Below are 57009 nucleotides of genomic sequence, written 5' to 3' on the forward strand. Positions count from 1 at the left end.
CTCATAAACGTTAAGTCATAAAAATAGTTCATTTTTGAACAAAGTGCCACTCTGATTTTATAGAAACTTTACTTACCTGACGCCAAGAGTAGGAAAAAATCAAGTAAGCTCAAGCGGTCACACCAAAGCTTAATTCGGTTTTTTAATTATAAAAATCAGAATGATACAGAATAACCTTCCGTTGAGGTGTGAAAGAGCACACATTTAGAGATTTTATCGAAATGGCATTTCAGAAAGGAAAAAACCGGCCAACATGAGGTATTAAACGGGTTTCAAACCTCAGTTGTCCCGGTTTATAACGCGATTTATTCGCTTCAGAGTTTACTTTTTTTGCTGCTTGGCGGAAGAATATCGCTGACTGAGCAATCATCGCGATATACCTCAAGCAATAAAGCCTGGTTAAGCTGGGAGTTGAAACTCTCAGAGGGATTGGTTGCAGCCGTCTGCCTGACGTCCAGGGCAGCCTCTAACATAATATTAAATTCAGCATAGTGACTAAACGTATTTTCGGAGCATCCCACTATAGCGGCGCACTCAGAAGAGGTCAGCTTAGGATGACTGGCTTTAACTCTTCTGGCGAAATACGCGTCGCATTCCCCCGGCACGCGCGGCACCTCCATTCCGGCTTTGACAGCGTTGTCCGACATCCCTATAAATACTTTCATCCGTCTCAGATTATAGGGATCGGTGCCGGATAACGATGAACATTCTAAAATCGTAAGATGCGGATGGGCTAACTTTATCCGCCGTGCATAAGCACTCATGTTCTCGTCATCTGTTTTTGGACAAGCCATTCTCGCGGCCTGCGCTGTCGGAGATAACTCCCTCAACTCGGGAGTATTTCGCAACTCACGTAAACTGAGACCTGAAATGCAGCTTAAATCCCTTTTACGTAAACCGCTAAAGTTCTTAGTCAGACGCACCGCATAATCTCGGGAAGATTCATCACTGCTTTTCTTTATGGCATCAATTGCCGCTTGAGCAGAGGACGACAAGGTCAGAAATTCAGGCATTGTTCGCATACGACGTTCCTGTACACCTGATAAGCGACACAGGTCTTTAACGGTAAGTTCGGGGTCGGGAAAAATACTTCTCAGGCGGCTTACATACTCATGGTCACTCTCGTCAGGCTCTCGCGGCATTAGCCATTGTGCGGCAGCGCCAGACTCGGTTAGCTCATTGAATACAGGAAGATGCCATAGTTCGCACGCCCTGACGCCCACAATTTTTGCCGTATTGCTCATGCTTAAGTTTGGATAAAGCATTTTAATACGAAGCGCGTAACTGACTTTGTTTTCACTGAAATTACGCTTGGTGCTTAACGGTAACCCATAAAATTCGGCCGTAGAGGGCAGTAAGTCGTTTCCCTTTTGTCTCTCTTGGCAATCCGTTTCAGGATACTCAAAAAATGAGTTAGGCCTGGTGGCACTTTGGGAAACGTTAGCGATATTCGGTGGAGGAGTAAGATAATGGGTTGATGATTCAAGCGGCTCGGCGACCCATGTAAATCTCGCCAAAGGGAGGTGAGTAGAAACACTGAGCGGAATATCACTCATTAGACTCTCCCTGTGAGAGGGAGCAAAAATTTATAATTAAAATCAATGATTTGCGTAACTTCCCTGCTCGATTTAGCAGACTCAAAAACTTTATGTCATCCATAACATCGCTCCAATTTTCGGATGACGATAGCACAAATAAAAGGGGCTAAAATGCAAAAAACGACGTTAATGACGGCTAATAAAATATTTTTATTTTTCCTGTAAGTCACCCTCGGGAAGTTAAATCAGGGTACGAAGAACTTAAGAGAAATAAATTAAAAAAAACCAGTGTTACGCCAAGCGCTTCACCGGTTTATTATTTCAAAGGTTTTTAAATCAAGGCCTTACCAAATCATCCCCATAGCCGATCCACTTATAGGTGGTCAGCGCCTCGAGGCCCATAGGGCCACGCGCGTGGAGTTTTTGAGTGCTTACCGCCACCTCTGCGCCAAGACCGAACTGACCACCGTCTGTGAAGCGGGTGCTGGCATTGACGTAGACGGCCGAGGAGTCAACTTCATTGACGAAGCGTTCTGCACTGCTGATTGAGCGGGTCAGGATGGCATCGGAATGCTCGGTGCCGTACTGGCGAATATGCGCCACGGCGGCGTCAAGACTGGCTACCACGGTGACATTGAGATCCAGAGACAGCCATTCGTCCTGGTAGTCTTCTTCCTTTACATCAACGACTCTGGCAGGACCGTCTTTCAGGTGCGGTAACGCGGAGCTGCTGGCGTGCAGTGTCACGCCCGCAAAGTGCATTTTCTCGCTCAGCGCAGGCAGGAATCGGCTGGCGATCGCCTCGTGCACCAGCAGGGTCTCAAGACTATTACAGGCGCTTGGGCGCTGAACTTTAGCGCTCTCAATCACGGTCAAGGCTTTCTCGAAATCAACGCTTTCGTCCACGAAGGTATGGCACACGCCAATCCCGCCGGTGATCACTGGAATGGTAGACTGCTCGCGACACAGCTTGTGCAGCGCCGCGCCCCCGCGTGGAATGAGCATGTCAATATACTTGTCGAGGCGCAGCATCTCGGCAACCAGCGCGCGGTCCGGGCTTTGAATAGCCTGAACGGACGCAGCAGGCAGTCCGCACTCTTCGAGCGCTTTCTGAATAACGTTAACGGTCGCCAGATTGGTGTGATGCGTCTCTTTACCGCCGCGCAAAATCACAGCATTGCCGGTTTTAAGACACAGGCTAGCAACATCGATGGTTACGTTAGGACGCGCTTCGTAAATCACCCCGACAACGCCGAGCGGGACGCGGCGACGTTGCAGTTTTAAGCCGCTGTCCATTTGTGCGCCGTCAATGACCTGTCCGACCGGGTCACTCAGTCGGCAGACGTCGCGCACGTCGTTGGCAATGGCGGTCAGACGCGCTGGCGTCAGCAGCAGTCGGTCGAGCAGCGACTCTTTCATGCCGCTTTCACGCGCGGCCGCCATGTCGAGTTCGTTAGCCTGAATAATGCTCTGGCTGTTGGCCTCAAGCATGTCGGCAATCAGCATCAGCGCCGCGTTCTTCTGCGCAGTACTCAATGTAGAAAGCTGGTAGGAAGCCTGTCTGGCGGCCTTACCCATTTGCTCCAACATAATAACTCCTTAACTTACGATCATATCGTCGCGGTGAACGGCAACAGGACCGTACTCATATCCGAGGATATCGCTTATCTGCTGAGAGTGATGACCGGCAATCATACGCATTGCATCACTGTTATAGCGGCTCACGCCGTGCGCCAGGTCACGTCCCGACAGGTTGCGGATGCGGATCACTTCGCCGCGCGAGAAGTCACCCTTCACGTCGCGGATGCCTTTTGGCAGCAGTGAGCTTCCACGTTCCAGCATGGCGGCAACGGCACCGTCGTCGACGGTGATTTCACCCGCAGGGGGCGCACCGAAGATCCAGCGTTTACGGTTCTCCAGCGGGGTTTCCATCGCGTGGAAACGGGTACCGACAGAGTGACCGGCAATCACGTCACCGACCACGCCCGGCAGGCTGCCAGCGGCGATGATGGTATCGATGCCCGCACGGCAGGCGATGTCGGCAGCCTGAAGCTTGGTTGCCATGCCGCCAGTGCCGAGTCCGGAAACGCTGTCGCCGGCGATACCACGCAGGGCGTCGTCAATTCCCCTCACCTCGCGGATAAGCTCTGCGTCAGGGTTGGTGCGCGGATCGGCGGTAAACAGGCCGGGCTGATCGGTCAGCAACAGCAGTTTATCTGCACCCGCGAGAATAGCGGCCAGTGCAGAAAGATTGTCGTTATCGCCTACTTTAATCTCGGCGGTGGCAACGGCGTCATTCTCGTTGATCACCGGTACGATATGATTATCGAGCAACGCATTCATGGTGTCGCGGGCATTCAGAAAACGCTCGCGATCTTCGAGATCGGCACGGGTCAGCAGCATCTGCCCGACGTGGATCCCATAGATCGAGAACAGCTGTTCCCACAGTTGGATCAAACGGCTTTGACCTACCGCCGCCAGCAGCTGCTTGGAGGCGATGGTGGCGGGGAGTTCGGGGTAGCCAAGGTGCTCGCGTCCGGCTGCAATCGCGCCAGAGGTGACGATAACAATACGATGCCCTGCCGCGTGTTGCTGAGCGCACTGGCGCACCAGTTCAACAATGTGGGCACGGTTAAGGCGGCGTGAGCCACCGGTGAGCACGCTGGTGCCCAGTTTTACAACCAACGTTTGGCTGCCACTCATAATCTTTCTGCCATTTGTCTTGAATTAAAGAATCGAAAGGACGTATGCCGTCACTATGCTGTCTTTTTAACAGTTGGGGCGCGTTATGCCAACTGACATAACGCTAAATAATGACATACAAATTGGATAGAGCGAAATCCAGCTTTATGCGGGAAGCTTGATGGGGTCTTTGGGAAGTTCTTCTGCGGGTTCGAGCTTGAGTTCCATTTCCACAATCATCGCGTTCAGGTTCTTATAAAAATCCTGCAGCGTGGTTTCAAGCTTCTCCATCACTTCAGTATTTTTAATCTGTTGAGCTTTCCAATTACCATCCTTGTCGAATAGGCCATATTCGTAAACATAGGTAAAACGGTCGCTTTCAGCCTGCAGCTCAATCCACCATCCCCAGAATTCACGTTTCTCGGGTGCTGGCTTCACGTTAACGCAAACTGCCAGACAATCGAAGAAGAAACGCTCGTTCTCGCATTTCGCTTCGCGGATATAAGGGCCTAACGTGCCGAAACGTTTCATCAGTCTGCTTTTAGGATGACCACTTGGTAACGTCATGTACAACCTCCTTATGTAGACCCACATTTGTAGCAAACCGTTAAGAATTAGCAATCTATTTGTTATTCAATTTTTAGTTTCAACCACTGGCAAATATCTTTTAGCGCCTTGTCATAGCCGCCATACAGCGGCTTTGAGGGGATAGCAATAACCTTGCCGTCGGGGCTGGAATCCGCTATCAGCCTCGATTCTTCTTTCGGACTGAAGGGATCGTTGTCCCAATAACAGGACAGCATCGGCACCGGTGTTCGTCGGCCCAGCAGTCCCTGCATTTTCAGAGAATACCGATTCAGCTCCACCTTGAGCGCCGCGTCACTGGCGTAATGCATGCCGATGCGGCTCGCCAGCACGTCCATATACATATCGGGGATACGTTTTTGGCAGGCGCTGTCGGTGAGCATCTGATGGACGATAGGCCCAAGACAGGCAACCGCCTTGATGCGGCGTGGCTCAAGATAAGCAAGCCGCACGGCCACGTTGCCGCCGAAACGAGTACCAAAGACGGCGATGCGCGTCGCGTTCACCCACGGAATTTTATCCAGCCGAGTCAGCACCTGCTGATGTAACGCGCTGGTGTCCTGCGTCAGTTTGGCGTGCGCCGAGAATCCGACCGATGGCATGTCGATAGTAATCATTGCTATACCGAGCGGTGCCAGGTAGCTGCGGAACAGGCGGTGATAATCGCTCTGTAAGGCATCCAGCCCACCGCAAACCAGTACGGCGGGAAAGGGGGCTTCACCCTGATTCGGCAAATGAACAAATCCGACGATAGGCTTAGTCCCTTCAACCGGCAGAGAAAACTCTTTCAGTTTATAGCTCGACCCCTCGGCAGATTGCTCGAAGGCCTTATTGCCCAAGACCTCGGCCTGCTCGGCGAGTGCATCACCTTTAATGTGCGGATAACCGGCAATGCTGTAAAAGTTGGCGGCCTTTAGCCAATACTCGCTGGCCTTTTCGGCGTGCGGCTCTTCCTGTGCTTTCTTCTGCCAAAACATTGCCTGATTCGACCACTCGTAGATCCAGTTGCCGCCGCGATAACCGACCACGGTATCGAGCAGCTGGGCGTCGGTTCGCTCGGCGGTCGAAACGGCAATGCGGGACAAGACCTCTTCAACCTCAAGGGGATCAATACCGCGCCACAGCCACATCAGGCGGTTAATTATCCTGTACCAGCAAGGTGCCGAGTCTCCTTCGAGCGCAGAATGGACAGTGGGCGAGGAATGACGATCGGATCGCGCGACCAGCGTGGAAGTCTCAGGATATTTAAATCTTGGTTTGAACAGTTTTTCAGAAAGATTCGTGGGCGCCATAACAGTTAACTTCCTCTTTTGGCAGATGAGAAGGCGCGGGCGCACCCTCCCCAGCCTCGGATTATAACAAAGTCTGGCGAAGTCGTATCAGGACCTAAATCAAAAACGCCCGCAGAGGCGGGCGTTTGGCGCGATTAAGATTCTCCCGCTTAACGGGGATTACTTACCTGCGATAGGTGGAACGAAGACGACGCCCATATCCCATGGCTGTTCGATCCAGGTGTTTTGTGGGATATCTACCACATAATCATCAACCAGCGGACGACCAGCCGGTTTTGCGAACACGGTCACGAAATGAGCTTTGGGATACATTTCACGGATAGCCTGCGCGGTACCCCCGGTATCAACCAGATCGTCAATTACGATAAAGCCTTCGCCATCGCCTTCTGCACGCTTAAGGACGTGCATTTCACGCTGATTGTCGTGGTCATAGCTGGAGATGCACACGGTATCAACGTGACGGATGTTTAACTCACGAGCCAGCAACGCTGCTGGAACCAGGCCACCACGGCTAACGGCAATAATGCCGGTCCATTGTTCTACCGGCAGCAGGCGCTTAGCCAACGTGCGGGCGTGAATTTGCAGCATGTCCCAAGTTACAACGTACTTTTCGCTCATTTTTTAACTCTCAAGATAGGGATCCCCAGCCTTTAAGATTAACGGCTTTTAAAAAATTTATTCAGGGAAAAATTGTTGCGCGAGATTATAGTGAGTCCTGCGGCTAAAAACCAGCGGTTATCCCGTACGCAAAGGCCAAAATTAGCGAATTATCCCCTTTGCCTATCGCGCACAGCGCCGGAGAAAGTGCTATTCTGTCGGCCATCTCGTCACATCTTTTGACCATCCAAAACCGGGAGACTCACAGTGTCTGAACTGTCTCAACTTTCTCCACAACCGTTGTGGGATATTTTTGCTAAAGTTTGCTCTATTCCTCATCCTTCTTATCATGAAGAAGAGCTGGCAAAACACATTGTAGACTGGGCCGCCGAACAAGGTATCCATGCAGAGCGCGACCAGGTGGGCAATATCCTGCTGCGCAAGCCCGCAACGGCAGGCATGGAAAACCGTAAACCAGTTGTGCTGCAAGCGCACCTTGACATGGTTCCACAAAAAAACAACGACACCGTTCATGACTTCCTGAAAGATCCTATTCAGCCCTACGTTGATAACGGCTGGGTTAAAGCACGCGGCACCACGCTGGGAGCCGATAACGGCATCGGTCTGGCGTCTGCTCTGGCAGCACTGGTTGATAAAAGCGTTGAGCACGGCCCGCTGGAAGTGCTGCTGACCATGACCGAAGAAGCCGGTATGGATGGCGCATTTGGACTCCAGCCAAACTGGCTGCAGGCTGAAATTCTGATCAACACCGACTCGGAAACCGAGGGTGAGATCTACATGGGTTGCGCCGGGGGTATCGACTTTATCACCACCCTGCCTCTGCAACGTGAAGCGGTACCGGCGGGTTTCACTCCGTTGAAGCTGACGCTGAAAGGCCTGAAAGGCGGCCACTCCGGTGCTGAAATTCACCTGGGTCTGGGCAACGCTAACAAGCTGCTGGCCCGTTTCCTGTGCGAACATGCCGAGAAACTGAACGTACGTCTGCTGGACTTCACCGGCGGCACGCTGCGTAACGCCATCCCGCGCGAAGCTATCGCGCAGTTGGCCGTTCCTGCCGACAAGGTCGAAGCGTTCAAAGCTGCCGCTGATGAATTCCTGGCAACCGTACAGTTTGAACTGGCGGCCGTTGAGAAAAACATCAAGCTGTTGGTTGAAGACTTCGCAACCAGCACCCAAGCGCTGAATAAAGACAGCCAGAGCCGTTTCCTGGGCCTGCTGAACGCGACGCCAAACGGCGTGATCCGCATGAGCGATGACGTAAAAGGCGTAGTTGAAACCTCCCTCAACGTTGGCGTTGTTACGATGAAAGAAGGCGAAGCAGAAATCATCTGCCTAATTCGTTCTCTTATCGATAGCGGTAAAGACTACGTGGTGAGCATGCTGACTTCCGTAGGCCAGCTGGCGGGCGCAATCACCAAGCCGAAAGGCGGCTATCCAGGCTGGAAACCCGATCCGGAATCACCGGTGATGGCGCAGGTTCGCGAAATCTATCAGGGTCTGTTCAATAAAACCCCGAACATCATGGTTATCCACGCAGGCCTGGAATGTGGTCTGTTCAAGAAGCCTTATCCGGAGATGGATATGGTCTCGATTGGGCCGACCATTACCGGACCTCACTCACCGGATGAGCAAGTGCACATCGGCAGCGTTGACCTGTATTGGCAGCTGTTGACGGCGCTGCTGAAGGCAATTCCAGAACGCGGTTAATTTCTAAAATGCGTCAATCCCCATTAGATTTCAGGCAGCAAGTGCGTTGGCTGCGTGAAGGATGATGGGGATTTTTATTCCCAGGGTAATAAAAGCTGCCGTTCTATTTGCGGATCCTGTAGCGTGACGTGCAGTCCGACCAGCCTGACGCCTCGCCCTCCCCGACGCATTTCCCAGGCTTCTCTCGCCACCTTGAGCAAATCATCTTTATTGAGTATCGGCCAGACATGCTCCTGCGTCGTTTGCTGAAAATCATGGAATTTGAGTTTAACGCCCTGACGCGCGATACGCAGACTGGGGCTCACGCGGGTCAAACGCGTCTCAAGCTCGGGATATAAACGCTCAATCAGCGCCACACAGCTTTCCCAGTCGTGAATATCTTCCGCCAGTGTACGTTCGACGCCGACCGATTTACGCAGGCGCTCAGCTGAAATCTCACGTTCGTCGATTCCCTGACAGCGCTCCCAAAGTACCCGACCAAACTTGCCAAACCTTTTCAGCAACAGCGCCACATCATAGCGCTGTACATCCCCACAGGTGATAAGCCCCTGCTCTTCGAGTTTGGCCGCCGTGACTTTCCCAACGCCAGGAATTTTAGCCAGCGGCAGATCTTGCAAAAAATCGGCCACCTTGTCCGGCGTGATGACGAACTGTCCGTTGGGCTTGTTCAGATCAGAGGCGATTTTCGCTAAAAATTTGATGGGCGCAATACCCGCCGACGCGGTGAGATTAAGCTCGTCGGAAATGGCCTGGCGGATCTCGCTGGCAATCAGCGTCGCCGAGCCGCTACAGTGCGGGCTGTTGGTGACGTCGAGATAGGCTTCGTCGAGAGAAAGCGGTTCAATCAGCGGAGTATAACGAGAGAAAATCTGCCGAATATGCCGCGACGCTTCTTTATAGGCTTCTCCCCTGCCGGGAATGACTTTCAGATGCGGACACAGCTTGAGTGCCATCGCGGTGGACATAGCACTGTGTACGCCGTAGCGTCGCGCCGGATAGTTCGCGGTGCTTATCACCCCACGCCGCTCTTTACTGCCGCCGATGGCCAGCGGGATATCGCGCAGTGAGGGATCGTCGCGCATTTCAACGGCGGCGAAAAAGCAGTCCATGTCGACGTGAATGATCTTGCGCATAGCCCCCCTCCGCTTTCTGATAACTGTATAAGTATACAGTGAGCTTTCCAAATCTCAAGCCTTCACCGCGGGCTATTAATCGCCTTAATTTAGCTTAATTTGTGGGAGTTTTGTAAAAAGCTGCAAATAAAGGCTTTTTTTAGCCCGTTATAGAAATAAATTACATTTCTTACCATTGATAAAAAATTAATCAGTATTAAGATGGCTGCGTTCAAGGTTAGTGAATATCAGTGGCAGTCCGCGACGTCTGGTTTGCGGATAATAAATAATAGAGTTGTATATAAAGCAGGATTAAGAATGGTCAGAATCGCGCTGCTGCTTGCGATGCTTTTCAGTTTGCCCTTTTTTGCCGTGAGCACCGCTGTCGCCAGCGAACAGGTCCCGGTTGAGAGTGGTGTTAAACAGCAATTATTAGGTTCACCCGTTTATATTCAGATATTTAAGCAAGAGCGTACTCTCGAACTCTATGCCAAAGTCGAAGATAAATTCCAGCTAGTGGGTGCGTATCGCATTTGTGATTTTTCAGGTGGATTAGGCAACAAACGTCGTGAAGGCGATTTTAAAAGCCCAGAAGGTTTTTATAACATCGATATTCATCACTTGAAGCCAGACAGCCGTTTCTATCGCGCTATTAATATCGGCTTCCCGAATGATTATGACCGCGCTCAGGGTTATTCAGGTAAATATCTGATGATCCACGGTAACTGTCTTTCTATCGGCTGCTATGCAATGACCGATGCCTACATGAATGTGATTTATAACTACGTTCAGGCGGCGTTCGACAATGGTCAGCGCAACGTTGAAATTAGCATCTACCCGTTCAAGATGACCGACTCCAACATGCAGTTGCACAGAGGCTCTTACTACATCAATTTCTGGCGTCAGCTGCAGCCTGGCTATGCCTACTTCCAGAAATACCACCAGCCGCCGAGCGTTTCAGTGATCAACGGCAATTACGTGGTTAATCAGTCGCAGGCCTTGACGCCACAGCCTTCACAGCTGGCGTTCGCCACAGTGAAATAATGCAAACTCGCCTGGAGCAATCTTGTTCCAGGTTTCATTGCCCGTCAGCGGCTGGGTCGCAATGACCGTGACAACATCATCCGGCGTCGTCTGCTGCTGAAAATCAATTTCCACGTCCTGATCCAACAGTGTCGCCTTGCCAAAGGGGGCACGACGGGTTATCCAGTGAAGATTGGTCGAGCAGTACGCCATCACAAAATGCCCATCCGACAACAGCATATTAAACACGCCCTTCTGACGTAGCTCATCCGCCAGTGAGGCAATATAGCGAAACACCGACGGCCAACTGCGCGGCGTGCGCGGATAACGTTGGGTTAATTTGTGCAGCAGCCAGCAGAATGCGTATTCGCTGTCGGTTTGTCCGACCGGGCGCAAGGTGCCGGTGTCTAGCTGGCGATAACCTCGCAGCTGGCCGTTGTGCGCATAAGTCCAGTTACGGCCCCATAGCTCGCGGGTAAACGGATGGGTGTTTTCCAGTGAGACTTCACCGCGATTAGCCTGACGGATATGCGAGATGACAGCCAGAGACTTGATCGGGTATTCCTGCACCAGGCGGGCAATGGGCGAATTAAAGCTGGGCTGTGGATCTTTAAAAGTTCGGCAGCCGTTACCTTCATAAAAGGTAATACCCCAGCCGTCTTTATGTGGACCAGTAAGCCCCCCACGCTGCACCAACCCGGTAAAGCTGAAGCAAATATCGGTAGGGACATTTGCACTCATCCCGAGCAGTTCGCACATCGCCAGTCTCCTTAACTTTCACATTGGAATAATAAAACCTGCCTGAGCAAGCTTATTATTCCGCCATCTCTTTTTCGATTAATAATATCAGGATATGGATGATTTTGATGTGAATTTCCTGCACGCGATCGGCGTAACCGAAGTGTGGAACGCGGATTTCAACATCGGCACCCAGTGACGCCATTTTACCGCCGTCTTTGCCGGTGAGGGTAATCACTTTCATGCCTTTGGCTTTCGCGGTTTCCAGCGCCTTGATGACGTTACCGGAATTACCTGAAGTAGAGATGCCCAGCAGCACGTCGCCTTTTTGGCCTACGGCTTCAAGATAGCGGGAGAAGATGTATTCATAACCGAAATCGTTGCTGACACAGGAGATGTGACTGACGTCGGAAATGGCGATCGCTGGATAGCCGGGACGATTGTCGCGATAACGACCGGTCAGCTCTTCGGCGAAGTGCATCGCGTCGCAGTGTGAGCCGCCGTTGCCGCAGGACAGCACTTTGCCACCGGCCTTGAAGGAGTCAGCAATCAATTTTGCAGCGCGCTGAATAGACGCAATGTTGTTCTCGTCGCTGATGAATTTATTAAGAACTTCAGCAGCTTCGTTAAGTTCAGTACGAATGATATCCAGGTACATGGCAGCCTCTTATCGTTTCTGTTGCCGCGGGTTAACCGAGCATTGAATTGTTTTGCCGTGCAGTGTAGCGGAAAGCCGAAAAAGCGAGAAGTCTTCCAGCCGTCCCAAATAAGATACTTTACGCTTTTGACACATCGTGCTGCGACTTTGTGACGTAAGTTGTAATTAGGATGTAAACGCGTTGATAAAGCCTTTCGCTTGGACTAAAACCATAGTATCCACTCAACAGGTCAGACCTCCTACAACTCAGGAGTTTTACTATGATGGTTCTTAGCATTGTTGCCCTACTGGTTCTTATTGGAGCCTTGTTTTATCACCGCATCAACCTGCCGGCGAGCAGCGCTATTCTGCTGGTCTACACTGCCGCAATGGCCTTTTTAGGCCTGTGGACCCCTTGGCTCCTGCTGCCGCTGGTGATTATTTTGCTGCCTTTGAATGTGCTGCCGCTGCGCCGCGCCCTGTTCTCACGCGCTGCGCTGCGCAGTTTCCGTAAGGTCATGCCGAGCATGTCGCGCACAGAGAAGGAAGCGATTGAGGCCGGTACAACCTGGTGGGAAGGCGATTTGTTCAGCGGCACGCCCGACTGGAAGAAATTGCATGATTATCCTCAGCAAACGCTGACCGAAGAAGAACAACGCTTCATTGACGGCCCGGTTGAGGAAGCTTGCCGCATGGCAAATGACTTCCAGATTACTCACGAGCTGGCAGACTTGCCGCCCGAACTGTGGGCCTATCTGAAAGAGCATCGCTTCTTCGCGATGATCATTAAAAAAGAGTACGGCGGCCTCGAGTTTTCAGCCTACGCTCAGGCGCGTGTGCTGCAAAAACTGGCGGGCGTTTCCGGCATTCTGGCTATCACCGTGGGTGTCCCTAACTCCCTCGGCCCAGGCGAACTGCTGCAACACTACGGCACCGACGAGCAGAAAAATTACTATCTGCCTCGCCTGGCCAAAGGTCTTGAAATACCTTGCTTCGCATTGACCAGCCCTGAGGCAGGGTCAGATGCTGGCGCTATCCCAGATTTCGGCGTGGTGTGCATGGGCGAATGGCAGGGTAAACAGGTTCTCGGTATGAAACTGACCTGGAACAAACGCTATATCACCTTGGCACCTATCGCTACGGTGCTGGGGCTGGCCTTCAAACTGAAAGACCCTGACCATCTGCTGGGCGACGTCGAGGAACTTGGCATTACCTGTGCGCTGATTCCGACCGATACTCAAGGGGTAGAAATTGGCCATCGCCACTTCCCGCTGAATATTCCGTTCCAGAACGGTCCTACCCGCGGTAACGGTATTTTCGTGCCGATCGATTACATTATTGGCGGGCCAAAAATGGCCGGTCAGGGCTGGCGTATGCTGGTTGAATGTCTGTCGGTCGGTCGCGGTATTACCTTGCCGTCCAACTCTACCGGTAGCCTGAAATCACTGGCTGTTGCCACCGGTGCCTACGCCTACATTCGCCGTCAGTTCAAACTGCCGATTGGTAAAATGGAAGGTATTGAGGAGCCACTGGCCCGCATCGCCGGTAACGCCTATGTGATGGACGCCGCCGCAACGCTGATTACTAACGGTATTATGCTCGGGGAAAAACCCGCCGTGCTGTCGGCTATTGTGAAATACCACTGTACCCATCGCGGTCAGCGCGCGGTAATGGACGCCATGGATATCACCGGCGGTAAAGGTATTATGCTCGGTAACAGTAACTTTGTTGCCCGCTCGTATCAGGGGGCTCCAATAGCCATTACCGTTGAGGGCGCAAACATCCTCACCCGCAGTATGATAATCTTTGGACAAGGCGCAATTCGCTGCCATCCTTACGTGCTCAAAGAGATGGCTGCGGCCGAGAGCAACGACCTCAACGCCTTTGACCGTGCGCTGTTTGGTCATATTGGACACGTCGGCAGCAATAAGGTGCGCAGCCTGTGGCTGGGACTGACGCATGGCCGCACCAGCCGTGCGCCGGTGAACGATGCGACACGTCGCTATTACCAGCATATCAATCGATTGAGTGCCAACCTGGCGCTGCTTTCCGATATCTCGATGGGCGTGCTCGGCGGCAGTCTGAAACGCCGTGAACGTATCTCGGCACGCCTTGGCGATATCCTTAGCCAGCTTTATCTGGCAACGGCGACGCTAAAACGTTATGACGAAGAGGGCCGCATCGAGGCTGACCTGCCGCTGGTACATTGGGGCGTGCAAGACTGTCTAAATCAGGCTGAAACGGCCATCGCCGATCTGCTGCGCAACTTCCCGAACGGCTTTATTGCGGCGGTGATGACGATGATTATTTTCCCACTTGGCCGCGTGCATCGTGCACCGTCTGACCTGCTTGACCACCAGCTGGCGCGCATTCTTCAGGTACCGTCTGCGACCCGTAGCCGTATCGCGCGGGGTCAATATCTGACCCCAAGCGAGCATAACCCGGTGGGTCAGATGGAGCAGGCATTGGCCGATATTATCGCCGCCGAACCGGTACATAAAAGACTGTGTGATGCGATGGGTAAAAAACTGTCGTTTACCCGTCTGGACAAGCTGGCACAAATGGGGATGGACGCCGGTCATTTGAGCGCCGATGACGCCCGCATTCTGGCTCGCGCCGAGGAAAGCCGCCTGCGCTCGATTAACGTCGACGAGTTTGAGGCCGACCAGCTGGCACAGCAAAAACCTGAGAAAAAAGAACAGGAAAAGCCTTCAACTCAACATATTGAAGCGGCTTGACCTCCCCTCTTGATCCGAGCACAGTGACGTCACTGACTCAGGCTTGGGTGATGTAACATAAAACTTGCTGGAAAGGCCGCTGACCGGACCCGCACAAAAAAACCGCCATCAGGCGGTTTTTTTGTGGGCGGTATTCTCAGGAAAAAATCAGAGAACAATCAGCCTTTCTTCGGACGCACACGCATGGTCAGGCCTTTCAGGAAGTAGCGCAGAACCTGATCGCCGCACGGGCGGTAATTCTTGTGGCCTTCCTTACGGAAGAACGCGCTCAGCTCACCTTCAGACACTTTGAAATCTGCGGCCGCAAGAATGGCCTGCAAATCTTCAGTTTTCAGCTCAAAGGCAACGCGCAGCTTTTTCAGCATCACGTTGTTGGTGACGCGCTTTTCAACTTCCGGAGCGGGGAAGCGATCGTCTTTACCACGTTTGAAGAAAATCAGACCGTTCAGGAAGTTTGCCATCACTTCATCAGGGCAAACCATATAGTCCGCTTCGTCTTCTTTTTTCAGATAACGCGACATCACCGCTGGAGTAATGATGGTTCCGGTAGACGCCAAAATCTCAATCAGCCTGCCTTCGCTCAGATCGAGCATGTAGCGAACGCTGCGCAAGACATCGTTATTCATCATAATTCTGTATTCCCGTGTGGGTTAGTTGGTAAACCGAGGAACTGCACTGGGTTTACCCGCTGGCACCTCGTAGCCGGGCATTATACAAGTCTGCGGCGCAAGTGCCCCTTCTTTCTGATGACTTATTTGACACGCCGCGCACCCTGAAGGGGTTCGCGGCGTTTTTAGGCGAAACAGAGAGGAAAATCTAGCCGTTTTGGCGAATGCGGGCGATTAGCGCTTCGATATCGTTAATCTGCGGTGCGGTGATGATCAACCATTGGCCCAGGCTTACCGCGTGGCGCTGGCAATCATGACGCATCTCGTCATCGCGAATGTTTTTGAGGTCAGCAATCTGTGAGAAACCAATAGTGCGACGAATAAGCTCCGATCCACAGTAACCTACGGCGTCGTGCCAGATTTGCTGCAAGAAATGCTCGGCATAACCCGGTACTTTAAACGCGACGTCCTGCGTTTTATCACGCGCCAACTGTAGGAAACGTTCGGAGAAACTCAACCAAAGGTCACGCAGCTCCTGTAGGCGTTGCTCACGTCCGTCGGCGGCTTCACGGGTGGCGACCAGTCCCGGCAACGCACAGTAGTTGAGCAGCAGATTTCCCATCGCAGAGCCTGGATCAAAGCCGATTGGGCCGTAGAAGCCAAATTCGGCGTCGATGACTTTCAGACTGCCTTCGGCCACAAAAATCGAACCACTGTGTACATCGCCGTGCAGCAGGGCTTCGGCATTGCTGAGGAACCGCTGCTTGAGCGAAGCCACCGCAAGACGCAACGTCATGTCGGCCTGCAATGCATCAACCTCAGGCTTGAGGGCTGGCTCAAAGCGGTTACGCTCGTGTTCGATATAAGGATCGGTGAAGAACAGATCTTCGGTTATCAGACAAAGCTCAGGGTTAAGGAAGCGACCGACTTCTGATTTTTTCTTCTGGGCATCCTGATAAAGATCTGAAGTGTGGAACAGTGTCTGAGCCAGATATTCACCCAGTTGGCTGGCCGCCTGAGGATAGTATTTTCCCTTCACCAGCTCGCCGCGCCAGATAAGATGGTCGGAGAGATCTTCCTGTACCATGACCGCCAACTCCGGGTCATGATGCAGGACTTTCACGGTGTGCTGTGGGCAGTATTCAGCGTGCACAATCAGGGTTTCTGCTTCTATACGCGAGCGGTCGATAGTCAGCGGCCAGGATTCACCTACACAGCGCACATAGGGCAGCGCCTGCTTCACAATGACGCGGCTCACGCCTGCGGTATCGCGAATTTTGAATACCAGATTCAGGTTACCGTCACCGACCTCTTCGGCGCTGACTAACGATTGCGGGTCTTCAACGCCACCAAACTGGCGGGCGTACTCTACGGCATCTGCGGCGCTAAACGTGTAATAACGTGACATCCTAACCTCTCGTAATCTTTCTTATACAACCCGACTTGTTTTATTGTGAAACTGAATTCTATTGACCCAAAGCATATAGCCATAAAAGCATTTAGACGTCTATACATCCGAAACTTATGTTGGCAGAATAAGCAGCCAGATGCAACCGCGCAACAGGGATTTAAATCACAATGCAGACTCTTACCACCACCAGTTTACGTATCCGCAAAAGTCAGCTGTGGATATTGGACCAGCAGGCCCTGCCGCAGCGCGCCGAGTGGCACCTCTGCCGCAGCGTTGACGACCTCGTGGGGCACATCCACGCCCTGCGCGTTCGCGGTGCACCGCTGATTGGTTTATCCGCCAGCCTACTGCTTGCCCAGCTCGCAGAAGAAGGCATGCCGGTTGCGGATCTGCATAAAGCACTGATAACGCTACGCGAGTCACGCCCGACGGCGGTAAATCTGATGAATAATCTCGACCGCATGAAAGTGGCACTGGAGCAGCGCTTTCACGTCCCGGCGATGGTTCAGGAAGCCGAAGGTCTGGTCGGTGAAGACCGCGAGCTTTGCAGCCGGATTGCCAATAATGGCGCGGCGCTGGTGACGCAAGGTAGCCGTCTGCTGACCCACTGCAACACCGGGGGGCTAGCCACTGCGGGCGTTGGCACGGCGCTCGGCGTTATCCACCGCGCACATCAGCAGGGAAAGGTGTCACAGGTATGGGTCGATGAAACGCGTCCTTTATTGCAGGGCGGTCGACTGACGGCCTGGGAATTGGGCGAGCTCGGCATTCCCTATAAGCTGATTTGTGATTCGATGGCGGCCAGCCTAATGGCCAAGCGGCAGGTCGATGCCGTGTGGGTCGGCGCCGACCGCATTGCGGCCAACGGCGACGTCGCCAACAAGATTGGCACCTACAGTCTGGCGGTACTGGCTCGCTATCACGGTATTCCTTTCTATGTCGCCGCGCCGCATACGACGCACGATCCACACTGTCCGAACGGCGATGCCATCCCCATCGAGCAGCGCGCAGCCAAAGAAGTGACTGGCGTATCGGGCAGTTTTGGCGACGTGCAGTGGGCACCGGTCGATGCTGACGTCTATAACCCGGCGTTTGACGTTACGCCTGCCGAGCTTATCAGTGGGTGGGTGTTGGACAGTGGCGTGGTGACGCCGGCACAGGTGGCAGAAGGGATCTTTAAACGCAAATTTGATTAAGCCCGGCCAAGATTAGGGTTGAGAGACAAGAGATGACACCTTCCCCTGTTGTCTCTCACCCATTTAGGCGGTGCGCCAGCCGAAAATGGCCGTATTACTCCCCCATCCTCGGATAGGCATCGGCTATCTTGTCGCCGGTGAAGTGCGCCACCCAGCCTTCTTGATTGTCAAAAACGCGAATCGCGGTAAACGACGGTGAACCGCCCATATCAAACCAGTGACGCGTGTTGGCAGGGACCGAAATCAGGTCATTCTTTTCACAGAGGATTTGGAAAATCTTGCCGTTGAGATGCAGACAGAATAACCCCGCGCCCTCGACAAAGAAGCGCACCTCATCTTCGCCATGGGTATGCTCGGACAGGAATTTGCTGCGTAACGCTTCGCGCTGTTCGTGGTCAGGGCGCATGCTGATAACGTCCCAGCTCTGATAGCCTTTCTCCGCCACCAGCTTATTGATTTCGCGCTGATAGGCCTCGATAACCTGCTCCGGCTGCGGATTGCTGCCGAGCTCACGGTCAGCCTGCCAGCGTTCGAATCGGACATCAATCTTCTTGAGCTCGGCGGCGATCGCCTCCCCGTCGCGGCTTTCCCAGATAGGGGCCGAAGGGTCGCTGTCGCTGAAAATGGTCAGTGCACTCATTGCAAACTCCTGGTCAGTGGATCAGTCAATCACAACCTGATCAAAACGGTTAACCTGCTTGTGGTCACTCTGCTCGTCTGGCTCATCGCGAATCAGCTGGCACGTATTCCAGCCCGCTTCGCGCGCAGCGTCCAGCTCCTGGCGAATGTCTGATAAAAAGAGGATATCCTGCGCCGGCAGCAGCAGCTGTTCGGCTATATTCTGATAGGACGTCACCTCGCGCTTGGCCCCCACGCGAGTGTCGAAATAGTCGGTGAACAGCGGCAGAAGGTCGCCCTCTTCACTGTAGCCAAACAGCAGCTTTTGCGCGTCGACCGAGCCAGATGAGTAAACAAACAGCTTGATGCCCTGCTGCTGCCACTGCACCAGCTGCGGTACAACGTCGGGATAAACGTGCCCTCGGAAATCCCCTGCGGTATAACCGGTGCGCCAGATAATACCTTGCAGCGTTTTCAGCGCCGGGGATTTCTCGTCCTTGTCCATGTAGACGTAGAGCTGATCGACCAGTTCGACGATTTCAGCCTGCGGTTCATTAATCTCTTCACGCAGCGCATCCAATGCCTGCAATACTTCCAGGTCTTGCCCATGGCGGGTGATAAAATCGGCCAACCGGGCACGAGCATAGGGGAACAGCACCTGATGCACGAAGCGGATGTCGGTCGTTGTCCCTTCAATATCAGTCACAATGGCACGGATCATTTGGCCTCCAACAGGCGAAGTTGCAGTTCACACTGGAATAAAAACTCCAGTCCCTCCAGATGACGGCGCGCCTCGGCGACATTTTTGCCCCAGCAGGTCAGGCCGTGTCCGCGGACCAGAAAACCATAGTGTAGCGGATGTGACTGGGCCCATTGAGCTATCTCTGCGGCCAGCGCAGGAATATCCTGACTATTGTCGAAAATGGGAATAACCACCTCGTCGAGGTGCGTACGCTGACCCGCCAGCGACTTCTGCATTTCATACCCCTGCAACACCAGGCCGTTGCTGTGCTCAACGCGAGACAGCACGGTCGAGTTTACCGAGTGGGTGTGCAATACCGCACCCACTTCAGGATACAGTCCGTAAATCAGCGTATGCAAACCGGTTTCAGCAGAGGGTATTCTGCCGCTCGGCACGTGGTTGGTGGCAATCTCTACCTGCAGAAAATCATCGGCGGTCAGTTGCCCTTTGTCCTTACCCGATTCAGTAATAAGGCAGTGGCTGTCACCGTCGCGCACGGACATATTGCCGCCGGTAGCCGGGCACCAGCCTTTTTCACCAATCCAGTGGCAGGCCGCAAGTAGAGCATCAAGAGGATTATTTTCGGTCATTATTTTTCCTGAAAACCGTGCGTTTATGAGAGGGTCCGTGCCGCGCTTTCTGACTGATTATTCTGTTTCGCTCTGAGCTAGATGATTGCGCTATTTAGCCGTTTAAACATCTAAGCGTCTCGATTGCCAAATATTATCATCGTGCGGTAGTATCAACCAATAGGTATCGACAATTTTGCTATCGGCAAACCTCACCACATTACGATTTTTATCGCTTTCAAGGCGACTGGAGCAAGAAAATCCATGAGTACTGTAGCACTGATCCCACAGAGTAAACTCCCGGCGTTAGGCACCAATATTTTCTCGCAGATGAGTGCGCTGGCGCAAAAACACAACGCTATCAACCTGTCTCAGGGTTTTCCCGATTTTGATGGGCCAGAGTACCTGCGTCAACGCCTGAGCGTGCACGTGGCGGAAGGCTCGAACCAGTACGCGCCAATGACCGGCACCGCCGCATTGCGTAACGCTATTGTCGATAAAACCGAGCAGGCCTACGGCTACCGTCCTGACGCCGAAACGGACATCACCATTACCTCTGGCGCAACCGAGGCCCTGTACATCGCGATAACAGCACTGGTATCGCCGGGTGATGAAGTGATCAGCTTTGATCCAAGCTATGACTGTTACGCACCCGCCGTTCAGCTGGCAGGCGGCGTGAGCAAGCGTATCCAGCTTCTGCCGCCAGAGTTTAGGGTCGATTGGTCAAAGCTTGCCGACCAGATTACCGACCGCACCAAAGTCATCATCATTAATACTCCACACAACCCGACCGCTACCGCCTGGAGCGAACAAGACGTCGAGCGCCTGTGGCAGATAGTCGCCGAGCGCAATATTTTCGTAATAAGCGATGAAGTCTATGAGCACATCTGCTTCGCCCAAGACGGCCACGCCAGCGTATTGCGCCACCCCCAGTTGCGCCAGCGCGCCATCACCGTGTCGTCCTTCGGCAAGACCTTCCACATGACCGGTTGGCGCGTGGGCTATTGCCAGGCGCCGGCGGCCATTAGCGCCGAGCTGCGCAAGATTCACCAGTTCCTGACCTTCGCCATCACCACGCCGGTACAGCTTGCCTTAGCGGACATGCTGCGCGAGCACCCAGAACACTGGCAGGCGCTGCCAGAGTTTTATCAGGCCAAACGCGACCGTCTGGCACAGGGGCTGGCAAAAAGCCGCCTCAAGGTATTGCCAAGCGAAGGCACCTATTTCCTGCTGGTCGATTACAGTGAAGTCTCTGATTTGGATGACGTTGCATTCTGTCAGTGGTTGGTTGAACATGTGGGTGTGGCTGCAATACCGCTTTCGGTATTCTGCGCCGATCCTTTCCCACATAAACTGATCCGCCTGTGCTTCGCCAAGAAAGAAGCCACGCTGGACGCCGCTGCGGAGCGCCTGTGTCAACTTTAAAACTGTCGGTATTACAACAGCCGCTGGTCTGGCTAGACGGTGAAGCCAACCTGAGCCATTTTGACTCACTGCTGGGGCCGTTGATTAATCGTGACCTGATTATCCTGCCGGAAATGTTCACCACCGGTTTTGCGATGCAGGCTCCCGAGCGCGCTCTGCCTGAATCTCGCGTCGTCGAGTGGCTGCACAAGTGGGCGCGCAATCTGAACGCCATGATAGGTGGCAGCGTTGCGTTGTCTACGCCGAAGGGCGCGGTGAACCGTTTTCTGCTGGTCGAGCCGCAGGGTAAGGTGCATTTCTACGATAAGCGGCACCTGTTCCGCATGGCGGGTGAGCACAATTATTACGTCGCGGGCACACGTCGCGAAGTGGTCGAATGGCGCGGATGGCGCATTCTTCCGCAGGTGTGTTACGACCTGCGATTCCCGGTATGGTCACGCAATACTCAGGATTATGACCTGGCGCTTTACGTCGCCAACTGGCCTGCACGCCGTACGCATCACTGGCAGGCGCTGCTGACCGCCCGCGCCATCGAGAATCAGGCTTACGTCGCAGGCTGCAACCGCGTCGGCGACGATGATAATGGCCATCACTACAGCGGTGACAGCCTGATTATCAGTCCTCAGGGTGAAGAGCTGGCCCGTGCTGAACCCGGTGCAGCGATGATAATTGAAGCCGAACTGTCTCTGGAGGCGCTTCAGGAATATCGCGAAGCTTTCCCGGCATGGCTCGACGCCGACAGCTTCCTGCGTCACGACTAACGGCCTTAGCTCTGTGGGAGTTCAGGCTCTCACAGAGCCATTAATGTAAACTCATATCACTGTACCGATAGCTGGTGCAATTCTTGCATCCAGTCTCCCCTGCTAAAACATCTGACAGAGGGTAACTGATGACTATCACGTTTATTGCACACTCCACGCCTGAACCTGTTTATTACGGTGCGCTGGCCGCGATACTTGCTGAGTTGCGCGCGTTGCCGCTGTGTCACCTGCCGGTCAGATTCGACAACCAGCGTTTCATTAATTCTCGCCAGTACATTTCCCCACAGGGGCAGCAGATTACCAGTGGCTTACTCTGGCTGGAACGCTTGACGGGTCGCGGAGCGGGTGCAGAATTTGAGTTAGAATCGCTGATAAATCGGGCAGTTAAGGAGGATATCGTCGTTCCATTGAATCAGCCTTTGTCCTCCCCTTGCTATGCACAAATGATCCGGACGATCGCCGAAAAAGGGATCGCTATCGAGTCCCTGCAGGTGGTCAAAAACCAGGATCGCTATCAGCTTGAAGACTGCGAAAACGGCAAAATTCGCAGCAACGGCTGGACCCGCGATCGCTTCGGGCGTTGGGTATTAGGCGCAGTCACTCAGCCGGTGATGCGTGCCGGAAATCAACTCAGACTCGCCGTTTTGGGCGATGCAGCCGAGCACCGCGACAGCTATCCGGCGATGCTCGCTGCACTGGGAGACGCCGCCGATGCACTGGCAATGAACATTGAGATTGTCTTCATTCCCCCGACGCTGGTCGGCAGCCAGCTCGACAGCACGCTCTATGACGTCGATGGTACGTTGCTGCCTGGCCTCAGCGTTCAGGGTGCCGAGAACATTAACGCCAACACCCTAAGCCAGCTCACCGTCGCGAAATGGGCTATGGACAACCAGACGCCGGTGCTGGGCATTAACAGCGGCATGCACATGATGGTCACCGCGCTGGGGCAGAAGGTGCTCGGCGAAGAAACGGTTGCCATGCCCGGCCCGTCTTCACTCAGAGCGCTACAGTCAATCCTGCCGCTGGAGAAGGAGCCGGTGCGCAGGGGCAATCACAGGGTGCTGTTCCAATCTGGCAGCAGGATGGCGAAGATGATGGGAAGAGAGGCGCAGATTCGCTACAACCAGCGCTGGCGGCTGAGTCCAAAATTGCTCGACCGACTTTCTTGCACAGGATTGCAGGTGACCGGTACCGATGAGTCGGGCCTGTCGGCGGAATGCATCGAGCTGGACGACCACCCGTTTTTCGTTGGCGTACAGGGGAATCCCGAGTTGCAGTCACGCCGTGAGCGCCCCCATCCTCTGTTGATGGCATTTCTACAGCAAGTGCGCCAATGCAACAGAGAACGGGAGATAAGCCACGATGCGTTAACTAAGAGTGTGCGGTTAAAGCATCCGTATTTCTTAATGGGTTGAACAGCGCATTCAGGGTCACCGCTGCCAGGCAGGCAGCGCTGATCCCCGAGTGCAGCAACGTTTGTACCCAGCCCGGGAAGTGATCGTAAAAGCTCGGCATCACGATAGGGATCATCCCGAAGGCTATCGACGTCGCCACCACCACCAGATTCATATTGTCCTTATATTCCACCTTCGACAGGGTACGGATGCCGCTGGCGGCTACCGATCCAAACAGCACTACGCCCGCCCCACCGAGTACTGGCGAAGGGATCGACGCGACAACGGTGCCCAGGCTCGGCAACAGCCCGAGTGCGATAAGAATAACGCCCCCCGCCGCCACCACGAAACGGCTCTTCACGCCGGTTAACGCCACCAGGCCGATGTTCTGCGCAAAAGAACTCTGTGGAAATGAATTGAACACCGGCGACAGCGCGCTGCTCAGCATATCGGCGCGCAGCCCTTTGGCGATGCGTTTGGAATCGACCGGAGAACCGACTATCTCGCCAACGGCCACTAAACCGGCGGTAGTTTCAGTCAGCAATACCAGTACAATCAACAGCATCGACAAAATCGCGGCCACGTTAAACGTCGGCAAACCATAGGCAAACGGCGAGGGTAACGCCAGCGTCAAGCTATGCCCCAGCGTCGAGAAATGGGTTTTGCCGAGAAAAATCGCTACCACGGTCGAGAGTAACATCGCCATCAGTACCGAAATGCGTCCGATAGTCTGGCTGCCAAAACGGTTGAGCAGCAGGATAATCGCCAGGGTAAAGGCCGCCAGCCCAATGTTGCCGGTTGAGCCCCAATCTGCTGCATGGGCATTACCGCCCATTGCCCAGCGCACCGCGACCGGCATCAGCGACAGTCCAATCACCGTCACCACCGTTCCGGTAACCACCGGTGGGAAGAAACGAATAATCTGCGCGAAATACGGCGCAATTATCAGGCCAATCAGCGAAGAAACGATAACGGCACCAAACACTTCCGGTAACCCGCCCCCTCCGGTGACAATGGTCACCATGGTAGAAACACCGGCAAATGACACCCCCTGCACCAGCGGCAGACGTGCGCCAAAGCCAGGAATACCCAACGTTTGCAGCAACGTCGCCATCCCGCTCACAAACAGCGCGGCGGTGATAAGCATGCCTATTTGCGTCGCCCCCAGACCGGCTGCACTGCCGATGATAAGCGGCGGCGCAATGATACCGCCGTACATGGTCAGAATATGCTGTAGGCCGTAGGCAAAGGTTTTTCCCAGTGGCAAACGCGCGTCTTCCGGCGCGGCCGCTGAGACGGTCGGTTTGGAAACGTTATTCATTTTGGCAACTCCCGGCGGTCAGCTCCCGCGATAAGTTGAATAAGAATACGGGCTGAGGAGGATAGGCAGATGGTAGTGCGCCTGCTCGGCCGAAATAATGAAGTCAACAATCGCCAGGTTGTACAGCGTCTCACGCCCGTTGGCGAAGAAATACGCGCCCACGTCGGCATAGAGTCGGTAGTTCCCTGCCTCGACGCCCTCAGGGGTTAAGCCCGCCGCACGACCGTCCGCGTCGGTCGCCGTCTCATTGATTTTTAACGCCTGCTGACCGTCGATTTTTTCCAACCACACCCGCACGTTCGCGGCGGGTTTACCTAATGAAGTATCCAGAATATGGGTCGTTATCTTGGTCATCAGTTAAATAACTCCTTAAAGCGCAGCAGGGTTATCTGCTGTAATTGTTCAGCCGTCTCTTTCAGCTCCTGCTCATCGTTATTCTTTAAACGACGATGCAGATGCGCGAGAATTTCGTCCGGTGTTCTGCCTTTGGCACGGATCAGAAAAACGCGGTTAAAGCGTTGTTCATATTGCTGATTGCCTTCCAGCAGTGCCTGCGTGGTCTGTTGTTCGAGGCCCAAAGAGGCCTGCTCGGCGCGCGACAGCGCCGCCTCTTTGCTGTCGCCCTGCAAGCGTTCGCCGATGCGCGGATGCTGGGCCAACGCGCTGCTGATAGCCTCTGCCTGCCAGCCGTGACTCGCCTGGGTGGCAAAACTCACCGCCTCATCGACGGTGTGAAACGGTCGTGCGTCAGTCACTGCATTCACCCACTGCGGGATACTCACGCAGGGGGTCAGCGCTTCACGCGCTGCGTGCGCCGACAGTGCATTAAATTGCTCTAAGGTCATCTTCAGTCCCTGATTAATTGCTGATTTTTTACTGAGCAAAACCTAAAACCGTGTCGATATACGCCTGCGTCGCATAGGCTACGTCTTCCACGGTCACCGATTCGTCGGGATGATGGCTGATACCGTCTTTACAACGAACAAACAGCATCGCGACCGGCCAGCGTTCGGCAATTGCGATGGCGTCATGCCCCGCACCGCTCGGCAGCAGCATCGACTGCCCCTGCAATGCCTCAACGCTCTGCGCCAAACGCTGCTGTAACGCAGGGTCGCAGGCGGTGGCCTGAATACCGTAGAACTGCTCGGCGTCAAAGCGCAGACCGCGTCGGGCAGCAATCTCATTGGCCTTGCCCAGCAGATCAGCAAGCAGCACGCCGAGCGCGTTATCTTCAGGACCGCGCACGTCGAGCGACAGTCTGACCTCGCCCGGAATAACGTTAACCGCTCCCGGAAAACTCTCTATCTTTCCAACGGTTGCCACCAGATTATCGCCACGTGCAGCGGTCATCGTTTCGATGGCGACCATCCATTCGGCAGCGGCAGCCAAGGCGTCCTGACGGTGCCCCATCGGCACGGTTCCGGCGTGGCCGGCGTGGCCGACGAAGCCGCAGTTAAGACGACGAGCGCCGTTGATCGCCGTCACGACGCCCAACGGCAAATCAGCAGACTGCAGGCAAGGACCCTGCTCGATGTGCAGCTCGAGGTAGGCACAGAAATCGTTAACGTCGCGCTGCGCCGCCAGAATATCGGCTGGATTCAGCCCGAGGCCGAGCATAGCTTCGGCCACGGAAATGCCGTGTGCGTCAGTGCGTTGCAGCCAGTCCTGCGGCCAGGTGCCGGTCAAACCCCGGCTGCCAAGCAGCGTGATGCCAAAACGGGTACCTTCTTCATCGGCGAAACCGACAATCTCTACCGCCATCGGCAGGCGGATCCCTTGTGAATGCAGATGAGCCACGACTTCGATAGCGGTTAATACGCCGAGTGGGCCGTCGTAGCGCCCCGCATTACGCACGCTGTCGAGATGGGAACCGAGCAGCAGCGCTGGCGCCTGCGGGTCAAGACCTTCATAGCGGCCACAGATATTGCCGACGCTGTCCTGCCAGGTCGTCATCCCCACTGCCGCCATCCATTCGCCCACCAGACGGTTGGCCTGAATATGCTGTGCGGAGAGGTAAACCCGGGTCAGTTCGCCCGGTGTTTCACTCAGTTCTGCGAGTCTATCGCAGCGCGCCATCACTCTGAGCGCCGCCTGCTCTGCCTCTGTACTCAATGGGATGGCTGCTATCATTACTGGCCTCCTACCACACCGTTTGTCACGGCGGCATAGTGGTCCCATGCGGCCTGAGAACCGGCACCGTATTTCGACGCGAAACCCAGACGATTTAGTACCGCCTCGAGCGCCACCAGCGTTTGCATCACACAGTCTTTGCGAGCGTTGTAGCCCATGGTGCCAATGCGCCAGATTTTGCCGCTCAGCGGGCCAAACGAGGTGCCTATCTCGATACCAAAATCGAGAAGCATGGTCTGACGCACCTGCTCACCGTGCACGCCCGGCGGAATAACGACGCCAAGCACGTTGTTCATGCGGTGGTTTAGGTCGCCGAACACTTCCAGTCCCATGCCTTGAATACCGGCCAGCAGCGCGTCGCCGTGCAGCTTGTGACGAGCGATGGTGTTGTCCAGACCTTCTTCCAGAATGACGCGAGCACATTCGCGGGCAGCAAACAGCATGCTGGTCGCTTCGGTGTGGTGGTTGAGGCGCTCAGGTCCCCAGTAGTCCATGATCATGCCGAGATCGAAATAGTTGGAGTAGATCATCTCTTCGTCACCGTCGGCGTGGTCGGCGGTGCGGATCCCTTCTTCGATACATTTACGGCGGCGGATCTGTTCTTCAAATTTCGGGCTGATAGTCACTGGCGAGCTGCCGGATGGGCCACCGAGGCATTTTTGCAGACCCGCAGACACCGCATCGAGGCCCCAGGCGTCGGTTTCAAGCACGTTGCCGGCAAAGGATGCCGTTGCATCGCAGTAGAACAGTACGCCGTGGCGACGGCAGATGTCGCCCAGCTGTTCCAGCGGTTGCAGCATGGTGGTCGAGGTATCACCCTGTACGGTCAGCAGCCAGCGCGGTTTGACCGACTTGACGGCGTCTTCAACCTGTTGTGGATCAAAGACTTCACCCCACGGCACTTCGATGGTGTGCACCTCGGCGCGACAGCGGCGGGCAATTTCGCACAGCAGATGACCAAAGCGACCAAATACCGGCACCAACACCTTGTCGCCCGGACGAATGCCCGACAGCAGCACGGCTTCAATACCGGCACGCGAGGTACCGTCGATCAGGAAGGTCCACTGATTGCGGGTCTTATATACCGCGCGGTACAGCGCCATGACTTCATTCATGTAGCCGGTCATCGCCGGATCGTACTGGCCGATGAGCTGGCTCGACATCGCGCGCAGCACGCGCGGATCGGCGTTGATTGGGCCTGGGCCCATCAGCAGACGGTTAGGCGGGTTGATTTGACCGAAGGTTGAGATGTCCAAGATAATTATCCTTTTTAATCAATGACTTTTAGACTACTGCCGGGGTTTCGTTGAGTCCACGCACCGACGCGATAAACTGTTTGAATTCTGGCGTTTGCGGATTGGCGAACAGTGCGCGACTCTCACCCTGCTCCCACACGGTGCCCTGGTGCATAAACACCACCCGATCACCGACCTCACGCGCGAAGTTCATTTCGTGTGTCACCAACACCAGCGTCATCCCTTCTGCCGCCAGCTGTTCCAACACTTTCAATACTTCCCCGACCAGCTCGGGATCGAGGGCAGACGTGATTTCGTCACACAGTAAAACTTTTGGATTCATCGCCAGCGCACGGGCAATGGCGACGCGCTGCTGTTGGCCACCGGACAGGTTGGCGGGATAGTAATCTACGCGATCTGCCAGTCCGACTTTACTCAGCATCTGAATCGCCAGCTCGCGACATTCGGCGGCGCTTTTACCCAACACGCGGCGCGGTGCGAGCATAACGTTTTCCAGCGCGGTCATATGTGGGAACAGGTTGAAGTTCTGAAACACCATGCCAACCGAACGGCTAATTTCACGCGCCTGAGAGTCGCGGTTGGTGATGGTCATGCCGCCCAGCTTGATGCTCCCTTCCTGATAGGCTTCAAGACCGTTCATACAGCGCAGCAGCGTACTTTTGCCCGAACCGCTGCGGCCGATGATGCAGATAACTTCTCCACCTTCGATATCCAGATCCACGCCTTTCAGTACATGGTTCTGACCATAATATTTTTGAACCTGATTAATGGTGATCAGCGGCATTACTTTTTATCTCCAAGCAATGTTCTTTCCAGATAATGACTGTAAAGAGAGAGTGGATAGCACATCAGGAAGTAGCCGCAGGCGACTAATCCAAAGACTTTGAACGGTTCGTAGGTCACGTTGTTAAGCATGGTTCCGGCCTTGGTCAGCTCGACAAAACCAATGATCGAGGCCAGTGCGGTGCCTTTGATGACCTGCACCAGAAAACCTACGGTCGGCGCAACGGCGATGCGCAGTGCCTGAGGGGCGATGACGCGCCAAAGCGTCTGGCCGAAACTCAGACCGAGGCAGCGGCAGGCTTCCCATTGCCCTTTAGGCAAAGCTTCGATACTGCCGGACCAGATATCGGCCAGATAAGCGCTAGAGTAAAAGGTTAGCGCAAAGGCAGCGGCGGTCCAGGGACTGACGTTGATGCCGAACAGTCCGAGGCCAAAGAACGCCAGAAACAGCTGCATCAGCAGCGGGGTACCCTGAAAAATCTCGACGTAGACGCGCACTACGTTCGCCATCCAGCGACGGCGAGTCAGGCGCATCAACACCAGTGGAATAGTGACGACCGTGCCGCCAAAGAAGGCCACCAGCGAAAGTAAAAGGGTCCAGCGCGCGGCGAGCAGCAGATTGCGCAGGATGTCCCAGTCGGTAAAAGTCATCATCAGCTGTAGCTCCCAAAGAAGCGGCGTCCGGCGAGCAGCAACAGCTGGCGCATCACTATCGACAGCGCCAGATAGAACAGCGTACAGACGAAATAGGTTTCAAAGCTCAGGAAAGTGCGCGACTGAATCAGGCTCGCGACAAAGGTCAGTTCCTGATAGGAAACCTGCGAAACCACCGACGATCCGAGCATCACGATAATGCACTGGCTGACCAGCGCAGGGTAAATTCGTTTTAATGACGGCGGTAGAATGACGCGGAAGAAGGTCTGGCTGCGGCTTAAGCCCAGCACACGACTGGCTTCCCACTGGCCTTTCGGCGTCGCCTGAATACCGGCGCGGACTATCTCGGTGCTGTACGCCCCGAGGTTAATCAGCATCGCCAGCAGCGCGGCCTCGCCTGCGGTCAGCTTCAACCCCAGGCTCGGCAAACCAAACACGATAAAGAACAGCTGAACCACGAAGGGCGTATTGCGAATGGCTTCAACATAGATGCCCCAAATGCGGCGCAGCGTCACGTTGTTTCCACAGCGAATGGCCGCACCGGCGATACCGAGAGCAATACCGCCGACAGTCGCCATGAAGGTCAGCTCAATGGTGGTCCACAAACCGGCCAACAGCTGCGGCAGATAGGGCCATAATGCAGGGAAATTAAGCTGATACGTCATGAAATTTCTCCGTTGCGCGCGCTAACTTTTTTCATTGTGAATCAGGCACCCAGATTGGCAGGCAGCGGGGCCTTCATCCATTTTTGAGACAGGCCGTCCAACGTTTTGTCTTTCAGCGCTTCGTCGATCAGTGCGTTGACCTTAGCTTTCAGTGCTGGCTCGTCCTTACGCATACCGATGAAGCAAGGAGAATCTTTCAGCAACACCTTGGACTCTGGCGCTTTCTGCGGGTTTTGACGCGCGATGGCAGCCACCACTAGGTTACCGGTAGCAATGAATTCCACCTGGCCCGACAGATAGGCCGACAGCGTGGTGTTGTTATCTTCATAACGTTCGATTTTTGCATCTTTCGGGGCGATATCGGTCAGCACCAGATCTTCCACCGCACCACGGGTCACGCCGATAGACTTACCGGAAAGCTGTTTCACGTCGCTCAGGGCATCGCCTTTAGCCCCAAATACGCCGAGGAAGAACGGTGCATAGGCCTTGCTGAAGTCGATCACTTTCTCGCGCTCAGGGTTCTTACCAAGGCTGGAAATGACCAGATCAACTTTATCGGTTTGCAGGTAAGGAACGCGGTTGGCGCTGGAGACCGGCACCAGTTGCAACTTAAGTTTCATCTTGTCGGCCAGATAGTGCGCCATATCGATATCGTAACCCTGAGGCTGCATATCAGTGCCGATAGAACCAAAGGGTGGGAAGTCCTGTGGGATAGCCACACGTAGCACGCCACGTTGCTGAATATCCTGCAATTGATCGGCCAAAACCAACGGTGCCTGAATCATCAGCATCGCCGCACCTACCCACGCCAACAACCGTTTGTTCATTTTCATTTGAGACTCCCCGGGTTAATAGTTTATGAAACGATAGATTCTTATGCCATGCATTCTGCAACTAATGTGCCAAAAAGCAGAAACAGGCGAGACATATTGGCAATGCCTCGATTCATAAAGGATTAGCGGGAGAGATAAACAAAGCAGCGGGCGAATTTATCGCCCCAAAGCGGGGCAAAAGCGGCGCACCTGAAAAAACCCTTCGCACCTAAAACGTGCAAAAGCACCAATTCAGGGCTTTGTTTTGATCAGATTAGCGCTGCTCAAGCTCGTCGAGATCGTTGTACAGGTCGGTAATTTGGTGAATACGCTGCCGACCTGAAGCCAGCATTTCATGCAATAAAGCATTGCTGAGCAGATTGGCCAGACTCATCGCCGCCGAATAGGAGTCGAAGGCTGAGACACTGTCGAGAGAAGCGGCCAGATGCCAGCGCGCCAGTGGGATAAGCGACTGTGCCTGCGGCTCGCAAATCAGTAATACCGGGACATTTAGCTGTTGCAGCTGAGTCAGAATCGCACGGGTTGCGCGCGGGCGACGGCGGAAGGCGATAAACACCACGACGTCCTGCGGGGTGAGGTCGACCAGCTCTTCGGCCAGGGTCTGGCCCGGCTGCGGCATTAACGTCACCTGATTTCGCACCTGCAATAGCTGCTGGCGCAGGTGTAATGCCACCGGATAGCTGTTACGCATCCCCAGCAGGCGAACCTGTCGCGCATTGCTCAGTGCGGTAATCACCGCGGTAAACTGGCTGCCGTCAATCTGATTGATCCATTGAGTCAGGTTAGCCATTTCCTGCTTGTAATGGCGCGACAGCAGCGTATTGCCCTGCACCGCGTCACGGCTGTCGGTCAACGGCATCCCGCTCTGGCGCAGGGTTCTCACCTCATCGCGCATATCGCGGTAGCTGGGATAACCGAGACGTTTGAACAGTCGGCTGACCGTCGCCTTCGAGACGCCGCTGAGGCGCGCCAGCTCGGCGCTGTTGTAGCTCATCAGGTCATCGATGTGATCGAATATAAAATCCGCAACCCGCTGTTCCTGTGGCGTAAGCTCGGCGTAATAACCGCGCAGGCGTTCGTCGATCTGTTTCATGTGTTGTTTCCTGTAACCAACGTTTCAGCCGAAGATATCATGACCTACAATTCCTTAGGCAAATAAATTTCACTCGTTTCACTTTCTGCTTTTGCTCACAGATTTAGAAAACTTTATCCATAAGCAGACGATCTGGAACAGCTCTTGCTTATTGAAAACCAGGTATCAATTTTTTGGACAAAGGATCACGGCATGATTAACAGTAACAGCGCACCGCTCGGTATGGCGGTCACCCCTCACCATCTTGCCAGTCAGAGCGCACTGGCGGTCTTGCGCGAGGGAGGTAATGCCATTGAAGCGATGGTGGCCGCCGCCGCGACGATTGCCGTGGTCTATCCGCATATGAACGGTCTGGGCGGCGACGGCTTCTGGCTCATTGTGCCGCCGCAGGGCAATCCGGTCGCTATCGACGCCAGCGGGGCCGCCGGTTCGCTGGCGTCGCTCGATTTCTATGCCGGGGAGAGCCACATACCCCATCGTGGTCCGAAGGCCGCTTTAACCGTCGCGGGTACGGTGGGTGGCTGGCAGGAAGCGCTGAACGTCTCTAACGAGTTAGGCGGTGAGCAGAAGCCGCTTTCGCGGTTGCTGCGCGATGCCATTCGCTACGCGGCCGACGGCTTTCCGGTCACGGCCTCGCAGGAGGCGGCGACACACAGCAAGCGCCACGAGATGGAGTCTATGCCCTCGTTCGCCGAGGTGTTTCTGCCGAACGGCCATGTGCCGCAGTGTGGTCATCGCTTTACTCAGCCGCGACTCGCCTCAACGCTGCTACAGCTGGCAGAAGAAGGACTCGACAGCTTCTACCGCGGTGAACTTGCCGACAGCATGGCCGCCGATATGCAAAAGCTCGGCATGCCAATCACGCACGAGGATCTGGCCGCGTATCGCCCGCAGCGCCGCACGCCGCTGAAGCTCAAGCACAGCAAAGGCGAAATCTACAACCTGACGCCGCCGACCCAGGGTCTGGTGTCATTGGCGATTCTTGGCCTTACGGACCGTCTCAATCTTGAGGCGATGGATGAGGGCGCAACCATTCACAGCATCGTCGAAGCCACCAAGCTGGCGTTTGGTCTTCGCGACCGCTTCATTACCGACCCGCGCATCATGACACAGGACGCGCAGGCGCTGTTGGATCCGGCCTATCTTGATGCCCTGGCCACGCGAATCAATCCGCATCGCGCCGCCGACTGGGGCAAAGGTAAAGGCCCCGGCGATACCGTCTGGCTGGGCGTGATGGACAGCAGCGGGCTGGCCGTGTCGTTTATTCAGAGCATTTATCACGAGTTTGGCAGCGGCGTTGTGCTGCCAGACAGTGGCGTCATGTGGCAAAACCGAGGGGCCTCTTTCAGCCTTGATGCCGACCACTTGCTGGCGCTGGCACCCGGCAAACAGCCGTTCCACACCCTGAACCCTGCGGCGGCACGGCTCTACGACGGACGTACCATGGTCTATGGCTCGATGGGCGGTGACGGTCAGCCGCAAACGCAGGCGGCGGTGTTTATCCGCCACGTTATTCAGAAAAAATCCCTGCAAGAGTCGATCAGCGGTCCACGCTGGCTGCTGGGCCGCACCTGGGGACAAAGCTCCGACTCACTGAAGCTGGAAAGCCGCTTCAGCCACGCGACGCTGGCCGGTCTGCGCCAGCGCGGCCATGACGTCGAGATGCTGCCCGAGTTCAGCGAGGCGGTGGGTCACGCCGGTGCCATTGTGCGTCACACCAACGGCATGTTCGAAGGCGCATCCGACCCGCGCAGTAACGGCAGCGCGGCAGGATTCTGACATTGAGAGGGAGCCGCGGCTCCCTCACCTTAGCCCTTCCCCGCTCTGAGGGAGGTGATTAAATAGAGGAGAATTTATGAAAACCACATCTTCTGTGCCACCCGCCGATTGGGCTGCCTATGTGAGCCAGATGGAGGCTATATTGGCCTTGGACCTCGACGACGCCCGTCGTCAGGAATTGTTGACGCAGTTTAGCCGCATCGCACAGATGGCTCAGCCGTTGATGGACCTTCCGCTTGACCCGCGCCTCGAGATTGCCGGGGTCTATCACGCATGAAACCTTTACACGAAGCGGGCATCGACGACATCCAGCAGGCTCTGAAGAGCGGCGACGTATCTGCCACCGAAATTGCCCGTCAGACGCTCGAAAACATCGAGAAAGCCAATCCGGCGATTAATGCCTATACCCATATCACGCACGAACGCATGCTGAGTGAGGCGGCGAAGGTTGATAAACTGCGGGCCAGCGGCGCTGAGCTGCCGCCACTGGCTGCGGTGCCTTACGCAGTAAAAAATCTGCTCGACGTGACCGGCGAGGTGACGCTGGCCGGTGCCAGCCTGAACAGCAGCAATCCAGTGGCCAAAGAAGACGCTTGGACCGTCGCCCGCCTTGCACAAAACGGCGCACTGCTCTCCGGCATGCTAAACATGGACGCCTACGCCTACGGCTTCACGACGGAAAACAGCCACTACGGGGCGACCCGTAACCCACGCGACCTCGAACGCGTAGCGGGCGGTTCTTCGGGCGGATCCGCCGCCGCCGTAGCGGCAGGCCTGGTGCAATTCACTTTGGGCAGCGACACCAACGGTTCTATCCGCGTCCCCTCTTCCCTGAGCGGCATTTTAGGACTGAAACCCACCTTTGGCCGGCTGTCGCGACGCGGCAGTCAGCCCTTTGTCGCGAGCCTCGATCATTTAGGCCCGATGGCGCGCAGCAGCAGCGATTTGTCACTGGTGTACGATGCGCTGCAAGGATATGACAGCGCCGATGCGTTTCAGGCCCACAAACCGACGGTCGAGACCTTTTCACAGCTGACACGCGGCCAACAGGGGCTGCGCACCGCCGTACTTGGCGGCTTTTTCAGTACCTGGTGTGACGACAATGCCAAAGAGGCGGTGAAACGGGTCGCTCAGGCGCTTGAGGCGCAGGAAGAAGTCGAGATGCCGCAGGCCGAGCTGGCCCGTTCGGCGGCGTTCATCCTTACCGCCTCCGAGGGCGGAAACCAGTATTTGCCCCAGTTGCGCAAGATCCCGGAACAGTTCGAGCCGCTGTCGCGCGAGCGTCTGCTGGCTGGCGCGATGATCCCTGCCGCCTGGTACGTGCAGGCCCAGCGCTTCCGTCATCAGTTTCAGCAGCAGGTGCTACCGATATTTGAACACTGGGACATCCTCATCGCCCCTTCTACCCCGTGCCCGGCCACCCTTATCGGACAGGAATCGATTGAAATCAACGGCACATCGTTGCCCACCCGCGCCAGCATGGGCATGCTGACCCAGCCTATTTCGTTCCTCGGCCTGCCGGTAGTTTCCGTGCCGCTGACGACAGCGAGCGGCCTGCCGATCGGTCTACAGCTTATCGCTCCGCCGTGGCGTGAAGATCTGTGCCTGCGTGCAGCATGGGCGTTGGAACAACAGGGGATCGTCAGCGTCAAGAGCTCGCTGATTGGCTAAAACAGACATTTTTTGAAAATCGAGAAATAGATGAAAAGTGAAAATATCGATCGTCCGGCGATTCTGGCTGAAGTGAATGCGGCGTTCTATCGCTACGAACAGGCGCTGATTACCAATGATACGGTGGTGTTGGACGAGCTGTTTTGGCACGACCCACGCACCGTGCGCTACGGAGCGGGAGAAAACCTCTACGGTATCGATCAGATTCGTGAGTTCCGCGCTTCTCGCCCTGCTCAGGGACTGGATCGCGACCTGCAAAACACCGTGATCACCACCTACGGTGACGATATGGCGATCGCCAGCACCGAGTTTCGCCGTAAAGGTACCGACAAGATTGGTCGCCAGATGCAGACCTGGATCAAGATGCCGAGCGGCTGGAAGATAGTGGCGGCGCATGTCAGCCTAATGGTGTAAGCGGGGAGGCTGCCCCTAAAGCCGCTTTTGTGGGCGGCTGCCCTGGACCTGCTTTTAAGGACAATTAACTCCGAGACGCTTTTCCGGTTTGAAAGCTTCAAGGGGCATTTACCTTTCCGCGCCGTCCTGAACTCGCCCATGTGAATCTGGCGCAGAAAAGACATAAGATTTACCGCTGCTGATGCAGCAAAGAACAAACAAAAAAATCCCGCCGTTAGACCGAGCGTGGATTTGACCTCAAGGTTGCCGGTTTTTGTTTGAGAGGGGGGTTGGCGGATTCGGGACAGCGCCGGGCGACGGGTGGCGAGACGCGTTTGGCTCGGAACCGAGACGGGGAACCGCGAAGCGGCGTGGGGTGCCAAGGGGTCTTGGCCTGGGAAGGCCCCTTGGCTGGTCTGGGCCAGCGCCAAGGCGCGTGCCTTTGGCCTTACTTTGACCCAAGAGACTTTGACCTTCCCCAAAAATTTGCAATTAAAAGCCTAATCCTAATTGAAATTAAAAGCCCGCCCCCATTAGATCTAACAGCAGATCCCCCCCTAACATCATTGCCTGAGCATTCAGCGAAGCGGAAGGTTCATCCCCCAGAGACAACAATGTCGTGGCCTGGGCGGCCAGCGGGGAGTTATCCGGCGAGATGGCGACAACCTTTGCACCGCGATCAACGGCCGTTTTGGCAATCTCGGCCAGAACCTCACTCTCCTGACTCACCGAAAGCATCAGTACCGCGTGTTGAGACGACAAACCTGAGGCGCTGATGCGCATAAGCTCGACGTCTTGAAACGCATAAGCTGGACGTCCCGCCCGCAGCAGACCGTTTAGCAGCTCGCTGGCGAAAAATGTACAACGACTCTCTGTGTTGAAAATATATATGCCTTTAACCGCATCAGAAATCAGTGACACAGCGTGGATAAAGGCTTTTTCATCAAAGCGTTGCAGCTGAAAATGTATGCGCTGCTCCCGTTGATTGAGCCTTTGCTGCCACGTCGCCGAACCGAAACCGCTGGTTTTTTCGGACTGCGCGGCCATATAACGCGAACCCACGGCGCTGGCATGGGCCAGCTTCATGCGCAGGTCGCGAATGTCATCACAGCCCATCGATTTGGCAAAACGGGTTATGGTTGCCGGACTCACCCCGGCCTGGGAGGCCAGCTGCTCAATGGTTGCCGACGAAGCGAAGGCGACGTCGTCAAGAATAGCTTGAGCAACCTTGCTCTCTTGCTGGCTAAACTGATTTTGCTGCGCACGAATCTGATAAATAATGTCGCCAATATCTTCATAACCGATAGATTTAGCGAAACGTTGCATGATTTCTGGACTGACGCCGGGCAGCTTGCCGAGGAGCGTTGCCGAAGCAAAGGCAATATCGGTCCCGCCCGGCACCGGCTTCGACACGCTGGTGTCAGGACGTTGCGTCGCCGTTTGTGCGCGCATGTGGGTCATGAAATCGTTAATGTCCTGACAGCCGAGCGATTTGGCAAAGTGCGCGATGGTCTCTGTACTCACACCCGCCCTCGAAGCCAGCTGTTCAAGAGTGGCATCGGAGGCAAACGACGGATTATCCAGGATAACCTTGACGACTTTCTTTTCCTGTCGGCTGAATGTCCCCTGCAAGAATTGAATTTGATAAACAATATCCACAGCTGAGTTGCCCTTTTCTGATCATCGACCCAACAGGTTGCTTTTAACTCAGCCTACCAGAACGTCGTGAATTTCACACAGCCGAGATCTTCCCTCAGCACGGTTATTTATTCCTCAGCCTAGCAAAATGAAAATAATTTTCAAATAAATTCACTTATCTAACTTCAGGATGAGAGAGACATCACAACATTTTAATTAACTATAAGAAAAATAAGCAATTTATTAAGAAAACATTTAACCACTTTGAGCATATTTAGGGTCAGATCACATTCATGAAAAAAAATTTCACCAATAAAAAATCATTATCTGTTTGTTTTTATTATATTTAATTGAAATCCATAATTAAAACCTATGATTTAGCCTATTTACTTCATGTCGAGGCTGGCGTTTTATATTTCCACAGCCACTCAGGCTCCAAACAGGGAATCCAGATGATGCAAAAAATATTTCTATGCTGCGCTGCCGGTATGTCTACCAGCATGCTGGTTCAGCGAATGAAAACCGAAGCCAATAAACGACAATTAACCATTGATATTGAAGCCGTACCGGTTGCCGATTTTGAAAAGATTATTTCTTTGGCCGATATCGTACTGTTAGGGCCACAGGTTAAATACGAACACGCTCGTCTGTCAGATATTGCGGCTGCGCAAGGAAAACAGGTCGAGGTTATTAACATGATGGATTACGGCACCCTGCGCGGGGATAAAGTTCTTGATCGGGCATTGAGCCTTATTTCCTGAAGATCAACTCTTTAAGTTAAGCAATCAGGAGCCCTATGGATCTTGACATCATCAACGTCGAAAGCGTGGATTTAGAAAATAAGCTAATGGAACTGCTGGTTCAGGCCGGCAGTGCGCGAAGTTCGCTGCTGTCTGCGCTGAGAATAGCGAGAAGCGGCGATATTAGTGCAGCAATTAATTTGGTCGAGGAGGCGAAATTATTTATTTCCTCTGCCCACAAAATACAAACCGAATTAATTGGTCTGGATGAAGGGTCTGGAAAAATACCGGTGAGTTTAATTCTGGTGCACGCACAGGATCATTTAATGAACGCCATGCTTATTCAGGAATTAGCCAGCGATATGATTGAACTCTATCGCCGTAACCCGCAAGGAGAATGTAATGACTAAGATTAGTGTAATCGGCGGTGGAAGCAGCTATACGCCAGAGCTGGTTGACGGACTCATTCAACACCACAGCGAAATAGGCCTGAGCGAGTTGGCGTTGGTCGACGTCGAGGCGGGTCGCGAGAAAGTGCAGATTATCGCCGACCTCACTCGACGCATGTTAAAACGCAACGGGCTGGAACAGGTCAAGGTCTCCGTGCACTTCTCGCTGGATGACGCCATTCGCGATTCAAGCTTTGTGCTAACCCAACTTCGCGTAGGCCAGCTTTCCGCCAGGGCCGCCGACGAACGTCTTGGGCTAAAATTTAATATGCTGGGGCAGGAAACTACCGGCGTTGGCGGTTTCGCCAAAGCGCTGCGCACGATTCCCGTGATGCTCGAGGTGGCAAAGACAGTCGAGAGGCTGGCTCCGGATGCCTGGATAATCAACTTCACCAATCCGGCAGGCATCGTCACCGAGGCGGTCAGCCGCCACAGTAAGGCCAATGTTATCGGCCTGTGTAACGTGCCGGTGAACATGCATCATATGATTGCCAATATGCTACAGGCGCCATATGAGGACGTTGAGCTACGTTTTGCCGGATTAAACCACATGGTGTGGGTCCATCAAGTCGCGCTCAAAGGCAAAGACGTCACCGAGTCCGTTATCGAACGCCTGTGCAACGGCGAAACCCTGACTATGAACAATATCAAGGATACCCCTTGGCCACCGGCGTTTCTGCGCGCACTGGGCGCGATCCCTTGCCCGTATCATCGCTATTTCTACCAAACTGACGCAATGCTGGCTGAAGAGTTCGAAGCGGCCGCCGAGCGCGGCACCCGCGCCGAACAGGTGATGAAGGTCGAGGCCGAGTTGTTCACGCTGTACGCCAGTCCTGACCTGGCCGAAAAACCCACCCAGCTTAATTTCCGTGGCGGTGCTTTTTATTCCGAGGTTGCGGTGGAGCTTATTCGGGCGATCCACACCAACTCAGGCAAAGTATTAGTAGTCAACACTACAAATAAAGGCGCCATCGCTGGACTTCCTTATGATGCCGTCGTAGAAACCAACTGCGTGATTAACGCACAGGGCGCACATCCTCTTTCTTTTGGCCCGCTGCCAGAAGCCATGAACGGATTGACGCAGCAGGTTAAAGACTTTGAACGCCTCACCATTGAAGCCGCCGTTAAAGGCTGTAGGAAAAGCGCGATATTGGCGCTGGTGACGAATCCCTTAATTGGCAATGCCAATATTGCCGAAGAAATGCTCGAAGAAATCCTGACACAGAATCGCCGCTATTTACCGCAGTTTAACTAATGAAACATTACCCTATAAATTTCTGACTGCATGATGACTGAAATAGAACGGGTAAAACAGGGGGGGTTATGGCTAATATTAATAATATTATAGAACGCTACGTATTACCGGCAGCATTAAAAATAGCCGGACAGAAACACATATTATCCGTACGTGACGGCATTATACTTAATATGCCTTTCATGCTGATTGGTTCGTTCTTTCTTATCTTCGCCTATTTACCTTTCCCCAGCTATGCCAATTTTATGGGGGAATTATTCGGTGCGGCGTGGCGCGATAAACTGCTTTATCCGGTAAAAGCCACCTACGATATTATGGCGATCATTTCGAGCTTCGGGATTGCCTACCGTCTGGCAGAAAAATACCGCGGCCTCGATCCGTTAAGCACCGGCGCGGTTTCACTGGTCGCATTCTTACTGACCATCCCTCAACATACGCTGTTCACCCCGGTGGTAGGCGCTGAGGCGATGATGGTGAAAGGCGTACTGCCCATGAACTTTATCGGCAGTCAGGGGCTGTTTGTCGCCATCATTATCGCCCTGCTTTCGACCGAGATTTATCGCTTCGTTCACAACCGTGACCTGGTGATCACCATGCCTGAAGGGGTGCCTCCGGCGGTTGCCAAGTCTTTCCTCAGTCTGGTGCCGGGCTTTTGCGTCCTGGCGGTGGTGCTCGCGTTGCGCCTTATCGTCGAAGCCACGCCGTTCGGCGACATCAATACCATGATTGCCACCCTTATCGGCATTCCGATGCACCACATTGGCGGCACATTGCCGGGCATGATTTTCTCGGTGATCTTAATCGGCCTGCTGTGGACACTCGGCCTGCACGGTGACGCGATTGTACTGGTGTTTATTCAACCCATTTGGCTGTCTAACATGTCTGAAAACCTGACGGCGTTTCAGAATAATCAGCCAATCCCGCACATCATTACGCAGCAGTTTTACGATTTATGGATAGCCCCGGGCGGAACCGGCGCACTGCTGGGGCTGGTAATATTTATGCTGATCCGCAGCCGAAGCGCGCAGATGAAACAGCTGGGTCGCATCGCCGCACCGGGTTGCCTGTTTAATATCAGTGAACCGATGGTGTTCGGCATTCCGCTAGTAATGAACCCGTATTTCTTCCTGCCGTTTATTCTGACACCGGTGGTGCTGGTTATTGTCACCTATAGCGCAATGGCGACGGGACTGGTGACGCCACCGGTAGGTATCGCGCTGCCGTTCACCACGCCGATTTTTATTAGCGGGTATCTGGCCACCGGCGGTCATATCTCGGGGACAGTAATACAGTTTGTGAATCTGGCGATTTCGATGGCGATTTACTATCCGTTCTTCCGACTTTGGGACAAACAAAAGTATCGCGAAGAGCAGCAGTACATCAGTTCACAGGCTGAACAGGCCAGCGCCGAGGTGAACGGCAAGGTGTCGGTCAGTTAAGGCTATCTAAAGTTCGAGGTCGTTCAGCGGCCTCGGACGAGCAGATCATTGTGGCCACAGGCGTTCTATTGAAAAACTCAGGTTATAAGCGCACAGCCTGTCGAGGAGTTCCCCCGTCAGGCTGTGCGCGTTAAACCGATATTAGCAGAGACTTAAGGACTTATTTCGCAGGGTGATGCTTTGCCCAATGGTCGGCGATCTCCTGACGTTTACAGATCCAAACGCGATCGTGTGACTGCACGTAATCCAGGAAGCGCTGCAGCGCGCGAAAACGTCCCGGGCGGCCCAGAATACGGCAGTGCATGCCAATTGACATCATTTTCGGCGAGGTTTCTCCCTCGGCATAAAGCACGTCAAAGCTGTCTTTCAGGTAAGTGTAAAACTGTTCACCGGTGTTAAACCCCTGCGCTGAGGCGAAACGCATATCATTAGCCTCGAGCGTGTAAGGGATAACCAGATGCTGCTTCACCTCGCCTGAATCAAGCTTGACCGGCGTCCAAAACGGCAGGTCATCGCCATAATAGTCGCTGTCGTACTGCAAGCCCCCTTGTTCAACCACTAGCCTGCGGGTATTCGGGCTGTCGCGTCCGGTGTACCAGCCGAGCGGCTGAGTGCCAAACAGGTCTCCAAGAATATCGATGGCCTTACGCATATACTCAGCCTCTTGCTGCACGCTCATGTCCTGATAATGAGTCCAGCGCCAGCCGTGGCTCACCACGTCATAATCTGCCTGCTTAATAGCCTCAACCACCTGAGGATTGCGCGCCAACGCCATCGCCACGCCAAAAACGGTTAACGGCAGGCCGCGCTTTTGGAACTCCTGGTGGATGCGCCAGAACCCTGCACGCGAGCCGTATTCATACAGCGAATCCATCGACATATGGCGGTCAGGGAAACTGGCTGCGCCGATAATATCGGAGAGGAACTGCTCGGAACCTGCGTCGCCGTGAAGGACGTTATTTTCGCCACCTTCTTCATAATTAAGCACAAACTGTACGGCAATGCGGGCGTTGTTCGGCCAGTTGGCATGAGGAGGACGGCCAGCGTAACCTATCAAGTCACGTGGGTAATCGCGGGTAAAACCATAATCGATATCAGACATTGTGTTCCCTGCTTGTCGCTAGTTGTTCAGATCTTTAAAGCGCCCGGAGAGTGGCTTGGGCAAAGGATAATCGAGGTCACCGTGCTTGCTGGTTGTTAGGCGCAGAGCGTTTAATGACTCAATCAGACGCACTGCGGCGCTGACGCCATCGATAACCGGAATACCCAGCTCGAGGGTCAGCTCCTGCGCCAAATCAGCCATGCCGCCGCAGCCGAGCACGATAGCGCCGCTGCCGTCAGTCTGTTTCGACTTAATGCACTGCTCGCGTACCTTCTGCTGCGCCAATCCGCTGCCGTCGTCAAGCGAAAGCACTGGTAAATCAATAGAGTGCAGTGCGGCGCAGTGGCGCTCAAAGCCGTACTGATGCAGTAAATGGCGTGCAATAACCAGCGTCCGGGGCAAGGTGGTTACTATCGAGAAGCGGGTCGCCACCAGCGTAGCCATGTGCATCGCGGCTTCAGCAATGCCGACCACCGGCGCGCGAGCCAGCTCACGGGCGGCAAGCAGGCCAGGGTCACCGAAGCAGGCAATGATATGTCCGTCGACGCCCGCATTACGCCCTGCTTTCACCTGTTGTAAAACGCCAAGCGTGGCAATCGCTTCGTCGAAATGCCCTTCAATGGAAGGCGCACCTTCATCAGGACATACGGCAAGAATTTCTGTACCCGGTGAAGCAACCTGACGCGCGGTGGCTGCCATTATTTCCGTCATGCCGAGGCTGGTATTGGGATTGATTAATTGTATACACAGCGATGAACGCGTATCGCGAGATAATGATTCAGCCATTATTGCGCTTCCTCGCCCTGCACCTGCCGGTCCACAATGCCTGAAAACATCTGGGCGAAATCCGGCGTCGGACCTTCGCTGTTCTCGAAACGCAGGCTGGCGACAATATTGTCAAAATGCTGAGCCATTTTCTCGGCCAGCGCAACTGCGTCACGTTTTTTAAGCAACGACAGCAGAAAGTCATGATCGTGGCAACGGCATCCCTGCTGCCACGGCGCGCCCCAGGCAGCGATAGCCAGCGAGGAACGTAGGGTCAGCTGTGAAACCGTTTCGGTCAGCACTTTATTGCCTGAAATGGCCTGCAACTGAACGTGAAACGCCGCAGACAGACGGATCGCCGCCGGGCCGTTACGCTCCTCGTGTGCAACCTTCTCTTCGTTGACCAACTTTTTCATCGCTGCCAGATGCGTCGACTGACAATGCGCCACCACTTCACTCATATTGGCACACTCTAAAATTTTACGCGTGGTGAATACGCTGCGCGACTCTTCGGCGTCTGGCACGGTCACGTGCGCACCACGTTTGGGCAACAGCGTCACCAGTTGCACTGCGGCAAGGCGCTGAAGCACGCGACGAATACCGGTACGGCTCACGGAAAACGCCTCGGCCAGGGCTTCTTCGGGCAGTTTGTTACCGGGCAAAAGCTGGTGTTCAACGATAGAACGCACCAACGCGTTGTAAATGTGGTCGTCCTTATCCTCAGTAAAATAAGCCGTATTCAGGCCGTTCCAGCTGGTCATTATCACTACTCCGTATACCGAACAGATACTTAATCGTATACATGAAAATATTTTTTTGTATACAAAAAATGAAATTTGGCCTAATTCCTGCACTGAACATTTGAATGATTAATTTTTTGGATCGCCGGACGCCGGCCTCCCTTCTTCCAAATGTTGTTTATGACAGGAGCACGATCTATGCCAAACAAGGGAAACACCTCTGCTGCTGCCCCGGAGAATAGCGCCGGAATCATCAAGCCCCACTACAGCCCGAGGCTGTGCAATGACGATCTGGCTCCGACGCGGGACCAGAACTGGAGCTGGTACAACATCTTTTCTTTCTGGATGTCTGACGTACACAGCATGGGCGGCTACGTGGTCGCAGCAAGCTTCTTCACACTGGGGCTGGCAAGCTGGCAGGTGTTGATTTGCCTGCTTTGTGGCATCTGTATCGTGCAGCTTTGCGCCAATCTGGTCGCCAAGCCAAGCCAGCAGGCGGGCGTGCCTTACGCCGTTATCTGCCGTCAGGCGTTTGGCGTTTTCGGCGCCAATATTCCGGCGGTGATCCGTGGGCTTATCGCCTTTGCCTGGTACGGCATTCAAACCTATCTGGCTGCCAGCGCGCTGATGCTGGTTCTGCTGAAGTTCTTCCCTGGCCTTAATCCGCTAACGCAGCCGCACTGGCTGGGTCTTTCGGCGCTGGGCTGGATCTGTTTTGGCGTGATGTGGGTCCTGCAGGCGATGGTGTTCTGGCATGGCATGAGCGCAATCAAACGCTTTATTGATGTCGCGGGTCCGGCCGTTTACGTGGTAATGCTTATGCTGGCCGGATGGATTGTGTACAAAACGGGTCTGAGCAACATCTCCTTTACGCTGGCCAGTAAATCTCTGAGCGTCGGTCAGCAGACCTGGGAAATGATCACGGCTACCGCGCTGGTCGTCTCTTACTTCTCCGGCCCGCTGCTGAATTTCGGTGACTTTTCTCGCTACGGCAAAAACATGAGCGAGATCCGTCGCGGCAATCGTTGGGGGCTGCCGTTTAACTTCCTGTTGTTCTCTATCGTTACCGTGGTGATTGTTTCCGGCACCCAGTCGCTGTTCGGCACCATGATAACCGACCCTATCGAAACCGTAAGCCGCGTCGGTAACAGCGTTGCCGTGGCGTTGGGCCTACTGACCATGATTATTGCCACTATCGGCATTAATATCGTCGCCAACTTCGTTTCTCCGGCCTTCGACTTCTCCAACTGCTCGCCGCAAAAAATCAGTTTCCGCACCGGTGGGATGATTGCTGCCGTGGGTTCCGTGCTGTTAACGCCGTGGAACCTGTTCCAGTCACCAGAGCTGATTCACTACACGCTCGACGTACTGGGCGCGTTTATCGGGCCGTTATTCGGTATTCTGCTGGCGGATTACTACCTGATCAAACGCGGTCATATGGACGTGGATGCGCTGTTCAACGCGACGCCTTCGGGTCGCTACTGGTATCGCAACGGCTTTAATCCCAAGGCTATCGGGGCGCTGGTTCCTGCGGTGTTAATTGGTCTGCTGATTAGCTTTACGCCGAGCCTGCACGGCGTGGCCAACTTCAGCTGGTTTATCGGCGCATTTCTGTCGGGTGGATTCTATCGCTTTATTGCGCGTCATGACCGTGCGACCAGCACCTCAATGAACTATATGAAGGCCGAGCTGGGCAAAGAATAATTTCTGAAGGGATATAAAGCAGCGAAGCCCTGATTCATTACTGAATCAGGGCTTCTGAATAGTGGCGGAACGGACGGGGCTCGAACCCGCGACCCCCTGCGTGACAGGCAGGTATTCTAACCAACTGAACTACCGCTCCACTTTTTTACTGCTTACTGCCGCTCCATGTCACTGGAACGAGGCGAATATTACGGTTGGTCGCTGATTCCGTCAATGCTTTTTCTGACAAATAATTCTATTTGCTCAGTATTTCCTCATCACGCTGTTTTTCACGCCAGGGATGCTTTATTTTCACTCAGTTTCCGGTGGCGCCGGTCGCCACAAACAGCTTCCGCCCTTCTTCATCACCAGATCGAGACGCGATTCATGCGCGCTCAATTCTTCATCGCTGGCAAACAACACCTTCAAACCCGAGGCCGGTCGCAGGATAGGCTGAATATCCAACCCGTCAGCGCCGGTATTCTGCTCGCCTTCGTGGGAAAACTTCATCAACGTCTGCCCACCGGTCATCATCAGATAGACTTCGGCGAGAATTTCGGAGTCAAGCAATGCGCCGTGCAGCGTTCGCTTGCTGTTGTCTATCAGATAGCGGTCACTCAGCGCATCGAGGTTGTTACGCTTGCCGGGAAACAGCTTGCGTGCCATCTGCAGGCTGTCGGTAATCTTGCAAAACGTTTCGGTTTTGGGGATATCACGCCCCAGCATGCCGAACTCGTAGTCCATGAAGCCGATGTCAAAGTTCGCGTTATGGATGACCAGCTCACCGCCGCGAATGTAGTCCAGGAAGTCGTCGGCAATGTCGGCGAACGTTGGCTTGTCGGCAAGAAATTCGTCGCTGATGCCGTGAACGTTGAAGGCTTCGGGATCGATCAGTCTGTCCGGCTTCAAATAGACGTGGAAATTTCTGCCGGTCAGGCGTCGGTTGATGACCTCGACGGCACCGATTTCAATGATACGATGCCCTTCGAAGTGGACGCCCAGCTTATTCATACCGGTGGTTTCGGTATCGAGAACAATCTGTCTGGTAGGTGTTGTTAGCATATTGCAGTGCTCATAGCGCTCGTTTATGTCAGACTTGGCTTTTATATTCTGATGGAAGAGTCTACCAGAGATGCGCAAACAGGTAGAAATTTTCACCGACGGATCTTGCCTCGGCAATCCGGGACCCGGTGGTTACGGCGCAATATTGCGCTACAAAGAGCATGAAAAACCCTTTAGTGCGGGTTATCGACTGACAACCAACAACCGCATGGAGCTGATGGCCGCTATCGTCGCACTCGAAGCGCTAACCGCCCCCTGCGACGTGACGCTCAGCACCGACAGCCAGTATGTTCGCCAGGGAATAACCCAGTGGATCCACAACTGGAAGAAACGTGGCTGGAAAACCGCTGACAAGAAACCGGTGAAAAACGTCGATTTATGGCAACGGCTGGATGCCGCGATTCAGACGCACACCCTGAACTGGATGTGGGTCAAGGGCCACGCGGGCCATCCTGAGAACGAACGCTGTGACGAGCTGGCACGTCTTGCCGCCGGAAATCCTACGCTCGAAGACGTAGGTTATCAGCCAGAGAAATAGTCTGCACCGCGCAAGGGCTAGTCGTCATGCTCTTCGCGGTAGGACTTGTTTGCGCCGACGGGTTGGGCAATCGACTGTCGGCGTGCCTGCACTTTTTTAGCGGTGGGCAGCAGCGGCAGCGTGCGTTTACGTGCCACGATAACCGTCATACAACCGAGCGCCGGAAGATGCGCACTGAGCAGTTCCCCGCCGTGCCGGTGCCAGGGCAATACCTGAAACCGTGATTTAAACATCACTTCATAGTTGAGCAAACTCAGCCAGTCGATGAGCCTTGTCTGACTAAACATGCGGCTAATGTAAGGCTGCTTTTTACGCAGGAAGGGAACGCACTTTCCGAGCCCTATCACGCTAAGCGGCGCAAATCCGCTCAACACCAGCCAGCCATCGTCTATTAAAACTCTATCTACCTCGCGCAGTATACGATGCGGATCGGTGGCATAATTCAGCGTGTGGCACAGCAGACAGGCATCGACTGACTTCTGTTCAAACGGCAGATAGTAAGGGTCACCGAGCACGTGCAGCCCTTGCCCGTCGGGCGCAACGTTGACCTGATGCGAGATGGGACAATCTTCGCTGTTGATTTCAGTACTCAAATTGCCAATTTTAAGCAAATGAAAGCCATACAACTTGCTCCACCAGGGTTGCAGTTGTCTTTCAAGCGCGGCACGGTAGTAATCACCACGGGGAATGTCATCCCAGGATGAAGGCACCACGAGCTTTTTGCGGATATGTGCTGACTTCATGTTTTGTTTTCAACTTTCAGGCATTTGCTAAACAGGAGTTTGTCATGAATCTTATCAGTATTCCGGCCCTGCAGGACAACTACATTTGGTTACTTGATGACCAAAATGGTCATTGTGTGATAGTGGATCCCGGTGAGGCCGAGCCGGTGCTTGAGGCACTCGGAAAACGTCATCTGACTCCAACGGCTATCATGCTGACCCACCATCATCACGACCATGTCGGCGGCGTGAGGGCGATAATTGAGCGATTTCCCGCTGTAACAGTGTACGGCCCCGAAGAAACTTTGAGCAAAGGCGCTCAGATAATTCTTAAAAACGGCGACGAGGTCGAAATCGGGGGGGTAAACTGGGCTATTTTTGCTACGCCCGGGCACACTTTAGGTCACATTTCATACTATAGCGCACCTTATCTTTTCTGCGGTGATACGATGTTTTCGGCAGGGTGTGGACGCCTCTTCGAAGGAACCGCCGAGCAAATGTACCAGTCGTTTCAACGCTTAGCCGAACTTCCGGACGAAACGCTTGTCTGCTGCGCGCACGAATATACAGTCTCAAACCTTAAGTTTGCACGCTCAATTCTTCCCGACGATTCTGATATCTCAGCCCATGAAGAAACGGTGCTAGATAAGCGTAAAAAGGGGCAATCATCCCTCCCTACAACGCTCGGTTTAGAACGTAAAATCAACCTGTTTTTACGTTGTCATGACGTTGATTTACAAAACAATTTAAACATTAACGAAAGCATTACGACTGACTGGCAGGTTTTTGCGCTTTTGAGGCATCTCAAAGATAGCTTCTGAACCTTTTAGTTGTCTTTTTTGACGAGGCAAAGTAGTATTGCTCGTCTTTTAAGCAACTATGACACACACATGAAGGCTAATGCGATAATCATCATCGCCTCCGTGTTGTTGCTAGCTGGTTGTCAGGCGTCCAGGCAGGACGGCAAAATACCAGAACAGCACGCACAGAGTTTGTCTTCGGCAAGTCAAAGTGAAGCAGGAGAGTACACAGACGATGGGCAGTCGACGTCGGCGCAGTGGTTAGGTTCGAGTGACCCCAATGCGCAAAAGAATCTGTGGAACTTCATTGGCGACGAGCTGAAGATGAAGGTTCCGGATAATCCCCGGATCCGTGAGCAAAAACTAAAATATTTAAAAAATAAGAGCTATCTCCACGATGTAACATTACGGGCAGAGCCGTACATGTACTGGATCACAGAGCAGATTAAGAAACGTAATATGCCGATGGAACTAGTACTGCTACCCATAGTGGAGAGCGCTTTTGACCCCAAAGCAACTTCAGCAGCTAATGCCGCTGGGTTATGGCAGATTGTGCCAAGTACGGGTCGCAATTATGGTTTGAAAGATAACCAGTGGTATGACGGTCGCCGTGATGTTGTGGCATCGACAACCGCAGCGCTTGATATGATGCAAAACCTGAACAAGATGTTTGGCGGCGACTGGTTACTGACCGTTGCAGCGTATAACAGCGGTGAAGGTCGCGTGATGCAAGCGATAAAACAGAATAAAGCGAAAGGTCGCCCAACAGACTTCTGGTCATTGGCTCTCCCGCGTGAGACGTCGATTTACGTACCGAAGATGTTAGCGCTTAGCGATATTCTTAAGCACAGTAAAAAATACGGAATTAGCTTACCGAAGCCTGACGAAGACCGTGCTCTGGCGCGTGTCGAAGTAGGCCAACAGATGCAGTTAACTCAGGCGGCTGAGATGGCGGGCATGTCACTGACTAAGCTTAAATCCTTCAATACCGGCTATAAACGTAATGTTACGGCCCCTAACGGCCCACATTACATTGTGTTACCAAAGGCGCATGCCGACCAGCTCAAAGATTCCCTGGCTGATGAAGACATCAACGCAGTACAGGAAACGAGATTGGCCAGCAACAGCACGTCTGGTGCAGCTTCTTACAAGGTCCGCTCCGGCGACAGCCTGTCAGGGATTGCAGCTAGACTGAATGTGAAGTCCAGTGATTTACAGCGTTGGAACAATTTACGCTCGGCGAGCGTGCTAAAAGTTGGGCAAACCCTGCAAGTGGCAGACAGCGGCGTGAGTGGTAGCAACAGCAGTATTACGTATCAGGTACGTAAAGGCGATTCGTTGGCCAGTATTGCTCGACGTAACGGCGTGAACATCAAAGATGTGATGCGCTGGAATGCGGGCATGGACAACCTTCAACCAGGCGAGAAGCTGACGCTCTACGTCAGCGGCAAGCAGAGTCCTGAAAGTTGATACCGCACTGTAGTCGTTAAGAAAAAAGCACCTTCGGGTGCTTTTTTTATGCCTTGAGTATAGCGCCGTTAATATCACCCATCGGGTAAAAAACTATTTACCCCAAATCACTCCCGCCAAAGATAAATAACAAATCCTATTAGGCTTATGCATTTTAAAATAACAAAAATCATCAACAAACCTCACAGAATATAATTTTATTGAAAGCGCAACTGTTAGTCCTTCGACCTGTAATTGCCCAAAAAAATGTGATTTGCATCACAAAATATGACAACATTGAAATTAGCTGTTATAGATATTACACAGTGAGAAACAGACCAAACCCTTTGGCACGCCTGATGCCAGCACGCAGGGCAAGGGGGAGAGATAGCGTTATCGGCCTCTATTTCTCACCAATTTCTATCCTGATTGGCCACCTATTTTTCCCCTTTCACTCTTTTGCAAGGACGTATTTGAAACACTGAAATCAAACTAATAAACAAGGTACTTATGACGCAGATAAATGAAGAAAAAATTGAAACACTCTCAGAGACGCGAGGGAGCGAAAATAGCGCTCCGGCTACGGTTGAAAATAGTGATAACAACAGTTTTCTCAGCGCAGATGCGTTTCTCCTTACCGCAACGGGCATAGCCGCCATCGCCGGGTTCCTCTACGGATACGACACCGGGATTATTTCGGGCGCGCTGCTACAAATCACGCACGACTTTTCCCTGTCGAGCCACGCTCAGGAATGGGTGACCAGCGCCATACTCGTGGGGGCAGTTATCGGCGCACTGTGCTGCGGTAAACTCTCGAGCTCTATAGGCCGCCGCTATACGGTGATGACCGTCGCCGGTATTTTCGCCATTGGCGTAATCGGCTCGGGCCTTTCCGCCTCGGCGTTTTGGCTGGGAGTGGCGCGTATCGTGCTCGGATTTGCCGTCGGCGGAGCCTCACAGATAGTGCCGGTGTATATCGCTGAGCTTGCCCCGCCCGAAAAACGGGGGCGACTGGTGACCTTTTTCAATATTTCTATCGGTATCGGCATTCTCACCGCTGGCCTGGTCGGCGCGTTTATGCAGGATATCTGGTCATGGCGCGTGATGTTCTCGGTCGCGGCTATCCCGGCGCTGATTTTGCTGGTCGGTATGCTGCCACTGCCTGAGAGCCCACGCTGGTTGGTCGGTCAGAAACGTATCAAAGAAGCGCGTGTTGCGTTGAACATGGTGCGTGAAACCGATCGCGAAGTGCGCCATGAACTGCGAAATATTCAAAAAGTACACGATAAAGTCGAACGTAAAGCCGTCGCAGGCTGGAAAGACCTCAAACAGCCGTGGATGCGCCCTGCCCTGTTTGCCGGTTTAGGCGTAGCGGCTTTTACTCAGCTTTCGGGCATCGAGATGATGATCTACTACACGCCCACCTTCCTGACCGATGCAGGCTTTAGCCGAGGCGCGGCGCTGCATTCGGCGCTGGGTGTGGCGGTGATTTATCTGGTGCTGACGATTATCGGTAAGCTCGTGGTCGACCACGTGGGCCGTCGTACCCTGACTCTGTGGATGATGCCGGGTGCCATCATCAGCCTGTTTCTGCTTGGCCTGATGTTTATGCTGGATAGTCATGGCCAGCAATATGGCTGGTTGATAGTGACCTGTCTGTTTGCGTTTATGGTGTTTAACTCGGGCGGGATCCAGGTTATTGGCTGGCTTCTGGGTTCAGAGGTCTATCCGATGAGCATCAGGGAAAAGGCGACCAGCCTGCACGCGGCAACGCTATGGGGCTCGAATCTGCTTCTCACCGCCACCGCACTTTCACTGGTCAACATCTTAGGCATCGGCGGGGCAATGTGGTTCTATGCGCTGCTCAACCTGTTGGGCTTCCTGTTTATCTTCTTTATGGTTCCGGAAACAAAGGGGCGCTCGCTGGAAGAGATAGAGACTTCACTGAAAGAGGGCCGCTTCTACCCGCGCCAGCGGAGCAAACAGCCCAAGGCCGTAAAGCAGGTCGATAAAATCGCTTAACGCTTGCCCCGGTCGAGCCTTGCGCTTGCCGGGGCAAATTTTCTTCAGGGGTGCTGCTGCGCTAAAAAGTCCACCAGCAGTGGATTATGATCGGAAGCCCGCGTCTCCAGCACCTGAGCCTGTGTCACGCTCAACCCGCGGTAGAAGATAAAATCGAGCGGGCGGCCAAACGCCCGGCGACGCAGGTCCGCAGGGAAACGAACCTCCTGAAGCGAGATATTGCTCGCAAAACCGTACAACGCATTAATGCGCTGGCGGCTCCACGCATTGAAATCCCCCGCCATCACCACCGGACCTTTATGGTTGGCAATCTGTTCGCCGATAGGGTCGAGCTGCTTACTGTAAACGTCGACACCAATGCTGAAATTCACCGCGTGAATGTTGACTACCATTAACAGGCGACCATCCGTTAAGGGGTACACGGTGATTAACGCAGACTTTGACAGACGAAGCAGCGGCTCCCGTTCGCGCAGCGGACAGCAATACACCGGATGCGCGGCGGCCAGCGTCATCACCCCAGAAGGATGCTGTGGTAAAACAAAGGCGGGTACCTGATCGGCAGCCAGAAAATTAGACGTGGCAAAACGGATAAGTTCAGGAGTCGTCTGCGCCTCTTGCAGCAGGACCAACTGCGCGTCTTTACCGAAGCCCTGCAGTACAGAAAGCCAGTCAGCGCGCTGCTGTTTAAAGATGTTCCATACCATGATGCGCAAGACGTTCGAATTGGTGAGTGCCGCGCCGGGTGGCAGATCGGGTCCAGGATGTGGCAATACACCTGGGAAGATTTGCTCAACCGGCTGACCGGCAACATACCTCATTGCATACGTTTTTTTCGGCACACTGTTAACCCATTTCTACCCAGAATCCCTCAAGATAATTGGAAACTGGCGATATCCATCGTGAATCTGCTGTGCGGAAAATTTCCCTTCAGCGGTATTTCCCAGTATACGCCCCACTTAAGGAAGACCCAATTTGTTTACATTGGTATACATCTTGAGCTTAAAAAACATCAATAACCTGATCCGACATTTGATAGCAAGCCCGCTGGCCCTGTGCTTAAATAACCAGAATATTTAGAAATTTATGTCCGGGATGCAACAATGAAAGCGAGTTCAGAAGAGCTGATGGTCTTTGTGACGGTGGTCGAGAGCGGCAGTTTTAGCAGGGCCGCCGAGCATCTCGGGCAGGATAATTCGGTGGTCAGTCGGACGATAAAGCGGCTAGAGCAGAAATTAGACATTCAGTTGCTCAATCGCACCACGCGTCAAATTAGCCTGACTCATGAGGGCGAACGCTACTTTACCCGGGTTCAAAAAATCCTTCAGGAGATGGCGGCAGCGGAAAATGACCTGCTGGAGAATCGCAACGAACCACAAGGTCTGCTGCGAGTGGATGCCGCTACGCCGGTGGTGCTTCATGTTCTCACTCCGCTGGTCGCCGAATTCACTCAGCGCTATCCCAAAATGACGCTTTCGCTCTTCTCCTCGGAGAGCAATATCAACTTAATCGATCAGCAGGTGGATATCGCGATTCGCATCGGCGAGTTGGAAGACTCAAGCCTGCGCGCCCGCAAACTGATGTTGAGCTATCGAAGCGTATTGGCCTCACCGGCGTATTTGGAAAAATGGGGTGTGCCGAAAAACGTGGACGATCTCGCCAATCATCGGTGCCTGGGATTCAACGAGGTGTTGCATCTCAACAAATGGCCGCTGCTGTGTGCAGACGGCCAACAGTTGACGATTACGCCATTTATCTCTGCTGGCAGCGGTGAGACCCTGCGCCAGCTTTGTCTGACGGGCAACGGGATTGCCTGTCTTTCAGACTTTATGATCAAGCAGGACGTTGATAAAGGCGATCTGGTTGAGCTGCTGGTACCCGCGGTGATGCGCATCGCCATGCCGATGCACGCAGTTTATTACAGCGACCAGGCCGTCAGCACGCGTATTCGCTGCTTTATCGACTTCCTGAGTGAAAAACTACAGCACGTCGAAGCAAATTAAGCATCCCACTCTGGCGCCAGGCCTTGCGGACTGACCAGACGCCCGTTACGTTCAAGCTGGGCAATCTGCGCCATATCTTGTGGCGACAACTTCAGCGTTTGCGCCTGCAAATTGCTTTCTAGGTTTGCCCGCTTGGTCGAAGACGGGATCACCGCATAACCCAGCTGAAGCGCCCATGCCAAAACAACCTGTGCCGGTGTTGCACCATGTTGCTCGGCAATCTGCATGATAGTGGCATCCTTCAGCGCCTCACCATAGGCCAGCGTCATGTAGGAGGTTATCGCGATATTGTGCTGGCGCGCGAAATCCACGACCTGCTGATTTTGCAGGAATGGCGATAGCTCAATCTGATTGGTAGCAATCTCGGCGGCGCCTACGGCATCGATGGCCTCCTGCATCAACGCCACGGTAAAGTTTGAAATCCCTATCTGGTGCGTCAGCCCTTGCTTTTTTGCCTCAACCAGCGCCTGCATCGTTTCCGCGACGCTGACAGCGCCGTTCGGCGACGGCCAGTGGATCAGCGTCAGATCGACGTAATCGGTTTTAAGCTTACTGAGGCTGACTTTCAGGCTTTCAATCACCGCGCCGGCGCTGAGATTTTCGATCCAAATCTTGGTCGTGATAAAGATCTCTTCGCGTGGGATGCCGCTTTCTGCTATGGCCTCACCTACCGCGCCTTCGTTGTCATAAATTTGGGCGGTGTCGACAGCACGGTATCCCAGCGCCAGCGCCGTTGAAACCGAGTCTTTTACAATCTGATCTTTTAAACGGAATGTCCCTAAACCAAAGGCTGGAATGTTCATCTTAAGGCTCTCTTCATTAAGTGTTTATTAAACGATAACTCGCTTACGGGGTCAGGAATGAGGAGAGTATGGCCTCTAGGTTAATGGATAAAAATAACCTGATTACCATAATACTTTTGACTAAAATGCAATAATCACGCGGATTCAGAGGCAGGGTAAAAGCGTTGCCAGTCGAGCGCAGGCAGCATCTCAAGGCGGTTATTTTGGGCGTTGACACCCCAGTGCTGTATAGCGTCATTGGCGTCAGGCAGCGCCAGCGCCGCAAGGCAACCCTCGGTAGCGGTATGGCAGAGTCGTAAGGCGGTAGATTGGGACAAAAAGGTTTTTGCATCAGGATTAAGCGCCACGGCGTTCATCATCAAAACCCCTTCCCCCGTCTGCTTCACAAGCGCCTCGCGCTGGCACCAAAGCTGCCAAAACGCGGTTTGCAGGCTACATTGGGCATTCAGCCAGTCATTTTCTTTAGCACTGAAATATTGCCGAGCGATGGACAGCAGGCTTCTCCTTTGGCGGTCGATTTCGATATCGCAGCCTACCGGTCCACGGTCGGAAACGGCCACCAGCAGCCGATCGGCGCTGTGACTCAGGTTGAAAAAGGGTTGCACAGCGTCGGTAAAAACCGGTTTTCCGCCCGCAAGGAGCGTCATTTCCGGCAGCGTCGCTCGGTTGAAAACCTTGAACATCAGTTCGGCAAGCAGCGCTCTGCCCGCTAAAAAGGTCTCAGCGCGTGCTGCCCCCATCCCCCCGGCCTGTGCGAGCAATGCAGGCGAAAGTCTATCCCGGCCAAGAGGGGCATCGAGCCTACCGAACGCGACAGCGGTCACCATCGCTCTTAAGGCCAGCGGCGGAAAATTAGCGAGGTATTAATGCCGCCAAACGCAAAATTATTGGACTGAATAAATTCGGTCTCAATGCTTCTCGCTTCGCCCATCATGTAATCCAGATCGCCACAGAGTGGGTCAGGCTCACTCAGATTAATCGTCGGGAAAAAGCGCCCTTCGTTCATCATCTCCAGCGACATCCACGCCTCCAGCGCGCCACAGGCACCGAGCGTATGGCCAAAATAGCTTTTTAGCGAGGAGATAGGCGTTTTATTGCCAAATATGGCCGCCGTGGCGTGACTTTCGGCGATATCACCGCGATCGGTGGCGGTGCCGTGTGCGCTGATATACCCAATTTCCGAAGACGGGATCCCCGCCTGCTGTATCGCCTGCGCGATACAAGTCTGCATGGTTTCCTGCTGCGGCTGGGTAATATGCGCCGCATCGCAGTTGGTCGCAAAGCCGACGATCTCAGCATAAATTTTCGCGCCGCGCGCCTGTGCGTGATCCAGCGACTCGAGGATCAATGCACCCGCCCCTTCGCCGATCACCAGCCCGTCACGCATTTTGTCGAAAGGCCGTGGAGATAGCTTGGGGGTGCTATTTTGCTGACTGGTTGCAAAAAGCGTGTCGAATACCGCCGCCTCCGAAGGGCATAGCTCCTCGGCTCCCCCTGCGACCATCACGGTTTGATAGCCATGACGGATGGACTCGTAGGCATAACCGATTGCCTGACTGCCCGACGTACAGGCGCTCGAGGTTGGGATCACGCGGCCTTTCAGGCCAAAAAACAGCCCTGCATTGACCGCGGTAGTGTGCGACATCATTTGCACATAGGTGGTGCCGGTGATGTTATTGGTGTGCTGCTCATTAAGCATGGTGGCGAATTCGCTGACTGGCTTAGTGCTGCCGGTCGAGGATCCAAAGGCTATCCCCGTTTGCCCATGGGTAAGCACCGGGTCGTCGATAAGTCCAGCCTGCTCCAGCGCCAATTCGGTGGCACGGG

General features: G+C 54.0%; 55 protein-coding genes and 1 tRNA gene (1 of these 56 only partly in view). 21 read left to right on the forward strand and 35 right to left on the reverse strand.

Going from position 1 to position 57009, the window contains the following annotated elements; translation table 11 throughout:
- Window positions 1-314: 314 nt before the first annotated feature.
- The 6 genes from BS640_RS15385 to gpt all read right to left on the reverse strand — a co-directional run bounded on the left by BS640_RS15385 (window position 315) and on the right by gpt (window position 6715).
- Window positions 315-1556, reverse strand: coding sequence for a hypothetical protein (locus BS640_RS15385; protein ID WP_017491482.1), 1242 nt, complete (start codon window positions 1554-1556; stop codon window positions 315-317).
- 318 nt (window positions 1557-1874) lie between these two features.
- Window positions 1875-3128: a glutamate-5-semialdehyde dehydrogenase gene (gene proA, locus BS640_RS15390; RefSeq protein WP_017491483.1), complete on the reverse strand. Its 1254-nt coding sequence runs from the start codon at window positions 3126-3128 to the stop codon at window positions 1875-1877.
- 9 nt (window positions 3129-3137) lie between these two features.
- Window positions 3138-4241: a glutamate 5-kinase gene (gene proB / locus BS640_RS15395; RefSeq protein ID WP_017491484.1), complete on the reverse strand. Its 1104-nt coding sequence runs from the start codon at window positions 4239-4241 to the stop codon at window positions 3138-3140.
- Between the two features lie 144 nt (window positions 4242-4385).
- Window positions 4386-4787, reverse strand: coding sequence for a sigma factor-binding protein Crl (gene crl, locus BS640_RS15400; RefSeq protein ID WP_017491485.1), 402 nt, complete (start codon window positions 4785-4787; stop codon window positions 4386-4388).
- A 62-nt stretch (window positions 4788-4849) separates the two neighbouring features.
- Window positions 4850-6097, reverse strand: coding sequence for an esterase FrsA (gene frsA, locus BS640_RS15405; RefSeq protein ID WP_084912878.1), 1248 nt, complete (start codon window positions 6095-6097; stop codon window positions 4850-4852).
- A 159-nt stretch (window positions 6098-6256) separates the two neighbouring features.
- On the reverse strand, window positions 6257-6715 hold the full coding sequence (gene gpt / locus BS640_RS15410) for a xanthine phosphoribosyltransferase (protein ID WP_026110476.1): 459 nt from the start codon (window positions 6713-6715) through the stop codon (window positions 6257-6259).
- A 246-nt stretch (window positions 6716-6961) separates the two neighbouring features.
- On the opposite strand from gpt, the gene pepD reads away from it, so the two are divergent.
- Complete coding sequence (gene pepD, locus BS640_RS15415) at window positions 6962-8422, forward strand: beta-Ala-His dipeptidase (protein WP_084912879.1); 1461 nt, start codon at window positions 6962-6964, stop codon at window positions 8420-8422.
- A 74-nt stretch (window positions 8423-8496) separates the two neighbouring features.
- On the opposite strand, the gene dinB is transcribed toward pepD, so the two are convergent.
- Complete coding sequence (gene dinB, locus BS640_RS15420; RefSeq protein WP_017491489.1) at window positions 8497-9555, reverse strand: DNA polymerase IV; 1059 nt, start codon at window positions 9553-9555, stop codon at window positions 8497-8499.
- A gap of 297 nt (window positions 9556-9852) precedes the next feature.
- Here dinB and dpaA point away from each other — a divergent pair, with 297 nt between their 5' ends.
- On the forward strand, window positions 9853-10578 hold the full coding sequence (dpaA, locus tag BS640_RS15425; RefSeq protein WP_017491490.1) for a peptidoglycan meso-diaminopimelic acid protein amidase: 726 nt from the start codon (window positions 9853-9855) through the stop codon (window positions 10576-10578).
- Here the strand turns inward: dpaA and BS640_RS15430 are convergent.
- Both BS640_RS15430 and lpcA read right to left on the reverse strand, forming a co-directional pair.
- Window positions 10549-11316: a class II glutamine amidotransferase gene (locus BS640_RS15430; RefSeq protein ID WP_017491491.1), complete on the reverse strand. Its 768-nt coding sequence runs from the start codon at window positions 11314-11316 to the stop codon at window positions 10549-10551. The two genes, dpaA and BS640_RS15430, sit on opposite strands and share 30 nt — an antisense overlap.
- Before the next feature lie 55 nt (window positions 11317-11371).
- A complete protein-coding gene (lpcA, locus tag BS640_RS15435) occupies window positions 11372-11953 on the reverse strand; it encodes a D-sedoheptulose 7-phosphate isomerase (RefSeq protein ID WP_055781231.1) in 582 nt (193 codons plus the stop codon).
- 260 nt (window positions 11954-12213) lie between these two features.
- Between lpcA and fadE the strand changes: the two genes are divergently transcribed.
- Window positions 12214-14670 carry an acyl-CoA dehydrogenase FadE gene (gene fadE / locus BS640_RS15440; RefSeq protein WP_084912880.1) on the forward strand — a complete coding sequence of 819 codons (2457 nt, stop codon included), beginning with the start codon at window positions 12214-12216 and terminating at the stop codon, window positions 14668-14670.
- A gap of 158 nt (window positions 14671-14828) precedes the next feature.
- On the opposite strand, the gene BS640_RS15445 is transcribed toward fadE, so the two are convergent.
- Window positions 14829-15299 carry a YehS family protein gene (locus BS640_RS15445; RefSeq protein ID WP_017491111.1) on the reverse strand — a complete coding sequence of 157 codons (471 nt, stop codon included), beginning with the start codon at window positions 15297-15299 and terminating at the stop codon, window positions 14829-14831.
- A gap of 187 nt (window positions 15300-15486) precedes the next feature.
- Window positions 15487-16686, reverse strand: coding sequence for an S-methyl-5-thioribose kinase (mtnK, locus tag BS640_RS15450; protein ID WP_017491112.1), 1200 nt, complete (start codon window positions 16684-16686; stop codon window positions 15487-15489).
- A 170-nt stretch (window positions 16687-16856) separates the two neighbouring features.
- Between mtnK and mtnA the strand changes: the two genes are divergently transcribed.
- Window positions 16857-17885 carry an S-methyl-5-thioribose-1-phosphate isomerase gene (mtnA, locus tag BS640_RS15455; protein WP_017491113.1) on the forward strand — a complete coding sequence of 343 codons (1029 nt, stop codon included), beginning with the start codon at window positions 16857-16859 and terminating at the stop codon, window positions 17883-17885.
- Between the two features lie 94 nt (window positions 17886-17979).
- On the opposite strand, the gene BS640_RS15460 is transcribed toward mtnA, so the two are convergent.
- From BS640_RS15460 to BS640_RS15470, 3 genes are read right to left on the reverse strand one after another with little or no spacing between them, the layout of a single operon-like run.
- Complete coding sequence (locus tag BS640_RS15460) at window positions 17980-18525, reverse strand: 1,2-dihydroxy-3-keto-5-methylthiopentene dioxygenase (protein WP_017491114.1); 546 nt, start codon at window positions 18523-18525, stop codon at window positions 17980-17982.
- A gap of 21 nt (window positions 18526-18546) precedes the next feature.
- Entirely contained in the window at window positions 18547-19224 is a 678-nt protein-coding gene (gene mtnC, locus BS640_RS15465) for an acireductone synthase (RefSeq protein ID WP_017491115.1), read from the reverse strand.
- The gene (locus tag BS640_RS15470) at window positions 19221-19835 is read right to left on the reverse strand and encodes a methylthioribulose 1-phosphate dehydratase (RefSeq protein ID WP_017491116.1); all 615 of its coding nucleotides are present in this window, start codon (window positions 19833-19835) and stop codon (window positions 19221-19223) included. The genes mtnC and BS640_RS15470 overlap by 4 nt, the downstream gene beginning before the upstream one ends.
- A gap of 243 nt (window positions 19836-20078) precedes the next feature.
- On the opposite strand from BS640_RS15470, the gene BS640_RS15475 reads away from it, so the two are divergent.
- The 3 genes from BS640_RS15475 to BS640_RS15485 all read left to right on the forward strand — a co-directional run bounded on the left by BS640_RS15475 (window position 20079) and on the right by BS640_RS15485 (window position 23418).
- A complete protein-coding gene (locus tag BS640_RS15475; RefSeq protein ID WP_084912881.1) occupies window positions 20079-21239 on the forward strand; it encodes a pyridoxal phosphate-dependent aminotransferase in 1161 nt (386 codons plus the stop codon).
- Window positions 21227-22000, forward strand: coding sequence for an amidohydrolase (locus BS640_RS15480; RefSeq protein ID WP_084912882.1), 774 nt, complete (start codon window positions 21227-21229; stop codon window positions 21998-22000). The genes BS640_RS15475 and BS640_RS15480 overlap by 13 nt, the downstream gene beginning before the upstream one ends.
- A gap of 128 nt (window positions 22001-22128) precedes the next feature.
- Entirely contained in the window at window positions 22129-23418 is a 1290-nt protein-coding gene (locus BS640_RS15485; protein WP_017491119.1) for a glutamine amidotransferase-related protein, read from the forward strand.
- Here BS640_RS15485 and BS640_RS15490 read toward each other — a convergent pair.
- From BS640_RS15490 to BS640_RS15535, 10 genes are all read right to left on the reverse strand, one after another.
- A complete protein-coding gene (locus tag BS640_RS15490) occupies window positions 23375-24718 on the reverse strand; it encodes a nucleobase:cation symporter-2 family protein (protein WP_084912883.1) in 1344 nt (447 codons plus the stop codon). The genes BS640_RS15485 and BS640_RS15490 overlap by 44 nt on opposite strands.
- An 18-nt stretch (window positions 24719-24736) precedes the next feature.
- Entirely contained in the window at window positions 24737-25072 is a 336-nt protein-coding gene (gene uraH / locus BS640_RS15495; protein ID WP_084912884.1) for a hydroxyisourate hydrolase, read from the reverse strand.
- Window positions 25072-25563, reverse strand: coding sequence for a 2-oxo-4-hydroxy-4-carboxy-5-ureidoimidazoline decarboxylase (gene uraD / locus BS640_RS15500; RefSeq protein ID WP_084912885.1), 492 nt, complete (start codon window positions 25561-25563; stop codon window positions 25072-25074). Before uraD ends, uraH begins: the two co-directional genes overlap by 1 nt.
- Window positions 25564-25591: 28 nt before the next feature.
- Window positions 25592-26848: an allantoate amidohydrolase gene (gene hpxK, locus BS640_RS15505; protein ID WP_017491123.1), complete on the reverse strand. Its 1257-nt coding sequence runs from the start codon at window positions 26846-26848 to the stop codon at window positions 25592-25594.
- Window positions 26848-28107, reverse strand: coding sequence for a pyridoxal-phosphate-dependent aminotransferase family protein (locus BS640_RS15510; RefSeq protein WP_084912886.1), 1260 nt, complete (start codon window positions 28105-28107; stop codon window positions 26848-26850). Before BS640_RS15510 ends, hpxK begins: the two co-directional genes overlap by 1 nt.
- 25 nt (window positions 28108-28132) lie before the next feature.
- On the reverse strand, window positions 28133-28888 hold the full coding sequence (locus BS640_RS15515) for an amino acid ABC transporter ATP-binding protein (protein WP_017491125.1): 756 nt from the start codon (window positions 28886-28888) through the stop codon (window positions 28133-28135).
- Window positions 28888-29538, reverse strand: coding sequence for an amino acid ABC transporter permease (locus BS640_RS15520; protein WP_086005807.1), 651 nt, complete (start codon window positions 29536-29538; stop codon window positions 28888-28890). The genes BS640_RS15515 and BS640_RS15520 overlap by 1 nt, the downstream gene beginning before the upstream one ends.
- 2 nt (window positions 29539-29540) lie before the next feature.
- The gene (locus tag BS640_RS15525) at window positions 29541-30206 is read right to left on the reverse strand and encodes an amino acid ABC transporter permease (protein ID WP_084912887.1); all 666 of its coding nucleotides are present in this window, start codon (window positions 30204-30206) and stop codon (window positions 29541-29543) included.
- A gap of 41 nt (window positions 30207-30247) precedes the next feature.
- Entirely contained in the window at window positions 30248-31039 is a 792-nt protein-coding gene (locus tag BS640_RS15530) for a transporter substrate-binding domain-containing protein (protein ID WP_017491128.1), read from the reverse strand.
- Window positions 31040-31292: 253 nt separating this feature from the next.
- Window positions 31293-32132, reverse strand: coding sequence for a MurR/RpiR family transcriptional regulator (locus BS640_RS15535; RefSeq protein ID WP_017491129.1), 840 nt, complete (start codon window positions 32130-32132; stop codon window positions 31293-31295).
- Window positions 32133-32324: 192 nt separating this feature from the next.
- Here BS640_RS15535 and BS640_RS15540 point away from each other — a divergent pair, with 192 nt between their 5' ends.
- The 4 genes from BS640_RS15540 to hpxZ all read left to right on the forward strand — a co-directional run bounded on the left by BS640_RS15540 (window position 32325) and on the right by hpxZ (window position 35996).
- Window positions 32325-33911: a gamma-glutamyltransferase family protein gene (locus BS640_RS15540; RefSeq protein ID WP_084912888.1), complete on the forward strand. Its 1587-nt coding sequence runs from the start codon at window positions 32325-32327 to the stop codon at window positions 33909-33911.
- Between the two features lie 76 nt (window positions 33912-33987).
- Window positions 33988-34188 carry an oxalurate catabolism protein HpxX gene (gene hpxX / locus BS640_RS15545; RefSeq protein WP_017491131.1) on the forward strand — a complete coding sequence of 67 codons (201 nt, stop codon included), beginning with the start codon at window positions 33988-33990 and terminating at the stop codon, window positions 34186-34188.
- On the forward strand, window positions 34185-35582 hold the full coding sequence (locus BS640_RS15550; protein ID WP_084912889.1) for an AtzE family amidohydrolase: 1398 nt from the start codon (window positions 34185-34187) through the stop codon (window positions 35580-35582). Before hpxX ends, BS640_RS15550 begins: the two co-directional genes overlap by 4 nt.
- A 30-nt stretch (window positions 35583-35612) precedes the next feature.
- The gene (gene hpxZ, locus BS640_RS15555; RefSeq protein WP_017491133.1) at window positions 35613-35996 is read left to right on the forward strand and encodes an oxalurate catabolism protein HpxZ; all 384 of its coding nucleotides are present in this window, start codon (window positions 35613-35615) and stop codon (window positions 35994-35996) included.
- 495 nt (window positions 35997-36491) lie between these two features.
- On the opposite strand, the gene BS640_RS15560 is transcribed toward hpxZ, so the two are convergent.
- Window positions 36492-37634 carry a MurR/RpiR family transcriptional regulator gene (locus BS640_RS15560; RefSeq protein WP_084912890.1) on the reverse strand — a complete coding sequence of 381 codons (1143 nt, stop codon included), beginning with the start codon at window positions 37632-37634 and terminating at the stop codon, window positions 36492-36494.
- Between the two features lie 434 nt (window positions 37635-38068).
- Between BS640_RS15560 and BS640_RS15565 the strand changes: the two genes are divergently transcribed.
- The 4 genes from BS640_RS15565 to celB all read left to right on the forward strand — a co-directional run bounded on the left by BS640_RS15565 (window position 38069) and on the right by celB (window position 41496).
- Window positions 38069-38374 carry a PTS sugar transporter subunit IIB gene (locus tag BS640_RS15565; protein WP_026110426.1) on the forward strand — a complete coding sequence of 102 codons (306 nt, stop codon included), beginning with the start codon at window positions 38069-38071 and terminating at the stop codon, window positions 38372-38374.
- Window positions 38375-38409: 35 nt separating this feature from the next.
- Window positions 38410-38763, forward strand: coding sequence for a PTS lactose/cellobiose transporter subunit IIA (locus BS640_RS15570; protein WP_017491137.1), 354 nt, complete (start codon window positions 38410-38412; stop codon window positions 38761-38763).
- Complete coding sequence (locus tag BS640_RS15575) at window positions 38756-40057, forward strand: 6-phospho-beta-glucosidase (RefSeq protein ID WP_017491138.1); 1302 nt, start codon at window positions 38756-38758, stop codon at window positions 40055-40057. Before BS640_RS15570 ends, BS640_RS15575 begins: the two co-directional genes overlap by 8 nt.
- Before the next feature lie 68 nt (window positions 40058-40125).
- A complete protein-coding gene (gene celB, locus BS640_RS15580; RefSeq protein WP_084912891.1) occupies window positions 40126-41496 on the forward strand; it encodes a PTS cellobiose transporter subunit IIC in 1371 nt (456 codons plus the stop codon).
- A gap of 160 nt (window positions 41497-41656) precedes the next feature.
- On the opposite strand, the gene puuE is transcribed toward celB, so the two are convergent.
- The 3 genes from puuE to BS640_RS15595 are packed head-to-tail and all read right to left on the reverse strand — an operon-like array spanning window position 41657 to window position 44124.
- Window positions 41657-42598 (reverse strand): allantoinase PuuE, encoded by a 942-nt coding sequence (gene puuE / locus BS640_RS15585; protein WP_017491140.1) that lies wholly within the window; start codon window positions 42596-42598, stop codon window positions 41657-41659.
- Between the two features lie 18 nt (window positions 42599-42616).
- A complete protein-coding gene (locus BS640_RS15590; RefSeq protein ID WP_084912892.1) occupies window positions 42617-43384 on the reverse strand; it encodes an aspartate/glutamate racemase family protein in 768 nt (255 codons plus the stop codon).
- The gene (locus BS640_RS15595; RefSeq protein WP_017491142.1) at window positions 43384-44124 is read right to left on the reverse strand and encodes a GntR family transcriptional regulator; all 741 of its coding nucleotides are present in this window, start codon (window positions 44122-44124) and stop codon (window positions 43384-43386) included. Before BS640_RS15595 ends, BS640_RS15590 begins: the two co-directional genes overlap by 1 nt.
- A gap of 177 nt (window positions 44125-44301) precedes the next feature.
- Here BS640_RS15595 and BS640_RS15600 point away from each other — a divergent pair, with 177 nt between their 5' ends.
- Window positions 44302-45807, forward strand: a complete 1506-nt coding sequence (locus BS640_RS15600; RefSeq protein ID WP_017491143.1) for an NCS1 family nucleobase:cation symporter-1 — start codon at window positions 44302-44304, stop codon at window positions 45805-45807.
- A 62-nt stretch (window positions 45808-45869) separates the two neighbouring features.
- Here the strand turns inward: BS640_RS15600 and BS640_RS15605 are convergent.
- Window positions 45870-45946, reverse strand: a tRNA-Asp gene (locus BS640_RS15605).
- Window positions 45947-46098: 152 nt separating this feature from the next.
- On the reverse strand, window positions 46099-46848 hold the full coding sequence (gene dnaQ / locus BS640_RS15610; protein ID WP_017491144.1) for a DNA polymerase III subunit epsilon: 750 nt from the start codon (window positions 46846-46848) through the stop codon (window positions 46099-46101).
- A gap of 70 nt (window positions 46849-46918) precedes the next feature.
- Here dnaQ and rnhA point away from each other — a divergent pair, with 70 nt between their 5' ends.
- A complete protein-coding gene (gene rnhA, locus BS640_RS15615) occupies window positions 46919-47386 on the forward strand; it encodes a ribonuclease HI (RefSeq protein WP_017491145.1) in 468 nt (155 codons plus the stop codon).
- Between the two features lie 17 nt (window positions 47387-47403).
- Here the strand turns inward: rnhA and BS640_RS15620 are convergent, their stop codons facing one another.
- Window positions 47404-48129 carry a methyltransferase domain-containing protein gene (locus tag BS640_RS15620; RefSeq protein ID WP_017491146.1) on the reverse strand — a complete coding sequence of 242 codons (726 nt, stop codon included), beginning with the start codon at window positions 48127-48129 and terminating at the stop codon, window positions 47404-47406.
- Window positions 48130-48173: 44 nt separating this feature from the next.
- On the opposite strand from BS640_RS15620, the gene gloB reads away from it, so the two are divergent.
- The 3 genes from gloB to BS640_RS15635 all read left to right on the forward strand — a co-directional run bounded on the left by gloB (window position 48174) and on the right by BS640_RS15635 (window position 52379).
- Entirely contained in the window at window positions 48174-48929 is a 756-nt protein-coding gene (gloB, locus tag BS640_RS15625; protein WP_017491147.1) for a hydroxyacylglutathione hydrolase, read from the forward strand.
- 69 nt (window positions 48930-48998) lie between these two features.
- Window positions 48999-50378, forward strand: coding sequence for a murein transglycosylase D (gene mltD / locus BS640_RS15630; protein ID WP_017491148.1), 1380 nt, complete (start codon window positions 48999-49001; stop codon window positions 50376-50378).
- 489 nt (window positions 50379-50867) lie between these two features.
- Window positions 50868-52379, forward strand: coding sequence for a sugar porter family MFS transporter (locus BS640_RS15635; protein ID WP_017491149.1), 1512 nt, complete (start codon window positions 50868-50870; stop codon window positions 52377-52379).
- 44 nt (window positions 52380-52423) lie between these two features.
- Here BS640_RS15635 and BS640_RS15640 read toward each other — a convergent pair whose 3' ends face one another.
- Window positions 52424-53218, reverse strand: a complete 795-nt coding sequence (locus BS640_RS15640) for an endonuclease/exonuclease/phosphatase family protein (RefSeq protein WP_017491150.1) — start codon at window positions 53216-53218, stop codon at window positions 52424-52426.
- Between the two features lie 261 nt (window positions 53219-53479).
- Here BS640_RS15640 and yafC point away from each other — a divergent pair, with 261 nt between their 5' ends.
- Window positions 53480-54379, forward strand: a complete 900-nt coding sequence (gene yafC, locus BS640_RS15645) for a DNA-binding transcriptional regulator YafC (protein WP_017491151.1) — start codon at window positions 53480-53482, stop codon at window positions 54377-54379.
- Here yafC and dkgB read toward each other — a convergent pair.
- From dkgB to BS640_RS15660, 3 genes are all read right to left on the reverse strand, one after another.
- Window positions 54376-55182 (reverse strand): 2,5-didehydrogluconate reductase DkgB, encoded by an 807-nt coding sequence (gene dkgB / locus BS640_RS15650; protein WP_017491152.1) that lies wholly within the window; start codon window positions 55180-55182, stop codon window positions 54376-54378. The genes yafC and dkgB overlap by 4 nt on opposite strands.
- Window positions 55183-55316: 134 nt before the next feature.
- Complete coding sequence (locus BS640_RS15655; protein ID WP_084912893.1) at window positions 55317-56009, reverse strand: 4'-phosphopantetheinyl transferase family protein; 693 nt, start codon at window positions 56007-56009, stop codon at window positions 55317-55319.
- Between the two features lie 5 nt (window positions 56010-56014).
- Window positions 56015-57009: the 3' portion of a beta-ketoacyl-ACP synthase gene (locus tag BS640_RS15660; RefSeq protein ID WP_017491154.1), read on the reverse strand. 238 nt of this gene lie beyond the right edge of the window; the window shows 995 of its 1233 coding nt (coding positions 239-1233); its start codon lies off the right edge, out of view; its stop codon occupies window positions 56015-56017.

The sequence above is a fragment of the Rouxiella badensis genome (genome assembly GCF_002093665.1).
In the GTDB taxonomy this organism is placed as follows: Bacteria; Pseudomonadota; Gammaproteobacteria; order Enterobacterales; family Enterobacteriaceae; genus Rouxiella; species Rouxiella badensis.

Bases quoted from the DNA above. Each gene is read 5' to 3' on its own strand.
- BS640_RS15575 (WP_017491138.1), top strand. From the start codon at position 38,756: ATGACTAAGATTAGTGTAATCGGCGGTGGAAGCAGCTATACGCCAGAG.
- BS640_RS15595 (WP_017491142.1), bottom strand. From the start codon at position 44,124: ATGACCAGCTGGAACGGCCTGAATACGGCTTATTTTACTGAGGATAAG.
- BS640_RS15445 (WP_017491111.1), bottom strand. From the start codon at position 15,299: ATGATGAATAACGATGTCTTGCGCAGCGTTCGCTACATGCTCGATCTG.
- gloB (WP_017491147.1), top strand. From the start codon at position 48,174: ATGAATCTTATCAGTATTCCGGCCCTGCAGGACAACTACATTTGGTTA.
- BS640_RS15540 (WP_084912888.1), top strand. From the start codon at position 32,325: ATGATTAACAGTAACAGCGCACCGCTCGGTATGGCGGTCACCCCTCAC.
- BS640_RS15515 (WP_017491125.1), bottom strand. From the start codon at position 28,888: ATGCCGCTGATCACCATTAATCAGGTTCAAAAATATTATGGTCAGAAC.
- BS640_RS15470 (WP_017491116.1), bottom strand. From the start codon at position 19,835: ATGACCGAAAATAATCCTCTTGATGCTCTACTTGCGGCCTGCCACTGG.
- yafC (WP_017491151.1), top strand. From the start codon at position 53,480: ATGAAAGCGAGTTCAGAAGAGCTGATGGTCTTTGTGACGGTGGTCGAG.
- BS640_RS15655 (WP_084912893.1), bottom strand. From the start codon at position 56,009: ATGGTGACCGCTGTCGCGTTCGGTAGGCTCGATGCCCCTCTTGGCCGG.
- mtnA (WP_017491113.1), top strand. From the start codon at position 16,857: ATGCAGACTCTTACCACCACCAGTTTACGTATCCGCAAAAGTCAGCTG.
- frsA (WP_084912878.1), bottom strand. From the start codon at position 6,097: ATGGCGCCCACGAATCTTTCTGAAAAACTGTTCAAACCAAGATTTAAA.
- BS640_RS15550 (WP_084912889.1), top strand. From the start codon at position 34,185: ATGAAACCTTTACACGAAGCGGGCATCGACGACATCCAGCAGGCTCTG.
- mtnK (WP_017491112.1), bottom strand. From the start codon at position 16,686: ATGTCACGTTATTACACGTTTAGCGCCGCAGATGCCGTAGAGTACGCC.
- gpt (WP_026110476.1), bottom strand. From the start codon at position 6,715: ATGAGCGAAAAGTACGTTGTAACTTGGGACATGCTGCAAATTCACGCC.
- BS640_RS15635 (WP_017491149.1), top strand. From the start codon at position 50,868: ATGACGCAGATAAATGAAGAAAAAATTGAAACACTCTCAGAGACGCGA.
- rnhA (WP_017491145.1), top strand. From the start codon at position 46,919: ATGCGCAAACAGGTAGAAATTTTCACCGACGGATCTTGCCTCGGCAAT.
- hpxZ (WP_017491133.1), top strand. From the start codon at position 35,613: ATGAAAAGTGAAAATATCGATCGTCCGGCGATTCTGGCTGAAGTGAAT.
- BS640_RS15530 (WP_017491128.1), bottom strand. From the start codon at position 31,039: ATGAAAATGAACAAACGGTTGTTGGCGTGGGTAGGTGCGGCGATGCTG.
- fadE (WP_084912880.1), top strand. From the start codon at position 12,214: ATGATGGTTCTTAGCATTGTTGCCCTACTGGTTCTTATTGGAGCCTTG.
- BS640_RS15520 (WP_086005807.1), bottom strand. From the start codon at position 29,538: ATGACTTTTACCGACTGGGACATCCTGCGCAATCTGCTGCTCGCCGCG.
- BS640_RS15600 (WP_017491143.1), top strand. From the start codon at position 44,302: ATGCCAAACAAGGGAAACACCTCTGCTGCTGCCCCGGAGAATAGCGCC.
- proB (WP_017491484.1), bottom strand. From the start codon at position 4,241: ATGAGTGGCAGCCAAACGTTGGTTGTAAAACTGGGCACCAGCGTGCTC.
- BS640_RS15590 (WP_084912892.1), bottom strand. From the start codon at position 43,384: ATGGCTGAATCATTATCTCGCGATACGCGTTCATCGCTGTGTATACAA.
- dkgB (WP_017491152.1), bottom strand. From the start codon at position 55,182: ATGAACATTCCAGCCTTTGGTTTAGGGACATTCCGTTTAAAAGATCAG.
- lpcA (WP_055781231.1), bottom strand. From the start codon at position 11,953: ATGTACCTGGATATCATTCGTACTGAACTTAACGAAGCTGCTGAAGTT.
- BS640_RS15535 (WP_017491129.1), bottom strand. From the start codon at position 32,132: ATGAAACAGATCGACGAACGCCTGCGCGGTTATTACGCCGAGCTTACG.
- BS640_RS15620 (WP_017491146.1), bottom strand. From the start codon at position 48,129: ATGAAGTCAGCACATATCCGCAAAAAGCTCGTGGTGCCTTCATCCTGG.
- BS640_RS15570 (WP_017491137.1), top strand. From the start codon at position 38,410: ATGGATCTTGACATCATCAACGTCGAAAGCGTGGATTTAGAAAATAAG.
- mtnC (WP_017491115.1), bottom strand. From the start codon at position 19,224: ATGATCCGTGCCATTGTGACTGATATTGAAGGGACAACGACCGACATC.
- BS640_RS15385 (WP_017491482.1), bottom strand. From the start codon at position 1,556: ATGAGTGATATTCCGCTCAGTGTTTCTACTCACCTCCCTTTGGCGAGA.
- puuE (WP_017491140.1), bottom strand. From the start codon at position 42,598: ATGTCTGATATCGATTATGGTTTTACCCGCGATTACCCACGTGACTTG.
- dpaA (WP_017491490.1), top strand. From the start codon at position 9,853: ATGGTCAGAATCGCGCTGCTGCTTGCGATGCTTTTCAGTTTGCCCTTT.
- BS640_RS15485 (WP_017491119.1), top strand. From the start codon at position 22,129: ATGACTATCACGTTTATTGCACACTCCACGCCTGAACCTGTTTATTAC.
- BS640_RS15460 (WP_017491114.1), bottom strand. From the start codon at position 18,525: ATGAGTGCACTGACCATTTTCAGCGACAGCGACCCTTCGGCCCCTATC.
- celB (WP_084912891.1), top strand. From the start codon at position 40,126: ATGGCTAATATTAATAATATTATAGAACGCTACGTATTACCGGCAGCA.
- uraD (WP_084912885.1), bottom strand. From the start codon at position 25,563: ATGACCTTAGAGCAATTTAATGCACTGTCGGCGCACGCAGCGCGTGAA.
- dinB (WP_017491489.1), bottom strand. From the start codon at position 9,555: ATGCGCAAGATCATTCACGTCGACATGGACTGCTTTTTCGCCGCCGTT.
- mltD (WP_017491148.1), top strand. From the start codon at position 48,999: ATGAAGGCTAATGCGATAATCATCATCGCCTCCGTGTTGTTGCTAGCT.
- BS640_RS15565 (WP_026110426.1), top strand. From the start codon at position 38,069: ATGCAAAAAATATTTCTATGCTGCGCTGCCGGTATGTCTACCAGCATG.
- hpxX (WP_017491131.1), top strand. From the start codon at position 33,988: ATGAAAACCACATCTTCTGTGCCACCCGCCGATTGGGCTGCCTATGTG.
- BS640_RS15490 (WP_084912883.1), bottom strand. From the start codon at position 24,718: ATGAATAACGTTTCCAAACCGACCGTCTCAGCGGCCGCGCCGGAAGAC.
- crl (WP_017491485.1), bottom strand. From the start codon at position 4,787: ATGACGTTACCAAGTGGTCATCCTAAAAGCAGACTGATGAAACGTTTC.
- BS640_RS15525 (WP_084912887.1), bottom strand. From the start codon at position 30,206: ATGACGTATCAGCTTAATTTCCCTGCATTATGGCCCTATCTGCCGCAG.
- BS640_RS15430 (WP_017491491.1), bottom strand. From the start codon at position 11,316: ATGTGCGAACTGCTCGGGATGAGTGCAAATGTCCCTACCGATATTTGC.
- dnaQ (WP_017491144.1), bottom strand. From the start codon at position 46,848: ATGCTAACAACACCTACCAGACAGATTGTTCTCGATACCGAAACCACC.
- BS640_RS15475 (WP_084912881.1), top strand. From the start codon at position 20,079: ATGAGTACTGTAGCACTGATCCCACAGAGTAAACTCCCGGCGTTAGGC.
- proA (WP_017491483.1), bottom strand. From the start codon at position 3,128: ATGTTGGAGCAAATGGGTAAGGCCGCCAGACAGGCTTCCTACCAGCTT.
- uraH (WP_084912884.1), bottom strand. From the start codon at position 25,072: ATGACCAAGATAACGACCCATATTCTGGATACTTCATTAGGTAAACCC.
- hpxK (WP_017491123.1), bottom strand. From the start codon at position 26,848: ATGATAGCAGCCATCCCATTGAGTACAGAGGCAGAGCAGGCGGCGCTC.